This window comes from Chryseobacterium cucumeris (genome assembly GCF_001593385.1).
In the GTDB taxonomy this organism is placed as follows: domain Bacteria; phylum Bacteroidota; class Bacteroidia; order Flavobacteriales; family Weeksellaceae; genus Chryseobacterium; species Chryseobacterium cucumeris.
In genome coordinates, this window is the sequence record NZ_LUVZ01000046.1 from 173,015 (window position 1) to 230,685 (window position 57,671).

Annotated in this window: 46 protein-coding genes (2 of these 46 running past the window's edge); 26 read left to right on the forward strand and 20 right to left on the reverse strand. The window is 35.7% G+C overall.

What is annotated here, in order from left to right; translation table 11 throughout:
* From aroC to A1704_RS22605, 6 genes are all read left to right on the forward strand, one after another.
* Nucleotides 1-262, forward strand: the end of a protein-coding gene (gene aroC, locus A1704_RS22580) for a chorismate synthase (RefSeq protein WP_062676248.1). It extends 809 nt beyond the left edge of the window; 262 of the gene's 1,071 nt are visible here — the last part of the coding sequence; its start codon lies off the left edge, out of view; it ends in the stop codon at nucleotides 260-262.
* Between the two features lie 17 nt (nucleotides 263-279).
* The gene (locus A1704_RS22585; protein ID WP_062676249.1) at nucleotides 280-843 is read left to right on the forward strand and encodes a thioredoxin family protein; all 564 of its coding nucleotides are present in this window, start codon (nucleotides 280-282) and stop codon (nucleotides 841-843) included.
* Nucleotides 844-851: 8 nt separating this feature from the next.
* Entirely contained in the window at nucleotides 852-1,391 is a 540-nt protein-coding gene (locus A1704_RS22590; RefSeq protein ID WP_062676250.1) for a TlpA family protein disulfide reductase, read from the forward strand.
* Between the two features lie 82 nt (nucleotides 1,392-1,473).
* Nucleotides 1,474-1,815 carry a YkvA family protein gene (locus A1704_RS22595; protein ID WP_062676251.1) on the forward strand — a complete coding sequence of 114 codons (342 nt, stop codon included), beginning with the start codon at nucleotides 1,474-1,476 and terminating at the stop codon, nucleotides 1,813-1,815.
* Between the two features lie 121 nt (nucleotides 1,816-1,936).
* Nucleotides 1,937-3,316: an orotidine-5'-phosphate decarboxylase gene (pyrF, locus tag A1704_RS22600; protein WP_062676252.1), complete on the forward strand. Its 1,380-nt coding sequence runs from the start codon at nucleotides 1,937-1,939 to the stop codon at nucleotides 3,314-3,316.
* A gap of 53 nt (nucleotides 3,317-3,369) precedes the next feature.
* Nucleotides 3,370-6,192 carry a gluzincin family metallopeptidase gene (locus tag A1704_RS22605; protein ID WP_065119727.1) on the forward strand — a complete coding sequence of 941 codons (2,823 nt, stop codon included), beginning with the start codon at nucleotides 3,370-3,372 and terminating at the stop codon, nucleotides 6,190-6,192.
* Between the two features lie 64 nt (nucleotides 6,193-6,256).
* Here A1704_RS22605 and A1704_RS22610 read toward each other — a convergent pair whose 3' ends face one another.
* Together A1704_RS22610 and A1704_RS22615 are read right to left on the reverse strand one after the other, a co-directional pair.
* Complete coding sequence (locus A1704_RS22610) at nucleotides 6,257-7,066, reverse strand: T9SS type A sorting domain-containing protein (protein WP_062676254.1); 810 nt, start codon at nucleotides 7,064-7,066, stop codon at nucleotides 6,257-6,259.
* Nucleotides 7,067-7,222: 156 nt separating this feature from the next.
* Nucleotides 7,223-7,996 carry a T9SS type A sorting domain-containing protein gene (locus tag A1704_RS22615; RefSeq protein ID WP_062676255.1) on the reverse strand — a complete coding sequence of 258 codons (774 nt, stop codon included), beginning with the start codon at nucleotides 7,994-7,996 and terminating at the stop codon, nucleotides 7,223-7,225.
* Between the two features lie 155 nt (nucleotides 7,997-8,151).
* On the opposite strand from A1704_RS22615, the gene A1704_RS22620 reads away from it, so the two are divergent.
* Together A1704_RS22620 and dusB are read left to right on the forward strand one after the other, a co-directional pair.
* Entirely contained in the window at nucleotides 8,152-11,379 is a 3,228-nt protein-coding gene (locus A1704_RS22620) for a hypothetical protein (RefSeq protein ID WP_082798854.1), read from the forward strand.
* Between the two features lie 150 nt (nucleotides 11,380-11,529).
* On the forward strand, nucleotides 11,530-12,525 hold the full coding sequence (dusB, locus tag A1704_RS22625) for a tRNA dihydrouridine synthase DusB (RefSeq protein WP_062676256.1): 996 nt from the start codon (nucleotides 11,530-11,532) through the stop codon (nucleotides 12,523-12,525).
* A gap of 50 nt (nucleotides 12,526-12,575) precedes the next feature.
* Here the strand turns inward: dusB and deoC are convergent, their stop codons facing one another.
* The 5 genes from deoC to A1704_RS22650 all read right to left on the reverse strand — a co-directional run bounded on the left by deoC (nucleotide 12,576) and on the right by A1704_RS22650 (nucleotide 17,070).
* Nucleotides 12,576-13,319 (reverse strand): deoxyribose-phosphate aldolase, encoded by a 744-nt coding sequence (gene deoC, locus A1704_RS22630; protein WP_062676257.1) that lies wholly within the window; start codon nucleotides 13,317-13,319, stop codon nucleotides 12,576-12,578.
* Nucleotides 13,320-13,323: 4 nt separating this feature from the next.
* Nucleotides 13,324-13,794 carry an Lrp/AsnC ligand binding domain-containing protein gene (locus tag A1704_RS22635; RefSeq protein WP_002976659.1) on the reverse strand — a complete coding sequence of 157 codons (471 nt, stop codon included), beginning with the start codon at nucleotides 13,792-13,794 and terminating at the stop codon, nucleotides 13,324-13,326.
* A gap of 27 nt (nucleotides 13,795-13,821) precedes the next feature.
* The gene (locus tag A1704_RS22640; protein WP_062676258.1) at nucleotides 13,822-14,757 is read right to left on the reverse strand and encodes an endonuclease/exonuclease/phosphatase family protein; all 936 of its coding nucleotides are present in this window, start codon (nucleotides 14,755-14,757) and stop codon (nucleotides 13,822-13,824) included.
* A 382-nt stretch (nucleotides 14,758-15,139) separates the two neighbouring features.
* Nucleotides 15,140-15,811, reverse strand: coding sequence for a tRNA (guanosine(37)-N1)-methyltransferase TrmD (gene trmD / locus A1704_RS22645; RefSeq protein ID WP_062676259.1), 672 nt, complete (start codon nucleotides 15,809-15,811; stop codon nucleotides 15,140-15,142).
* A complete protein-coding gene (locus tag A1704_RS22650) occupies nucleotides 15,808-17,070 on the reverse strand; it encodes an NAD(P)/FAD-dependent oxidoreductase (protein WP_062676260.1) in 1,263 nt (420 codons plus the stop codon). Before A1704_RS22650 ends, trmD begins: the two co-directional genes overlap by 4 nt.
* A gap of 66 nt (nucleotides 17,071-17,136) precedes the next feature.
* On the opposite strand from A1704_RS22650, the gene A1704_RS22655 reads away from it, so the two are divergent.
* Complete coding sequence (locus A1704_RS22655; protein ID WP_062676261.1) at nucleotides 17,137-18,000, forward strand: glycoside hydrolase family 25 protein; 864 nt, start codon at nucleotides 17,137-17,139, stop codon at nucleotides 17,998-18,000.
* Nucleotides 18,001-18,139: 139 nt separating this feature from the next.
* On the opposite strand, the gene A1704_RS22660 is transcribed toward A1704_RS22655, so the two are convergent.
* Together A1704_RS22660 and A1704_RS22665 are read right to left on the reverse strand one after the other, a co-directional pair.
* Nucleotides 18,140-19,795 (reverse strand): alpha/beta fold hydrolase, encoded by a 1,656-nt coding sequence (locus A1704_RS22660; protein ID WP_062676262.1) that lies wholly within the window; start codon nucleotides 19,793-19,795, stop codon nucleotides 18,140-18,142.
* 121 nt (nucleotides 19,796-19,916) lie between these two features.
* Nucleotides 19,917-20,429, reverse strand: a complete 513-nt coding sequence (locus A1704_RS22665; RefSeq protein WP_062676310.1) for a 5' nucleotidase, NT5C type — start codon at nucleotides 20,427-20,429, stop codon at nucleotides 19,917-19,919.
* 216 nt (nucleotides 20,430-20,645) lie between these two features.
* Between A1704_RS22665 and A1704_RS22670 the strand changes: the two genes are divergently transcribed.
* A complete protein-coding gene (locus tag A1704_RS22670; protein WP_062676263.1) occupies nucleotides 20,646-22,538 on the forward strand; it encodes an ABC-F family ATP-binding cassette domain-containing protein in 1,893 nt (630 codons plus the stop codon).
* Nucleotides 22,539-22,654: 116 nt separating this feature from the next.
* Here A1704_RS22670 and A1704_RS22675 read toward each other — a convergent pair whose 3' ends face one another.
* Nucleotides 22,655-23,710: a Gfo/Idh/MocA family oxidoreductase gene (locus A1704_RS22675; RefSeq protein ID WP_062676264.1), complete on the reverse strand. Its 1,056-nt coding sequence runs from the start codon at nucleotides 23,708-23,710 to the stop codon at nucleotides 22,655-22,657.
* 180 nt (nucleotides 23,711-23,890) lie between these two features.
* Between A1704_RS22675 and A1704_RS22680 the strand changes: the two genes are divergently transcribed.
* From A1704_RS22680 to A1704_RS22690, 3 genes are all read left to right on the forward strand, one after another.
* Nucleotides 23,891-26,083 carry a TonB-dependent siderophore receptor gene (locus tag A1704_RS22680; protein ID WP_062676265.1) on the forward strand — a complete coding sequence of 731 codons (2,193 nt, stop codon included), beginning with the start codon at nucleotides 23,891-23,893 and terminating at the stop codon, nucleotides 26,081-26,083.
* A 102-nt stretch (nucleotides 26,084-26,185) separates the two neighbouring features.
* On the forward strand, nucleotides 26,186-26,701 hold the full coding sequence (locus A1704_RS22685) for a hypothetical protein (protein WP_062676266.1): 516 nt from the start codon (nucleotides 26,186-26,188) through the stop codon (nucleotides 26,699-26,701).
* Nucleotides 26,702-26,970: 269 nt separating this feature from the next.
* Entirely contained in the window at nucleotides 26,971-27,561 is a 591-nt protein-coding gene (locus A1704_RS22690; protein WP_047435061.1) for an outer membrane beta-barrel protein, read from the forward strand.
* A gap of 99 nt (nucleotides 27,562-27,660) precedes the next feature.
* Here the strand turns inward: A1704_RS22690 and A1704_RS22695 are convergent, their stop codons facing one another.
* Nucleotides 27,661-28,296, reverse strand: a complete 636-nt coding sequence (locus tag A1704_RS22695) for a peroxiredoxin (RefSeq protein ID WP_062676267.1) — start codon at nucleotides 28,294-28,296, stop codon at nucleotides 27,661-27,663.
* Between the two features lie 94 nt (nucleotides 28,297-28,390).
* On the opposite strand from A1704_RS22695, the gene A1704_RS22700 reads away from it, so the two are divergent.
* Nucleotides 28,391-29,275 (forward strand): mechanosensitive ion channel family protein, encoded by an 885-nt coding sequence (locus A1704_RS22700; RefSeq protein WP_062676268.1) that lies wholly within the window; start codon nucleotides 28,391-28,393, stop codon nucleotides 29,273-29,275.
* Between the two features lie 55 nt (nucleotides 29,276-29,330).
* Here the strand turns inward: A1704_RS22700 and A1704_RS22705 are convergent, their stop codons facing one another.
* Both A1704_RS22705 and sucC read right to left on the reverse strand, forming a co-directional pair.
* The gene (locus A1704_RS22705; protein ID WP_062676269.1) at nucleotides 29,331-31,532 is read right to left on the reverse strand and encodes a reprolysin-like metallopeptidase; all 2,202 of its coding nucleotides are present in this window, start codon (nucleotides 31,530-31,532) and stop codon (nucleotides 29,331-29,333) included.
* A gap of 382 nt (nucleotides 31,533-31,914) precedes the next feature.
* Nucleotides 31,915-33,105 carry an ADP-forming succinate--CoA ligase subunit beta gene (sucC, locus tag A1704_RS22710; RefSeq protein ID WP_062676270.1) on the reverse strand — a complete coding sequence of 397 codons (1,191 nt, stop codon included), beginning with the start codon at nucleotides 33,103-33,105 and terminating at the stop codon, nucleotides 31,915-31,917.
* Nucleotides 33,106-33,561: 456 nt separating this feature from the next.
* Here sucC and A1704_RS22715 point away from each other — a divergent pair, with 456 nt between their 5' ends.
* From A1704_RS22715 to A1704_RS22725, 3 genes are read left to right on the forward strand one after another with little or no spacing between them, the layout of a single operon-like run.
* The gene (locus A1704_RS22715; protein WP_062676271.1) at nucleotides 33,562-35,232 is read left to right on the forward strand and encodes a peptidase domain-containing ABC transporter; all 1,671 of its coding nucleotides are present in this window, start codon (nucleotides 33,562-33,564) and stop codon (nucleotides 35,230-35,232) included.
* Nucleotides 35,233-35,236: 4 nt separating this feature from the next.
* Nucleotides 35,237-36,550: an HlyD family secretion protein gene (locus A1704_RS22720; RefSeq protein ID WP_062676272.1), complete on the forward strand. Its 1,314-nt coding sequence runs from the start codon at nucleotides 35,237-35,239 to the stop codon at nucleotides 36,548-36,550.
* Entirely contained in the window at nucleotides 36,534-37,937 is a 1,404-nt protein-coding gene (locus tag A1704_RS22725) for a TolC family protein (RefSeq protein WP_065119731.1), read from the forward strand. The genes A1704_RS22720 and A1704_RS22725 overlap by 17 nt, the downstream gene beginning before the upstream one ends.
* A 221-nt stretch (nucleotides 37,938-38,158) precedes the next feature.
* On the opposite strand, the gene A1704_RS22730 is transcribed toward A1704_RS22725, so the two are convergent.
* The 3 genes from A1704_RS22730 to A1704_RS22740 all read right to left on the reverse strand — a co-directional run bounded on the left by A1704_RS22730 (nucleotide 38,159) and on the right by A1704_RS22740 (nucleotide 41,130).
* Nucleotides 38,159-38,545 (reverse strand): DUF423 domain-containing protein, encoded by a 387-nt coding sequence (locus A1704_RS22730; protein WP_062676274.1) that lies wholly within the window; start codon nucleotides 38,543-38,545, stop codon nucleotides 38,159-38,161.
* Nucleotide 38,546: 1 nt separating this feature from the next.
* Nucleotides 38,547-39,635 carry a hypothetical protein gene (locus tag A1704_RS22735; protein WP_062676275.1) on the reverse strand — a complete coding sequence of 363 codons (1,089 nt, stop codon included), beginning with the start codon at nucleotides 39,633-39,635 and terminating at the stop codon, nucleotides 38,547-38,549.
* Nucleotides 39,636-39,801: 166 nt separating this feature from the next.
* Nucleotides 39,802-41,130 (reverse strand): hydroxymethylglutaryl-CoA reductase, degradative, encoded by a 1,329-nt coding sequence (locus tag A1704_RS22740; protein ID WP_062676276.1) that lies wholly within the window; start codon nucleotides 41,128-41,130, stop codon nucleotides 39,802-39,804.
* A gap of 156 nt (nucleotides 41,131-41,286) precedes the next feature.
* Between A1704_RS22740 and A1704_RS22745 the strand changes: the two genes are divergently transcribed.
* Both A1704_RS22745 and A1704_RS22750 read left to right on the forward strand, forming a co-directional pair.
* On the forward strand, nucleotides 41,287-42,546 hold the full coding sequence (locus tag A1704_RS22745; RefSeq protein WP_062676277.1) for a putative DNA modification/repair radical SAM protein: 1,260 nt from the start codon (nucleotides 41,287-41,289) through the stop codon (nucleotides 42,544-42,546).
* A gap of 152 nt (nucleotides 42,547-42,698) precedes the next feature.
* Entirely contained in the window at nucleotides 42,699-43,457 is a 759-nt protein-coding gene (locus tag A1704_RS22750) for a TIGR03915 family putative DNA repair protein (RefSeq protein WP_062676278.1), read from the forward strand.
* A gap of 323 nt (nucleotides 43,458-43,780) precedes the next feature.
* Here A1704_RS22750 and A1704_RS22755 read toward each other — a convergent pair whose 3' ends face one another.
* A complete protein-coding gene (locus A1704_RS22755; protein WP_062676279.1) occupies nucleotides 43,781-44,581 on the reverse strand; it encodes a DNA alkylation repair protein in 801 nt (266 codons plus the stop codon).
* 94 nt (nucleotides 44,582-44,675) lie between these two features.
* Between A1704_RS22755 and A1704_RS22760 the strand changes: the two genes are divergently transcribed.
* The 4 genes from A1704_RS22760 to gap all read left to right on the forward strand — a co-directional run bounded on the left by A1704_RS22760 (nucleotide 44,676) and on the right by gap (nucleotide 48,074).
* Entirely contained in the window at nucleotides 44,676-45,026 is a 351-nt protein-coding gene (locus A1704_RS22760; RefSeq protein WP_062676280.1) for a winged helix-turn-helix transcriptional regulator, read from the forward strand.
* A gap of 62 nt (nucleotides 45,027-45,088) precedes the next feature.
* Nucleotides 45,089-45,967, forward strand: coding sequence for a DUF4846 domain-containing protein (locus A1704_RS22765; protein ID WP_062676281.1), 879 nt, complete (start codon nucleotides 45,089-45,091; stop codon nucleotides 45,965-45,967).
* A gap of 83 nt (nucleotides 45,968-46,050) precedes the next feature.
* Nucleotides 46,051-47,037, forward strand: coding sequence for a 6-phosphofructokinase (pfkA, locus tag A1704_RS22770; protein ID WP_062676282.1), 987 nt, complete (start codon nucleotides 46,051-46,053; stop codon nucleotides 47,035-47,037).
* Between the two features lie 32 nt (nucleotides 47,038-47,069).
* The gene (gene gap, locus A1704_RS22775) at nucleotides 47,070-48,074 is read left to right on the forward strand and encodes a type I glyceraldehyde-3-phosphate dehydrogenase (RefSeq protein ID WP_047096698.1); all 1,005 of its coding nucleotides are present in this window, start codon (nucleotides 47,070-47,072) and stop codon (nucleotides 48,072-48,074) included.
* A 158-nt stretch (nucleotides 48,075-48,232) separates the two neighbouring features.
* Here the strand turns inward: gap and A1704_RS22780 are convergent, their stop codons facing one another.
* Nucleotides 48,233-49,318 carry a hypothetical protein gene (locus tag A1704_RS22780; protein WP_062676283.1) on the reverse strand — a complete coding sequence of 362 codons (1,086 nt, stop codon included), beginning with the start codon at nucleotides 49,316-49,318 and terminating at the stop codon, nucleotides 48,233-48,235.
* A gap of 196 nt (nucleotides 49,319-49,514) precedes the next feature.
* On the opposite strand from A1704_RS22780, the gene A1704_RS22785 reads away from it, so the two are divergent.
* The 3 genes from A1704_RS22785 (at nucleotide 49,515) to recA (ending at nucleotide 53,073) form a co-directional block, all read left to right on the forward strand.
* A complete protein-coding gene (locus A1704_RS22785) occupies nucleotides 49,515-50,315 on the forward strand; it encodes a response regulator transcription factor (RefSeq protein WP_062676284.1) in 801 nt (266 codons plus the stop codon).
* Between the two features lie 78 nt (nucleotides 50,316-50,393).
* Nucleotides 50,394-51,578: an oxygenase MpaB family protein gene (locus A1704_RS22790; RefSeq protein WP_062676285.1), complete on the forward strand. Its 1,185-nt coding sequence runs from the start codon at nucleotides 50,394-50,396 to the stop codon at nucleotides 51,576-51,578.
* 493 nt (nucleotides 51,579-52,071) lie between these two features.
* A complete protein-coding gene (gene recA, locus A1704_RS22795; protein ID WP_062676286.1) occupies nucleotides 52,072-53,073 on the forward strand; it encodes a recombinase RecA in 1,002 nt (333 codons plus the stop codon).
* A gap of 308 nt (nucleotides 53,074-53,381) precedes the next feature.
* Here the strand turns inward: recA and A1704_RS22800 are convergent, their stop codons facing one another.
* Together A1704_RS22800 and A1704_RS22805 are read right to left on the reverse strand one after the other, a co-directional pair.
* Entirely contained in the window at nucleotides 53,382-54,815 is a 1,434-nt protein-coding gene (locus tag A1704_RS22800) for a hypothetical protein (protein ID WP_062676287.1), read from the reverse strand.
* 141 nt (nucleotides 54,816-54,956) lie between these two features.
* Nucleotides 54,957-57,671 carry the 3' portion of an alpha/beta hydrolase family protein gene (locus A1704_RS22805; RefSeq protein ID WP_062676288.1) on the reverse strand. The gene runs 180 nt beyond the window's last position, so only the last 2,715 of its 2,895 coding nucleotides appear in the window; its start codon lies beyond the right edge, outside the window — the gene reads right to left on this strand; the stop codon is at nucleotides 54,957-54,959.

Below are 57,671 nucleotides of genomic sequence, written 5' to 3' on the forward strand. Positions count from 1 at the left end.
GTCTAACCTTTCCGGAGGTATTCAGGGTGGAATTTCCAACGGAATGGATATCTATTTCCGTGTGGCTTTCAAACCTGTAGCTACTATTCTGAGACCTCAGGACAGTATTGATAAAGACGGAAATCCAGTCATTGTAGAAGGAAAAGGACGTCACGATCCTTGTGTAGTTCCAAGAGCAGTTCCTGTAGTGGAAAGTCTTGCGGCATTTGTACTGGCAGACCTGTTTTTGATCAACAAAACAAGAAATATCAATAATTTTTAACATAAATATTTTTGGTAATGAAAAATTACTGGGATAAAGGAATTTCGTTTGAAGAATATCTTCAGATTGCAAAAGAAAGATTAGAAAATCCTGCCAACCAACAGGAGGCTGACTATAAACAATATTACGAGCTGGGTCTTCAGAGAATGGACAGAACGGTAAAAAAATACGTTCCGGATGAAGATCAGCTGAAAGAACTGGCTGCCAAAAACTTTGACGGAAAGATTTTAATCATTTCTGAAGCATGGTGCGGAGATGCTAGTGCAACAGTACCTGCTCTTTTCAGATTTTTTGAAGGACACAATGAAGTAAGAGTCTTCCTGAGAGACAGTGATAAAAGTTTAATCAACCAATTTTTAACGAACGGTACAGAATCCATTCCGAAAGTACTTATCCTTGACAAAGACCTGAATGTGAAAAATTCATGGGGTCCACGTCCTAAATATGGTTATGAACTTCTGATGAAATATAAAGCCGATCCTGAAGCCTATCCAAAAGATACTTTCTATAATGATCTGCAGATTTATTATGCCAAAAACAGAGGAAAAGATGCTGTTCAGGAAATTTTGGATCTTCTATAACAATAGATATGAAAAAAAGTATTATTTATATTGTAATCATAGCAATCATTGGCGTTGTTGCATTTGTACCGGGAATAAGGAATTTTCTTAAGGATACATTCTTTCCGGTAGCCACCATTGAAAATGCGGTTCATATCAGCGAAGAAGATTATGATATAGAACTTAAAGGAATTAATGCACCGAGCACCAACCTTAAGAATTTTAAGGACAAAGGGGTTTTCCTCAACTTCTGGGGAACATGGTGCCCGCCTTGCAGAAAAGAATGGCCTTCTATTCAGAAACTGTATGATACAAGAAAAGATCATGTTGATTTTGTTTTAATTGCCATGAATGATAAGGAAGAGGATGTAAGAAAGTTTTTGAAAGAAAATAATTATACCGTTCCTGTATATATTGCTCAAAGTCCTATTTCCGAAAAAATTCTTCCAAAGGTATTTCCTACCACTTTCCTGCTGGATAAACATGGAAGAATCCTTATTAAAGAGGATGCTACAAAAGACTGGAACACAGAGACTGTGCATCAGTTTATTGACAATATTATCAAATAATATTTTAACTAAATTTTATAATTTGTTGGTACAGGATTTGCGAATTTTATAGCGTTGAAAAATTTATTAATCCAAACACAAAATGAAATATTCAAAATTAAATCTTGCAAAAGAAGCCATCAATCATAAGGGCTTTATCAAAAAGATCCCTGATATTTTCAGAATGGTCAAAATGTGGAGAAAAGGAATTTATCCAATGAAATCCATAGACATTATTCTTCCTTTACTGGGAATTTTATATGTACTCTCTCCTATTGACCTCCTTCCTGAATTTGTGATACCGGTTCTCGGAGTTATGGATGACCTGGCAGTATTGTCACTTACCATTCCTAAGCTTATCAAAGAGGTTGACAAATTTTTATTGTGGGAAGCCCAGCAAAAATACAGCAGTGCCCAAGTCATTGATGCTGAAATCGTAAAATAATAGTTTATTATATTTTTCACGCCATCCCGGCCAATCCGGGATGGTTTTTTGTTGACAAATGGACGATAAATTTTTAAGCCTTATTTCAATTCCTTAAATTTGCAGTATCTAATAAAAAATAATGGAAAGTAAAAAAGAATTCTTCTTAGAGTGCTACAAACTAGGAATCATCAAATTCGGAAGGTTTACCCTGAAAAGCGGCATTGAAAGTCCTTTTTATGTAGACCTGAGACCTTTGGCTTCAGATCCTAAAATTTTAAAAAATCTTGCTAATTATTTACTGGAAATGCTTCCGTTAGATAATTTCGATTTAATTTGTGGAGTTCCTTATGCTGCTCTTCCTATGGCTACTGCAATGTCTCTGGAAAGTTATATTCCATTAATTATTAAAAGAAAAGAAGCGAAAAGCTATGGTACAAAGAAGCTGATTGAAGGAATTTACCAGAAAGGACAAAACTGTCTTTTGGTAGAGGATGTGATCACTTCAGGAAAATCTTTGCTGGAAACCATTCCTGAAATAGAACAGGAAGATCTTAAAGTTTCTGATATTGTGGTGGTACTTGACAGAGAACAGGGAGGGAAACAATTATTGGAAGGTAAAGGATATCGAGTACATACTCTTTTCAATATTTCGGAAGTATGCAATATTCTTCAGGAAACAGGTGAATTGTCAGATGAAGAAGTAAAAAGAATTCAGGATTTCCTTCAAGGGAACCACATTCAGTTTGAAGAAGAAACCAGATCATCTTATGAACAGAAACTTCAGGTAACACAGCATTCCGTTTCCAAAAAATTACTGGAAACCGCTTTGGCAAAAAAATCAAACCTTATTGCTTCTGCTGATGTTACAACCACTCAGGAGCTATTGGAACTTGCTGAAAAAGTAGGGCCACACGTTATTGCTTTAAAAACACATATCGATATCATTTCTGATTTTGATTATGAAAAAACCATCACTCCTTTAAAAGCTATTGCAGCAAAACACCAGTTCTTACTCATGGAAGACAGAAAATTTGCTGATATCGGAAATACACAGGAGCTTCAGTTCACTAGCGGGGTTTTCAAAATTACGGATTGGGCAGATTTTGTGACTTCTCAGGTGATCGGAGGTTTTGAATCATTAGACTGTTTCAAAAATGTAGGAGTGGTAGCCATCGTTGGAATGTCTTCAAAAGGTGCTTTAACAACAGCCAGCTATCGTGAAGAAGCTTTAAAAGTAGCTTTATCTCATCCTAATGTAATTGGTGGTGTATCTCAGAATAAAATTCCCGAGGATCTGCTATTGTTCACTCCTGGGGTAAACCTTGCAGATTCAGGAGATGGCAAAGGACAGCAGTACAACACACCGGAACATGTTTTCAAAACACTGCACACAGATTTTATCATCGTAGGAAGAGGAATCTACAAATCCAGTGATCCTGAAGCATCTGCCATCACTTATAAAACAGAGGGATGGAATGCTTATATTAATTCTTTGGAAAAAAAAGCAATTCAAGGTTAAAATACTATAAAGTATATACAAAATAAGTTATATTTGAGCTTTATCACGAATATTTGAAAAAGATCAGCCTTTGCCTTATTTTGTTATGTGGAGTTGTACAGGTTTCTGCACAGACAGACAGTATATACATTGAAACAAAACTGTCTCCTGACAAAAAGAACCTTGATGTCCGCCAGGAAATTGTTTATTACAATCACTCCGGAAAAGACCTTCAAACCGTAAAACTCCTGAATTGGGTAGCCGCGTACAATAAACGGGGAACTTCTTTAGTCTACAGAAAACTGGAAGACAGGAATAATGATTTGCATTTTGCAAAAAATGACCAATTGGGAAAACTTCTGGAACTGAATATTAAAAATTCTGACAATGAAGCCCTTCCTGTCAATACACTCTCAGATGAAAATCTTTTTATTCCTCTGAAAAATGTATTAAAACCTGGCGAAAGCGTTACTTTACAGTTGCAATACAGGATGCAGCTTCCCGATAAAAACTTTACGGGATACGGAACATCTGCACAGAATACTCTATTAAAATATTTCTTTATTGTTCCGGATCATTTTGATCCGGACAATATTTCCAAAAGAAACTATCACGATATTGAGGAACAGGTAAGTTTTAATACTTTCTGGACCGTCAATTTTGATCTTCCTGTTAATAATTTTGTTGAAGGAAATCTTCCACAGGTTCAAATGAATTCATTTAAGGGATACCTTGACTCAGATCCTGAATTTTTGATTTCTCCGACAGCATTTCAATCCATCAAAACCAATGTTGATGGAGATGAAATCCAAATCAAGTTTGGTTATAATCTTAAACCGGAAGAAAAACAAAACCTGGAGTTTTATCTTCCTTTACAATTAAAATTTATCAAGGAACGCATCGGGTATCTTCCGAAAAGTATTTTTATCTCAGATAAATTCCGAGCTAAAGAAGACTTTTTCGGGAATAATGATATTACTTTCTGGAAATTCAGATTCCGCCTGTTTACCGAGACCGAAAAAACCGATATGGATTATTTCGGGATCATTGCTAAGAAAATTCTTGACGAAGGCGTTATTGCAGATAAAGAAAAAGACCATTGGTTTAAAAATGGTTTAAAATCATATCTTGAAATTCAGTACCTCAAAAAATTCTATGCTGATACGAAACTTTTAGGGACACTTCCCGAGACAAGAATCTTTGGGCTTAAACCTTTAAAGCTATTCCATGCCTCCAAAGTAAAACTTCTGGACCGCTATGGACTTTCCTATCAGTACATCATGCTGCAAAACCTTGATCAGAAGATCGATGAACATTTCCCTGTTTTGAGTAACTTTAATGACATGGCTATCAGCAGCTTTGAAACAGGAAGTCTTTTCAATTATTCGGCCGACAAAATGGGATATGAACCATTCAATGGGATTCTAAAAAACTATATTTCTCAGAATTCCGGAAAAAAAATTAATCCTGATGAATTCCTTTCTTCCCTTGCTGAAAACAATACATCAACAGCCTATCTCTCCAACTTTTTTAAACAGAAAAACAGGGTTGATTTTAAATTGAAAAACATTAGAAAAGACAATGACTCTCTGCAAATAAAAATTGTAAGAAATACAGACATTTCTATTCCCGTAAAACTGGAAACGGAAACCAGAGAAGGAGAAAAGAAAACGTACTGGATAGATACGGAGGAAAATGAACGTACCACCAGCCTGTCACTTCCTGCATCAGAGAATATTTACAAAACCACCTTAAATAGTGGCTATATCTTTCCTGAATCCAATTACAGGGACAACTTCCTGTATGCGAAAGGATTATTTTCCAATGCAAAAAAAATTAAACTTAAATTAATAAAAGATATTCCCAACCCGGAATACAATGAAATTTACATCAGCCCAAGGGTACGTTTCAACAATACGTATGATAAATTTCTTTTGGGAGCCAATTTTAAAAATCAGTCTTTCTTTGATCAGAAGTTTTTGTATTCGGTGACTCCAACTTATAGCACAGGAACAGGTAAACTAACCGGTTCAGGAGCTGTCTCCTACTCTATTCTGCCTGCAGAAAGCATTATCCGAAGTCTGACATTTGGACTCTCAGGATCTTATTTCCATTATGATTATGATCTGGCCTACAGAAAAACCTCAATATCATCTTCTATCAATTTCAGAAAGAACCCAAGAAGTACAGTAAGCAGAAGTCTGGGAGTTTCCTATAATTATTTTGAAAGGGATCTGAGCCCTACAATGATTGCCAATAACGATTACAGCAAATATAACCTCTGGAGTATCGGATATGGTTATAGCGACAGCCAGATGATTCATGAAAAAAGCTTCAGTCTAAGTACCCAGGGAATGGAAGATTTCAATAAAATAACAGCTGAAGGCTTCTACAGATGGGAATTTGCTCCTAAACAAAAGCTGAGCTTACGTTTATTTGCCGGTTACTTCTTAAGAAACAACACCCGAAATAACCTTTTCGATTATGGAATTTCGAGGGTTTCCAACTATTCATTCTCTTATACGCTTTTAGGAGAAAGTGCCAGCAGCGGCCTTCTTTCCCAACAGTTTATATTAGCTGATGGTGGTTTTAAATCTTTTCTTCCGGGAACAGTGAATCAATGGATTACGTCTGCCAATGTAGATTCAAGCGTATGGAAAATATTCCACGTATATGCAGATGCCGGAGTTTATAAAAACAAAGATCTTCCTGCCAAATTCATTTGGGACACCGGAGTTAAGGTAAGAATCATCCCGGATTTTCTGGAAGTATATTTCCCGATACAGTCTTCTTTAGGTTTTGAACCTTCATTCAAAGATTATGGAAAGCGTATCAGATACACTTTAATTCTTAATCTCGGATCCATTATTAATGCAGCGAGAAGAGGCTGGTATTAAGTAAGATTCTGAAAAATAAAAAAATAAGGACAGCCTGTTATCGGTTGTCCTTTCTTATTTAAAACTAATCTTTTATAATTTTCTGCGATATAGGAATATTATTAATCGTTCCTGTGACAATGTAAGTTCCTTTCGGAAGCTCAGCAATATCAAGAGTGGAGGCCAGTTTCGTCGGTGATTTTTTAACGACCTGCCTGAATGTGTCATACACTTTCACATCTTTCACCTCAGTTCCGAACACTACTTTACTGTCTTTTATGAATGGATTCTGTACAAAACCTGATTTCACACTTCCTTCAAGAGAAAAGTCTGCCATATTATCGTTACTGCCTACCAAAGTTCTTTTGATAGCTGTAGTTGTTGTGGGAGAAGGAGCTGGCCCGTCTCCTTTAAACTGATCAGCATTGGATCCGTACCCTACAAAATCCAGTACATTGGATGCAGAAGGCCCTGTCACCTGCACTATATTTCCGGCTAAAGCTACTTTTCCTGACACACTGGAAATTTTCAGCCCTGAAGATGGATTAGGCGTTCCGTCAAAATTAGTTATTTTGGTGGCAATAAAATCTGGTGTTGGCAGATTTTCAATACCTCCTTCAATTGCTGACTCCTGAATTAAGTAGGTTTCTTCCGGCCCTAAAGTAAGATCCGGCAACGTATGATATTCCGTGAAAGCACCAATTGCCGGAGCATATTGAATACTTGCTCCTGTCAAAGAGACCCAATTAGTTCCGATATTTTTAAGGACGATATAATTATTCTTCAATACAGCCCCTGAATTGACATTTCCACCATAGATCTCATTAATCACAATCTGGGCATTGGAAAAGGAAGTTAATAAAGTAAGTCCAACAAGAGTAAAGATTTTTTTCATTGTAATAATTTTAAGAAATGGATTAAAAATAAAACATCAAAAACAATACCACCAAATTAAAAAATATATAGGATACAAAAACTTAAAAATCAGCAAACAATCACAAAAAACAGCCACTTCGTTGAAGCGGCTGTTTATATTTTTATTAATAAAAGATTAGTCTTTAAGTACTTTCTGAGAAACCGGTCGATTGTTTACTGTACCTGTAACGATATAGTTTCCTTTTGCCAATTCAGCAACACTTACAGATTCGTTTTGTTTTACTGAAGTTTCTTTTACAAGTTGTCCGAACATATTGAACACTTTTACGTCTTTTACATCAGATCCGAAAACGATTTCGTTATTTTTAACGAAAGAGTTCTTTACAAAGTTGGCTGATTTTACATTTTTAGTATCAAGAACAGCAAGAGTTCCTGTGCTTACAATGATATCATCAATAAAGAATCTGTTATTGGCAGCTGCAGATCCTTCAAATGTAAGAGTTACAGCTCCGGTAGCGCCTGTAATATTTACGGTATAGTTAGAAAAAGCTCCTTTTACAATAGTTACGCTTGCCTGATCCAGAGTAGCACCTGTTGCAGATATATTTAAAATACTTTTTTCACTAGCCCCATCCCATGCACCTGCTCTGAATGTCAACGTAGCTGATCCTGTTAAATTAAAAGTTGGAGTAGTAATTGACCCTTTTAGACTACTTGTACCTGCCTTAAGACATCCGTTTCCTTTATAAATTTTAGTAAAAGTCCAGTTTCCGCCAGTTGTATAAGAGCTGGATCCATCAGCAAATCCACTTGATGCAATGCCTCCACTCCAAGCACCATCATTTCCTCCTGTTCCTGTTACATCATCAAATGTAGCACTGAAGACTGTTTGTGCAAAAATTCCACTTGCTAACATTACTGTAGCAAATAACGAATAAAGTTTTTTCATGATTTAAATTTTTTGTTATTAATAATTTTTTTTCCGTAACAAAACTACATTCTATTTTTTTTTGGAGGACAATAAAGAGGTTAAGTTTTTGTTAATTATAGTTGATCTCTTAATGTTAACATTTTTTAATTATTTTTACGAATTATTTTTAAAAGTTGCGGAATTTTGTCATTCTATTCGTTTTATTCTTCTTAGGCATATTTTCAGGAAATGCTCAGGTCTTTTCGTGGAAAAATCCCAACGTTCCGGAGGACAGCATCAAAAGAGACAGTATTCTTGCAGCAAAACTGGAACAGGACATCTTTGCAAAGGACACTCTTGATTTCATAAGAACGCATAATAAGATCATTATTGATGAAGCCGTACTGGCCAAGAATGATAAAAAGAGATTTTTAGGAGAACTTAATTCAAAAGGTTCTATTATCCGAGGGATTACTTTTGGTAATAATCAGGGGCAATCTGTACAAAGTTCTATGGATCTTCAGATTTCCGGACGTTTGTCAAAAGATGTAACGATTTTAGCGAGTATTTCAGATCATAACCTGCCCATACAGGCTGATGGTTATACCCAGACTTTAGAGGAGTTTGACAAAATCTATATGCAGCTTAATATTAAAGATAAGTCTATCCTCAGAGCAGGACATCTTGATCTTGTAGAAGCTAAGAATTATTTTGCCAAATACCAGAGAAGAAGTATGGGACTTCAGTTCCAGACAGAATTCGGTAAAGAGAATAAGACATTCGTAGATATCTCTGCAGGTGTTGCCCGAAGTGAATTCCACAGAATACGTTTTCAGGGGGTTGAAGGTAACCAGGGACCTTACCGTCTGACGGGTAAGAACGGTGAACAATTTATTACGCTGATCTCTGGCTCTGAACAGGTTTTTATTGATGGAATCTTAATGAAGCGCGGTGAAAACCAGGATTATATTATCAATTACAATACCGGTGAAGTTACCTTTACCAGTTTTCGTCCTATTTTCCAGCAGAATTTCATCACCATTTCATACAACTACGCCAATAGAAATTATTCAAGGTATTTGTTTACAGGAAAGCTTGAGCACCAGAGAGAGAAATTCAAAGTGGGATTCAACTGGTTTATGGAAAATGATAATAAGAATGCTCCGCTTTCTTTAAATCTATCTAAAGAAGATGAGCAAATTCTTGCAGAAGCTGGAAATAATCCTGACCTGATGTATGCTCCTTCAGGAGTGATAACGGAATATGATGTCAATAAAATTTTATACAAATTAAGTCCTGCAGGAAATTTTTATGAATATTCTACGGATTCCAGTTTAACGCTTTATCAGGTATCTTTTACCTATTTCGGAGCTAATCAGGGAGATTATAAAATTGCACAGACCACCAACAACGGGCGTGTTTTTGAATATGTAGGCCCTAATGGCGGAGATTACAGAGCCGTAAGAAAACTTCCTTCTCCTCAGAAATCGCAGGTATACTCTCTGAACTCAGAATATCTGTTAAATGAAGGAAAAATAGGTGCTGATATCTCTCTGAGTAACTATGATGTCAACTTATTTTCATCAAAAGATTCTGATCAGAACATGGGGTATGCATGGCGTATTTATGGAAATAAAAACTTCACAAAGAACACATGGAAAGGAACTCCAAGTTTTGAATATCAATATATAGACAGACAGTTTCATATCCTTGATCGTATTAATGATGTGGAATTCTCCAGAGATTTCAACCTTACCCAGGAATTCAATAAAAAGACCCAAAATAGATTTACCTTCAGCTTCCTCAACAAATGGAATAATAAATCTACACTGAATTACCGCATCAATTACCTGAATGAACAGGATTCTTACAAAGGGATTAAAAATGACCTTGATTTCGGCTGGCTGACGGGAAAATTCTTTACGAAAGGGAATCTGTCTTATCTGAGTACCAATGCTACTCTTCAGGATACAAAGTTCATCCGTGGTGGAGTTTCAACAGAATTTACCGGTAAAAAAGGAAGCTGGGCCATTGGTGGAAGTATGGAGCATAACGAGAAAAAGTACAATGATACCCAGCTTTTGGATGTCACAAGTTTCAGCTGGAAAGAAATATTTTTGCAGAAGAAAATAGGTGACAGTACAAGAACCAAATTATTGGCGAAAGTATATATGAGAGATAATGACTCAGTACGCGATAACAGACTTCAGAATATGAACAATATTTTGGGGATCATGGCTGAAAGTCAGATTATCAAGACTGAAAGAACCAGTTTAAATGCTCTAATTCACTACCGAAAATTCTTCTACTCAGGTGCAGAAGGTGAAGTAACCCGTAATAATGATTTTGTTGTTGGAAATATCTTATACAATCAACAGCTTTTCAGAAACGGTATGCGTCTTCAGGCTTTCTATGAATTGGGGAACGGACAGGAAGCCCAGAGAGAATTTCAGTACATTAAAGTAACGGACGGACAAGGTGTTTATAAATGGACCGATTATAACGGAGATGGCGTTCAGCAGCTGGATGAATTTGAAATTGCCGAATATTCCGATCTGGCGCAATACATCCGTGTATATACTAATTCTGTACGATATATTCCTTCCAATAAAAATAAACTGCAATTGGCCTTGTTTGTCAATCCGGCCATTGTTTTCAACTCTGAGAATGGATTTTTAAAACGTTGGAATTTTAATATTTCATTAAATTCTCAAAACTCATTCTACAAAAAGGAAAAAGTACTTGTTCTGAATCCTTTTGAAAAGAACAGTGACCAAATCCTTAAAAATCAGAATATTCTTGCTTCCGTACAGTTTAATCCAACTGATAAATCAGGCTGGAACGGAAATTACAGATTTATCACCAATGATAATCTCATCAATGCCAATTTCAGTAATGAAGAACGTGAACAGACTTCTCATTTCCTGAACATAGGATATTGGTTCAATAAAGAATTCAGAGTGGATTGGGAAAACTCGATTCATGATATCCAAAACTCTTCACAGTTATTTAAAACAAGAGATTATCGTCTGAATAATTTTGAAACCAAGCCTAAAGCAACGTATAAATTCACCGATGCCATTCAGGCTGAATTATCTTCTGCTTTCCGTCAGAAACAAAGATTGGATGGCGAAGAACTCCTTAAGGCTTTTGATGTTACAGGAACCATCCAGTGGGAGCGAAGAAAAACGTCTATCCGTGGAAACTTCTCATTTATCAATAACGATTTTACAGGAAACAATTTCAGTATCGTAGGAAACCAGATGCTGGATGGGCTTAAACCTGGAAAAAACCAGGTGTGGAGTGTGTTTATCCAACAGGCTATCAACTCATTCATCCAGCTGAACCTTAATTACGAAGGAAGAAACTCCGGTGACCGAACCATTCATATCGGAAGTATGCAGGTAAAAGCAAGCTTCTAATTGTGGACAACCGTAAGTGGGGAGTCAATCAAATCTCATATTCACTATTTAAAGTCTTTTTCTTTCCTCCAATTTCCAAAACAAAACAATCATTTAGGCCGATAGATAATATCATAATTATGAATGTTCAGAATTTTGTAAATTTGCACCATGATAAAAATAGGCAACATAGAACTGCCGGAATTTCCGCTTTTGCTGGCTCCGATGGAAGACGTAAGTGATCCTCCGTTCAGACGTTTGTGTAAAATGCATGGTGCAGATTTAATGTATTCGGAATTTATTTCTTCCGAAGGGTTGATTCGTGACGCTATCAAGAGTCGTAAAAAGCTGGATATTTTCGATTATGAAAGACCCGTTGGGATACAGATTTTTGGTGGTGACGAAGAAGCTATGGCTATGTCTGCAAGAATTGTTGAAACGGTAAATCCGGATTTAGTAGACATTAATTTTGGATGTCCTGTAAAAAAAGTTGTATGCAAAGGAGCAGGAGCTGGTGTTTTGAAAGATATTGATCTTATGGTGCGTCTTACAAAGGCTGTTGTAAGCTCTACTCATCTTCCTGTCACTGTAAAGACCCGTTTAGGATGGGACAGTACCAGCATTAATATTGATGAAGTAGCAGAACGTCTGCAGGAAACAGGAATCAAAGCGCTTACCATACATGCAAGAACGCGTGCTCAAATGTACAAGGGTGAAGCAGACTGGGAACATATTTCAAGAATTAAACAAAATCCTAATATTGAAATTCCAATTTTTGGAAATGGTGATATAGATTCTGCTGAAAAAGCATTAGAATATAAGCAAAAGTATGCCTGTGACGGTATTATGATCGGTCGTGCTGCTATTGGATATCCATGGATATTCAATGAAATCAAGCATTTCTTTAAAACAGGAGAGCATTTACCTGAACCTACTATTTCAGACCGGTTACTGGCTGTTCGTCAGCATGCAGAATGGAGTGCAGAATGGAAAGGAGAAAGATTAGGATTGGTTGAAATGAGACAACATTACAGCAACTATTTCCGAGGAATTCCTCATTTCAAGGAGTTCAGAAAAAAATTCCTTGAAGTGTTTACCCTGGAAGAAATGAATAGCTTGATTAAAGAGACCCAACAGTTCTATGAAGAATATCAGGCACAACTATAAAATAAAACCATCAGCTTTGCTGATGGTTTTTTTATATTGAGAATTTAATATTAATATCCTTCTGATGAAGATTCGTTTTTAATTAATCCCAGAGCTGAAGAGGTTCCAATTCTTTTAACTCCCATTTTAATCATTTTTTCAGCATCTTCAGGAGTTCTTACTCCACCTGCTGCTTTTACAGGAAGTTTCCCGGCATTGCTGAGCATAATTGTTATTCCTTCAAAGGTTGCTCCGTTAGGCTTTCCTTCGGCAGTCTGATAAAATCCTGTAGATGATTTGACAAAAATTTTCGACAACTCATTTTCAGAAAAATTCTCTTCTGCCCAGGTAGAAATCTTTTTAGTAAGATCTGCAATTTGTTCATCTGTTAACGCTGCAATTTCAATAATCCATTTTGCAACTTTTTGATGTTCAAGAGATAATTTTGTACATTTTACAAATTCTTCTCTTACCAGTTCTATATCTCCCTGCAGATAAGCCGTGTAATTAATAACAAAATCTAATTCATCTGCCCCGTCTTCTATTGCTTTTGAAGCTTCTGCAAGTTTTTCATCAATAGAGTACGTTCCTTCGTGGAAACCTATTACAGTTCCTACTACAACATTTGAATTTCTTTCCTGAATAAATTTTTTGATCTCAGATACATAATCCGGCCGAATCATCACGGCAAAAATATCATTGTCTATTGCTTCCTGAGCAAGTTCTTTATCTTTTTGAAGTGTTTCTTCGTGGGAAATACCTGACTGTTCTGGTGTTTTCAGGTAAGTTGAATCCAAATATTGGGCTATGTTCATATTATTATACTTTCAATTGTCTGTAAATACCTTGTTCTAAAGATATAAAAGTTTCTGTTCTTGTTACTCCCTTCAGCTTTTGAAGCTTACTAAGGATTTGCATTAAATGATCATTGTCTTTACAAAGCACTTTCAGGAAAATGGTATAATTTCCTGTAGTATAGTGGGCTTCCACTACTTCGTTGATATCATGCAAAGACTTTACCACTTCCGGATAATGGCTTGGCTGATCCAGAAATACACCGATGTAGGAAATCACTTTGTATCCAATTTTCTTAGGATTAAGAAATGAAATTGAATTTTCAATAACTCCTGCATGTTCGAGTTTTTTGATTCTTTGATGCACTGCAGTAGTGGAAATTCCGACATTTTTTGAAATGTGGGCTAAAGAAGTTTTAGCATTATCCATCAACATGTAGATAATTTCCTTGTCAATAGAATCTAAATGGTAGCTTGTGTTGCTCGAATTTTTCATTTTCTACTTTTTTATTATTTATGTTTTTTAATGTAAATTTTTAAATTTTACAAAAACCGGAAAGTGATCGCTATATCCACCTAAATACCGGGTACCGGCATAAGTTCTGAATGGCCGTCCTTCAAAATTTCTGGTTCTGCTGCGGATTTTTTCAGAATTAAATATATGGGCATCCTGAAAAGCCAGCGTCTTATTATCAAGCAAAGATCTTGATATAATGATCTGATCATACAGCAATCCAGATTTATAATGAAAAGTAGAATAATTTCTTGTAGAAAACAATTGTTGAAAAGGGTTCATTAAAACCTTCTCATGGTCATTGTCATAGAGAATCTGTACTAAATTTTCATCATCCGGGTTTTCGTTAAAATCACCACACAATATAACATGCTCTTTATCAGCATTTAAAATTTTCATAATCCGTTCCCGTATTTCATTCAATATAAAGGTTCTTTTAGGTTTATTGATATCTTTTTCGCGCTTAGAGGGAAGATGGGCGACAAAGACATTAATAATTTCCCCTTTATATTTAATTTTTGAAAAAAGTACGTCTCGGGTTGTGTCGTAATTTTCTGTGTTTTTATTTACTATTTCAAAAAAGAAAGTAATGGTTTCTGAATCGAGTACCTCTACTTTATTTTTATCATATAACATGGCTACATCCACTTTTCGTTCGTCCATAGAATTGTAATGAACAATTCCGTATTCCGAATTAAAGGGCTCCATTTCTACTAGATCTTCCAAAACTTTCCTTCCGGAAACCTCAGATAATCCTATTACAAATGGTAATACTTCATTATCCTCCTTCATCAACTGAAATACATGAGAGATTTTAAAAAGCTTATTTTTATATCTCTTTTCATCCCAATTCCTTAATCCTGACCGGGTAGGATCTAATTTATGGACAGGTTTCGGATCGGGTAAAAATAAATTTTCAACATTATAAAAAGAGAACAGCTCCATCTACACTAATTTCTATACTTTTAATTTATTATGTCCTTTTTACTTTAAGATGTAAATTTATTATTTTTTTTCAAATTTTAGTGATTTACCTCTAAAACAGTAAATCAATTTCCAATAAAAAACAATTCAAATATAGTAAAAAATACTAATGAAATAAGTCATTATGAATTAATTTTTCAACTATCCCACAGTTTCGATATATTAATCAAAATTGAGACAATATATAAAATATGGAATAATAGAAATAAATTTTTAACTTAAAACCAGAAACATTAATATTTTTCACACTTATTGAAATTACAACAAATATTATTCCATTTATCTATAACAAATGGAATTAAATATGGAAGCAGAAAATTAGATCATTTCTGACGATTTTCGTTTACAATAAATCGGGACGTTTTTCCTTTGTAATTCTTACGGCTTCATCATGACGCCATTCTTCAATTTTTCCGAAATTCCCACTCAAAAGGATTTTAGGAACATCCAGGCCTTTATAACTTTCGGGTCTAGTATAGATGGGTGGTGAAAGAAGATCATCCTGAAAACTGTCTGTTAAAGCGCTTTGTTCATCATTCAAAACTCCAGGAAGCAATCTGATAACGGAATCTGCCAGAACACAGGCAGCCAGTTCTCCTCCTGTAAGAACGTAATCCCCAATTGAAATTTCTTTGGTAATATGAAGATCTCTTACCCTTTGGTCTATTCCTTTATAATGTCCGCAAAGAAAAATTAAATTCTCTTTGATAGACAATGAATTGGCTATTTTTTGGTTTAAAGTTACCCCATCCGGAGTCAGATAGATTACTTCATCATAATTTCTTTGAGATTTAAGCTCTGATATACATTTATCCAATGGCTCAACCATCATTACCATTCCTGCACCGCCTCCGTAAGGCTCATCGTCAATTTGTCTGTGCTTATTGATTGCCCAGTCTCTCAGATGATGAAAATGTACTTCTACCAGTCCTTTGTCCATTGCTCTTTTCAAAATAGAGGTTTGGAACGGACTTTCCATCAATTCCGGAAGTACGCTTATTATGTCAATTCTCATTGTAATGTTCCGTTTTTCTTAGTAGGTATAATAATTAATCTTAAAGAAGAATCTTTGTTGATATAACTCCACATCCAGTTGAAGAATATGGCCAGTTTATTTCGAACGCTCAAAATTAGCATTAAATGGAGAAACATCCAGAAATACCATGCCAGAAATCCCTGAAATTTTATAAACGGCAGATCTACAACTGCTCTGTGCTTCCCAATAGTCGCCAATGAGCCTTTGTCATCATACTCGTATTCTTTCCATTCTTCGTGGCTTTTCTTTAATAGATTTTTACCTAAATTTTTTGCCTGATTAATGGCTACGTTGGCTACCTGAGGATGCCCATGTGGATATTTAGGGGTTTCCATATAGGCAATATCCCCGATCGCATAAATATTATCGTAACCTTGTATTTTATTATATCGATCAACAATATATCTGTTTCTCACTAATTTTTCTTCCGGAAAACCTCCTACAACATTTCCTGTAACTCCGGCTGCCCAGATCACATTATTGGATGGAATTTCTTTTCCGCTTTTCAAATGAACCTTATCTCCGTCATAATCCGTCACTACTTCTCCACTCATAAAAGTTACCCCAAGATCTTTAAGATATTTTTCTGACTTCTCCTGAGCCTCACTACTCATTACTGCAAGTGGTTTTTCGGTAGAACTCACCAGAATAATTTTCAGATGATCAAAGTTCATATAAGGATAATCTCTTGGAAGAATATCTTTTTTCATTTCAGCAAAAGCCCCTGCCAGTTCTACTCCTGTAGGACCGCTTCCCACGATAACAATATTCCAGTTTCCGTCATCGCTTCGGCTTTTTTCAATAATCAGTTTTTCAAAGGTCATCAAAACATGATTTCTGATACTGATGGCTTCCTGAGTATTTTTCATTCCGAAAGCTTTGCCTTCCAATTCTTTATTTCCGAAAAAATTAGTTTTACAGCCCGTTGCAATGATGAGTTTATCATAGGTAAATTCTGCTTCATCAGTAATGACCTTATTGTTGGCAGGATCTATTTCTTTGACTTCAGTCATACGGAACTGTGTATTTCTGGACTGCTGAAAAATCTTTCTGAAGGGAAAGGAAATGTTGGAAGGTTCTATCCTTCCTGAGGCTACCTGATAAAAAAGCGGCTGAAACATATGGTGGTTCATCCGATCCAGAACAATCACCTTTTTGTTCTTGTTATTCAATGTTTTTGCAAGCTGCAGCCCCGCAAATCCTCCTCCAATAATGATGATTTTTTCGCGTGTTTCCATAATACACAAATTTACTGATTTTATTTTAGCATTTAGCAGTGAAAAAAGTTAGTTTTGCAAAACTTTATGACACCAAAAAAGTACACCAAAAAAACTGCCAAACAAGTCCATAAATCGCGACGGAAGAAGTATTTTTTCCGAAGATGGGTGATATTGGTTATTTTAATGATAGCATTAGTAGGAACAGGGCTTTATTTAAGACAGTCTATCAGTTATTACTATGCGCTGTACTTTAATAAATTTAAGCATAAAAAGCTTCATAACAGTGAAAAGGAAGCAGCAAGAATCCAAAGAATACTAGCCAGCAACCTTGATAAAACCTATGGTTTTGATGTTTCTCATTATCAGAATCGTGAAGATATCAAATGGGACAGTCTCAGCATCGGAAATAAAACGATTCCATTAGAATTTGTTGTCATGCGTGCAACGATGGGAAACCGAAGTGCCGATAAGCATTTTGACGAATTCTGGGAAAGTGCTAAAAAGCATGATCTTATCCGTGGTGCCTATCATTTTTACAGAGCTGATGAAGACCCTGTGATCCAGGCTAATAATTTTTTAGAGAATGTAAAACTTGAGAGCGGAGATCTTCCCCCGATCCTTGATATTGAAAAAATTCCCAAGCGTAAAACCAGCAAAAAGCTGATTGAAGATCTGAAAATATGGTGTAAAATTGTAGAAGATGCCTATGGTGAAAAGCCGATCATCTACACCTACTATCATTATTATAAAGACTTTCTGAAAGGCGAGTTTGAAGATTATCCTTTATGGCTTGCCAATTACAATGATGTTCCGTCTCCTTCTCCTGATGATGAGTGGGATTTCTGGCAGTTTACAGAAAACGGGATTGTTCATGGTATCAACGCTAAAGTGGATCTTGATATTTACAATGGTAATTCGTGGTCATTAAAAAGGCTGACACTGGATTAAAAGAAGGGAGGAAGGAAGCACAAAGATGGGAGCTGATGAAGTTTCATTGATCCCGTATGATATGTTTCAATGAGTCAACTTACAAAATTAGCTAATGGATATCACTTCCATTCTCCATCTCCCTGCTTCCAGCCTTTATCTAATTACTTTTTCCTAAAAAATTCAGAATATCCGTATTGAGCTGATCTGCGTTTTCAAAAGGAATCATATGGGTGGCCTTGTTGTAGATTTTAAGTTCAGCATTGGGTATTTCTTTTGCAATAAGTTCAGTATGACCACGTTTAATAACATCATTCTCACCGGCAATAACCAATACTTTAATTCCGATTTTATTTAAATCTTTCTTCTCAATGCGCGGCTGTGTCAGCATAATTTTCAAAAGCCTTTGTTCATTAAACTTTTCAGGATCCTTCAGCTCTTTCATCACCAGCATTTTATTTTCAAAATGATCAGTAAGTCTGTCATCCACTCCACCAGGAAATGCATTGGCTCCAATTGCAATCAGCTTATTCAGCTTTTCAGGATATTTCAGGGCAAATTCCAGTCCGGTATTTCCACCATCACTCCAGCCTGCGATATTTACCTTATTGAGCTTTAATTGGTCTGCTACTGCTTTTACATCATCAGCAAACATTTTGTAGGTAAATTCCTTTTTAGAGGAATCTACACTTTTCCCTTGTCCTCTTGTATCTATAGCAATTACTTTATACTGCTTTGATAAAACAGGAATCTGCTGATAAAAATCTTTAATACTTCCTGAATTGCCATGAAGCAGAATCAATGGTTCTCCTTCACCATACACCTCATAATAAAGGTTGGTATCCTGAAGTTTCAGATAGTTTCCTACGGCTTTATTTTGCCCATACACAGTTTGCTCCGATTCCTGGATATATTTTGACACATCAGGCATCAGTGCTTCTGCGCTGTCATCTGCAAAACCGTTTTCATCATCCGTATTTTTGTCTCCGTTTTTATCCATTTTCACATCGATATTAATGGCAGGTGCGGCGAGAGTCATTTTTGTCCACTCTCCGTAAAATTTCCTTATAAATCCTGTTTTGAACAATGCTGCACTTATATTGACTCTCCCTTCAAATTCTTTTAAAAACTGAATTCCTATAAAAAACCTTCCGTGTACCCAGATATTACGGTCATTCACATCCAATGTATAAGTTCCGTCTTTAATCATATCACTGGTTAGTTCAACGGTAATTTCTTCATCAAGAATATTTTTATCCGGAAAACCATCTTTTTCACTATAAATAGTATACCGTATGATGACAGGCTTATCAGCAGTATAGCTGGCAATATTCAGGTTAATATTCTTAATCTTTGATTTCTTTTTAGCATTAAAAGCCAATGCGGTTTCACCAAGAAAATCTTCTTTTCTGAGGTGTGGATTTACCGAGTACATAACACTTTTTGTCTTCGTATTGACTCCCCAGTTTTTATCAACAAGTTTCTTAGGCTTAATGGTAATCTCTTTAATATTTTTAGTTTTCTCTGTTAAAAATATTTTTTGCTGATCATTTTTTTTAAAATCCTGTATTGTTTCCTGGTAAGGCTCAAATCCCGGTACTTCTATTTTTATTTTCTGCCGGGGATCTGTATCGGAAAGATCAATTGAAAAATTTCCTTTTTCATCAGAGATTGTTCCGATTGATTTTTTTTCAATTCCAATCTTTACATAAGGAATTGGATGGTTTTCATTTTTAGAAATGACAGTTCCGGAAATAACCTGGGCATGGAAAGCAGAGGCTGTGAAAAGGAAGAATAAAGTATGATCTATTTTCATGTTAAAAGTTTAAAGCAAACTTATTTATTTTCAACAGCCCAATATCCCAATACTTTATTAAAATTATTCTCCCTTTAGTTAAAGTTGTTTTAAATATTTTCTAATTATAAATATTTCCTACTTAAAGGATACTCATAATTTCTTCCCAGGAATGCACTCTTTCGTAAGTATCATTTTCTATCAGCTCATTATGAGGTTGGGTAAATATCAGTCTCTGCCCTGAAAAATGATCTAAATTTTTAGGATAGTCATCAATCATGATATCTCCGGACACTACTTTTTTACTTCCACAAAGAACAATCTGTTCCCAGGTAATGAATGGGAAATGCTCTGCCAGCCAATCATATTTTTCCCTTAGGCTGTTTGGAAACTCCATTCCGGCAGATACAATATAGAGTTCATATTTATTATTCAGATATTCCATTGCCTCACGGCTTCCCTTCATTACAGGTAAGGTTCTGAAAAAACCTACTTCATTCACGTGCTTTTTTCCATTGGGAAAAGATTCTATTTCAGGCTTACCAGCCAAATCACTGATTTCAATTTCTCTTCCTGTATCTCTTTTTTCAAATTGTACCAGCTGATGATATACATCCGCCATTACCCCGTCCATGTCGACAATAACTTTTTTCATTGTTTCCATCAGATTTTTGTATTATTTATTACTATTAAAATGTGTATTTCATTGTGGCTGATCAAATTTACTGATTAGTTTTTTCAGGCAAGGGACACTATCTATTAAAAAATCATAAATATTCATTCTTATAAGATGCGTTCCGGAAAATTTTATGGCTACATTTTCGTATTTTTGCGACTTAGTTAAAAAATAAAATCAAACTATTAATTCCCAATGAATTACGTTTCTGCAGAAAATCTTACCAAATCTTACGGCATCAAAGTTTTGTTTAAAAATATTTCTTTCCACATCAATGAAGGAGATAAAATAGCGATTGTTGCCAAAAATGGAAGTGGAAAATCTACCCTTCTGAAAATATTAATGGGTAAAGAAATTGCAGACAGCGGAACTGTGATCATCAATAAAGATATCCAGGTGGTGTTATTTGACCAGGAAATTGATTATGATCCTAAGCTCAGCATTGAGGAATTCATGATGACCCTTGATTCCGAACCTATCCTCGCTCTTAAAAACTATCACAAATCACTCCATTCTACAGATAATGATTTTATTGAGAAAGCATTGGCTGATATGGAAGTTCATAAAGCCTGGGATCTGGAGAATGAAATGAAACAGATTCTTTCCCAGCTTAAAATCACTGATCTGGATGCTAAAATGGGTACTCTTTCCGGAGGGCAGATCAAGCGTGTAGCATTGGCTAAACTTTTAACAGAAACAAGAGCCGAGCACAGGCATACACTTCTTATCATGGATGAACCTACCAACCACCTGGATGTGGATATGGTAGAATGGCTTGAAAATTATCTGAACAAAGCAAAAATCACTTTATTGCTTGTAACCCACGACCGATATTTCCTTGACAGTGTTTGTGACAGTATCTGGGAAATGGAAGATCAGAATCTGTATGTTCACAACGGTTCTTATGCTACTTACCTGGAGAACAAGATGATTCGTGAGGAAAATCTTAATGCTACAATTGACAAGGCCAATAACCTTTACAGAAAGGAACTGGAATGGATGCGAAGACAGCCGAAAGCCAGAACCACAAAATCAAAAAGCAGAATTGATGCTTTCTATGAGACTGAAAAGGTTGCCAAAACCGATACCAGAAAAGACGGACTTGAACTGGATTTTGAGATGAAACGTTTGGGAAATAAAATTCTTGAACTTAAACATATTGATAAAAGTTTTGGACCTAAAGTTTTATTGAAAGATTTCAGCTATCAGTTTCAGCGTGGAGAAAAAGTGGGAATCATTGGAAAAAATGGGGCGGGAAAATCTACCTTACTTAATATTATTCAAGGTTTTGAAAAAGCCGATAAAGGAGAAATTGAAACCGGAGAAACGATTTCTTTCGGTTATTTCTCACAAAAAGGGCTTACATATAAAGAAGATGAGCGTGTAATAGATTTCATCAAAGAAATTGCAGAATTTTATCCTTTAGCTAATGGCAAAAGTTTATCGGCATCACAGTTCTTAAGATTATTTTTATTTGATGATCAGACACAATATTCTCCTATTTCTAAACTTTCGGGTGGTGAAAAGAGAAGACTTCACCTGATGTATATCTTGTATCACAATCCTAACTTCCTGATTTTTGATGAACCTACAAATGACCTGGACCTTCCTACATTAACAGTGCTGGAAAATTTCCTTCAGCAATTTCAGGGATCTTTAATTATCGTTTCCCACGACAGGTATTTTATGGACAGAATTGTAGACCACGTTCTGGCTTTTGAAGGAGACGGAAAAATCAGAGATTTTGTAGGAAACTTCTCAGAATACAGAGAAACAAGAAGCCGTGAAGAAGCCTTAGAAAAAAATGCAATGGTAAAACCTGAGCCTGTAAAAGAAATTGTTTCTCCAACAGAAAGTACTCAGTCTGCCAATTCTAAAAGGAAACTCACTTTTAAAGAACAAAGGGAACTGGAAACCATTGAAAAAGAGATGCCTGAACTGGAAGCACAACGTACTAAAATTCTGGATAAGCTCAACAACGAAGCTGATTACGAAAAGATAGCCACACTTTCTTCAGAACTGGAAAGCGTTTCAGAAAAACTGGAGAACCATGAAATGAGATGGCTGGAGCTTCAGGAACTCCTTTAATAATGATGAATTATGAATGAATTCAAAGAGTTTTAGAGTAAACGAATTGAAGACTTCTCATCACAACTGTTATCAACTTTGAATCTTGAATTCATTGATAATTCATAACTCATCATTTATAATTCTATTATTCTTTCTTCTTTTGCACTTTTAAGAGAAGTATCTATGATTTTCATATTCTGAATAACTTCTTTTCCGGGAGATGGTAAAGCATATCCAAAAACGATGTGTTCATAAATTTGCTGGTAATAATTCATGTAGTTTCCGGCTTCACTGGAGGTAAGAATTCTCTCTGTTTCAGAATCATCATTCAGGAAGTTTAAAATTCCGTCCGGCTCTTTCAGAGGCTGTGTCCATTCTTTACCATATTCAGGAACAGCACCTGCTACCAGTTCATTTTCCTGATTATCGGTTCTTTCCTGCAGGAAAGTTCCTTTGTCTCCATGAATAGTGTAAGCATAATGTCCTTCTTTACTGAAAACAGATGATTTCAGTCTTACCCTCATATTATCTTTATAGAATAAGAGAATTTCAAAATAATCGTTAGCGAACTCAGTTCCTTTCATAGAAAACACGTCTGCAAACAATTTTTCAGGATATCCAAAATACTGCACCGCCTGATCTACAAGATGTGCCCCCAGATCGTGAAGTGATCCTGCCCCCACCTGATCAGGACTTTCTTTATGCTGTTTTCCACTGGCGGTTGTACGGAATCTGTCAAAACGAATTTCAGCTTCTTTAATATTACCTATTTTCTTATCATCAAGAATCTTTTGAACCTGTAGAAAGTCGCGGTCGAATCTTCTGTTTTGATATACGCTTAAAAACAATCCTTTTTCTTCTGCTAATTGCACCAGCTCTTCTGCTTCAGAAACATTTACTGTAAAGGGTTTTTCCACAACAATATTTTTTCCTGCTTCCAGTGCTTTTTTGGCGTACTCATAATGAGTCTGAACCGGGGTATTGATAATCACCAATTCTACATCACCATGCTGAAGCATTTCTTCCACGGAACGGTAGATGGTTGCTTCCGGATACTTTTCCTTCGATTCTTCCTTACTTCTTTCCACCACAGCAGACATAAAAAATCCCGGATGTTCTTTTAAGAAGGGAGCATGGAATACTTTCCCACTCATTCCAAAGGCGCAAAGCCCTGCTTTTACCAATTGCATATTATAATTTTTAACAAATATATTCATAAAAAATTTTCTATCCCTTAGTCTAAGCGGCTATAGAAATAATCCATCTCATCAACACTAAGAATATGATTTAAATCATAAAATTATTTTTATCTATTCTAAACAAATACTTACATTTGCGCCTTATTTAAAACTGTTCTACATAAAAATAAAATGAAAAGACAATTACTTTCTTTAGGTCTTCTATTCATCGCTGTTTCAGCAAGTTCACAGCTGAAAAACGTTGAAGCAGATACTATCAGAACTCAGACCATTGAGGATATTAACCTTCACAAAACAGGAAATCCTAACCAGGCAAGACCATTATCAACAAAATCTAATCTGACGGTAATGGAAAACCCTCAGCCTATTGCTATTGTTACTCATGAAATCATTGAGCAGCAGCAGGCAAAACAGCTGAGTGATGTTATTAAAAATGTAAATGGTATTTACCTAACATCTGCAAGAGGAGGATCTCAAGATAGTTTTGGTGGAAGAGGGTTTATTTTTGGAAATGACAATATTTTTAAAAACGGAGCAAAAGTAAACAGTGGCGTTTTTCCTGAAGTAAGTGGTCTGGAAAGAGTGGAAGTTTTAAAAGGAGCAAATGCCATGTTGTATGGTAACGTCGGACCTGGTGGAATTGTAAATCTTATTACAAAGAAACCAAGATTTGAATTTGGCGGATCAGTTGGATTAAGTGGAGGTAGCTGGAATTCTTACAAACCTATGTTTGACATTTATGGACAATTAAGCAAAAAAGTAGCATTCAGAGTTAATGGTACTTATGAATATGCTGAAAGTTTCAGAGATATGGTAGAGTCTAAAAAGCACTATTTCAACCCATCTTTTGTTTTCAACTTGAGTGAAAACACACAGTTAATTGTAGAAGCTGACTACTTATATCATAATTTCACTCCTGATTTTGGAATTGGAAGTGTTACTGATAAAACCACTGGAGTATCAAGATTGGCGACTGAAGTTGATCGTAGAAGCTTTTTGGGAGCCAACTGGCAGTATCAAACCAATCAACAAGCTACTACTGATGTTGTTTTGAATCATCAATTGAACAGTAAGTGGAGCTTAAATGCAGTTGCTTCTTATCAGAACTATACGAAAGATTATTTTTCAACGGAAAGAATTCAATGGCAGTATGAATCTGCAAAAGGAAATTTTAACCCATCTTGGAACAGAACTTTAGGAAGAAATTATACAGAACAGAACTATACTTCATTACAAGTTAACCTAAACGGTGAATTCAAAACCGGTAATATCATTCATAAAGTGCTATTCGGAGCTGATGGAGATTATGGCTTAGCAGATACTTATGCTTATAATTTCACAAATCCTGCTAATGTCAACTATGGGACTTTATATTTAAATAATCCTTCTACTTGGTCAAATGACGGTGCTATGCCAGACACCTACAGAGCATCTAGAAACAGAATAGCTACAAAAAGATTTGGCCTTTATGCACAGGATTTAATCAGTGTTACTAAAGAATTCAAAGTGTTAGCAGGTGTAAGATGGTCTTATTTAAAAAATGAAGATACTGAAGTAAAAGATTTCTTAAAAGGAACAGAAACACCTACAGTAAACAGTGGTTTACAAGCACACGCAGTATCTCCAAAAGTAGGATTAATTTATAATCCTAATGATAATTTATCAGTTTTTGCAACGTATACCAATTCATTCTCACCGAATTCCGGGTTTGATCAAAACAATCAATCCTTAAAAGCATCCACAATTGATCAGTATGAGGTAGGAGTTAAAAAAAATCTTTGGAACAATGCTATAGCTGTTAACTTAACTGCTTATCAAATAAATAATAGAGACGCTTATACATCTCCATACCTTGCAGACAATAAACTTGCTTTATATAAGGTATATGCTGGTAACATAAGAAGTAGAGGTGTTGAATTGGATATCACAGGAAACCCTACGAAATATCTATCCCTAATAGGAGGTATTTCTTATAATAATACTGTATATACAAAAACTCCAAATGACGGATTTGTTGAAGATCAAAAATTGGTAAGAACTCCTGCTCTTACAGCAAATGCTTCCGTATTCTATACCTTTACAGACTTTGTAAAAGGTCTGAAAGTAGGAGCTACGGCATTCTATACCGGAAAAAGACAAGCCGGATGGAATGACGTAAAAGGACAAACTCAGCAGACTAGAATGATTGATATCAATGGGTTTACAACTGTTGATATAAGTATAGGTTATGGTTGGAAAAAATTCTCTATCCAGGGGAAAGTGGGCAACCTGTTTGATGTTGTAAACTACAATGTTCACGAGAATTATTCAGTGAATCCTATTACGCCTAGAAATTACTATTTCACATTGACATACAGACTCTAGAATTTCTAGAATTCTTTAAATAATAATTCTTTCATTAAAAGTGGAGATTGCATTTTTGCAGTTTCCACTTTTGAAATTTTAAACAAAAACAAAACAATAGATATGGATAAGATTAAAGACACAAGAAGCTTCATGAGAATTACACACCGTTATCTGGGATATTTCCTTGCCGGAATTATGGCGGTATATTCGTTAAGTGGAATCCTTCTGGTGTACAGAGACACTGATTTTCTGAAAAGCGAAAAAAAATATGAAAAAAACATTGCTGCCAATCTTTCAGAGAAAGAACTGAAAAAAGAACTGAAGATGAAAGGCCTGGAAGTGGAAAAAACAGAAGGAAGCGTTCTTTATTTTAAACAGGGAACTTATGACAGTGCCACCGGAAAAGCCAAATACACTAAGAAGGAACTTCCTTTTGTATTGGATAAAATGGTTTCTCTTCACAAATCACAATCTAAAGATGCTATATCTCCTCTAAGTGTATTCTTCGGAGTTTCCCTTTTCTTTTTTGTCATCTCAAGTTTCTGGATGTTTAATCCTAAGACAAAAGCATTCAAACGTGGAATCAAGTTTACGATTGCCGGCTTGATCATTTCCATCATTCTTTTGTTTATTTAATATAATAGGAAGGCAGATCAAAAGAAAAAACAGCAATTTGGAACATTAACAAAATAACATCTGTTTTTATCATTTTCATTCCAAAAGGCCTGTTTTATTTTCTTTATCATTATGATATCCTTAGTTAATCTGTTAAAAAAGTAAATTATATCTCACTGGTAATCTTAACGTTTATTTAGAAAAATTACGTAAAATTAAGAGTCTGGCACATTTATTGTTTTTTCTATAATTCGTGAATAATAAACATTTAATTATTAAAATAATAAATTATGAAAAAACTTATTTTAACAGGAATATTAGCCGTAGCAGGCTTAACAGCAACTGCCAACGCTCAGATTCAAAAAGGTAATTGGATGGTAGGGGGTAACCTTGTAGGGGCAAATTTTGGTTTAAATGAAGGAGCAGGATACAACTTTGCAATTCAGCCTAAAGGAGCCTATTTCATTGAAGATAATATCGCAGTTGGGGGATATGTAGATTTAGGTTTCAAAGGAGCTAAAGATGCACCCACTACTTTCACTTATAACGTAGGAGCATTAGGACGTTATTATCTTAATCCGGGAGAGCAAGGAGTAAACAACTTACTACACCACGGAAGATGGTTCTTCGAAGGTAACGTAGGTGTTGGAGGGATGTCAATCTCTAAAGGAGGTTCTTCTTCTAACGGTCTTAACTTTGGATTCGGACCTGGATATTCTTACTTCATCACTCCAAACATCGGATTGGAAGGTTTAGTGAAATATGATGCAAACGCTGGATTCGGAAGCGGTGGATACACTAACAAAATTACTTTTGGTTTAGGTTTCCAGATTTATCTTCCAACGTCTAAAGCAAAACAAATCATCAACGACGTTAAGTAATCACTGAAATACTTATAAAAAAAATGAAAGCGCCCCGGAAATAAATTTCCGGGGCGCTTTTCGTACAAATTAAAACTAAACTATAAAAAATCAAATAAATCATGTATTAGGTTGTGGAGTGTATCTCAAATACGGTTTTATTTCCGTTACACCTTTTGGGAATATTTTTCGTGCTTCTTCTGTAGAAATGGTTGGAGGTATAATAACATCTTCTCCGGTTTTCCAATTTACAGGAGTGGCTACACGATAATTATCTACCAACTGTAAAGAATCCAGCACTCTAAGGATCTCGTTAAAATTCCTTCCTGTAGAGGCCGGATAGGTAATAATCAGTCTTACTTTTTTGGAAGGATCAATAATCAGAAGAGAACGTACTGTAGCGGTAGCCGAAGCATTAGGATGAATAAAATCATACAGTTCTGAAACCTTTCTGTCTTTATCGGCAATAATAGGAAACTGAACTTGGGTGTTCTGAGTTTCATTAATATCTTTAACCCAATTTTGATGATCTTCTACCCCATCTACACTCAGGGCAATTACTTTCGTACCTCTGGCATCAAACTCAGACTGAAGTTTTGCAGTATATCCCAACTCTGTTGTGCATACCGGTGTGTAGTCTGCAGGATGCGAAAACAGAATTCCCCAGGAATCTCCCAGATAATTATAAAAATTGATATCGCCTACTGATGATTCTGCTTGAAAGTTGGGCGCTGTATCTCCTAGTTTGATTGACATAATGTTCTTTCTTTATAGTCTACAAATTTAGTAGACTTTTTGGAACTGGCAAATTTTTTGATGAAAATTTATATCTTTAATTAAAATTTTATTCATGGAGAAAACCGGACTGAGGTATGTAGATCTTGTTTACAAGGTATTGGAAAATTGGTATATCACCTTCGCAGAACTTACACCCAAGCTGATTGTTGGAATTTTAGTATTTACCTTTTTCCTGGTTACCAGCAAATATTTAAGCCAGGCAGCGGTAAAATTATTCCATAAATTTTTTCCTAAAAGTCGCAAAGAGAGTTCATTAGTCACCTTAATCAGTGTATTCAGATTTTTGATCATGCTGATGGGAACCTTTATTGCTCTTGAAATAATGGGTTTCAGTGGCTTTCTTTGGAAGTTTATCGGAAGCCTAGGAGTTGCGGGGGTTATTGCCGGGGTTGCTCTGAAAGACCTGGTATCCAGTATTTTCTCAGGAATGCTTATTGGAATTGACAAAGCTTACAAGGTAGGAGATTATATTACCATCGGAACCCACTCAGGAACAGTACAGGAAATCGGGTTTCTCACTACAAAAATTCTTACCGATGACGGAAAGAAAGCTTATATACCCAATCAAGTAGTATTCAATGCTCCATTTTACAATATTACCGCTTCGCCACAGCGCAGAATTATTTTAAACTTTGAAATTCCGGCTGATGAAGATATTACCAAAGCTCAGAAAGGAATTCTTGATGTGGTTAAAAACCTTGATAATGTGGATAAGCTTGACACTGTAGAAGTGATTTTTACAGATTTGAAGCAAGGTGCATTTAACCTCCAGGTAAAATTCTGGATAAAAGTAGGGGCTAATCTTGCGCAGGTAAGAAGCCAGGCTTATTTAGGGATTAAAGAACGCTTTGATACGGATAAAATTCAGCTGGTAACGCCAACGAGTATCAGTATTACCAATGGCGAGACTAACTTGCCGGAAAATCTCGACAAATAAAAGGTCGGAAGAATTTTTCCTCCGACCATGACACTTCCAGAAAGAAGTTTTCATTTTATTTATTGATAATAAGTTTCTCTGTATATTTCTTACCGTTTGTTGTATTGACAGTTACAAAATAAGTTCCTGCAGCAAAATCATGAACCTGAATTTTTGCGTAACCTTTCAGATTTCCTTTTTTCACAATCCTTCCTGAACTATCCATTAGGCTGTACAGAGCTTCACTATTTTCATCATCTAGTCTGATATTCACTTCATCATGAGAAGGATTAGGATAAACAGCAAAACGATTTGTCTTTATTTCTTTTTTAACCTGCGAAGCTGTTTTCGCTATGGAAAAATTAGTTGTATTCACAGCAAAATAAATATTTCCCACGGCTTTCACCATAATTCTTGCTGTTCCAATATTTTCATTAGGAAAATTAACTACAGCAGAGCCATTGTTAGGAACATTGGCTGCAAGAACAGTATCAAAATGATAGCCTCCATCTTTGGAAAGAAGAATGGTAACATACTTTGTGTTTACAGCTCCTGTATCCGTTCCTGCCACATTCCACTTTATGGTATGGGTACCCGGACTATATGAGTTTCCTGTATGCGAGGTTACTTTAAATGGTCCGGCATTCGTTACGGTTACTACCATAGCATCATGAGCCGTTTGATTTCCCGTTGCTCTATTATCATTAACAAGCAGTGAAAAATTCAAAGTTCTTGCAACGTTAGGAGTAACTTCCCACATAGGAGTTAAGTTATTAGATAAAACAGCTGACAAATGCGGGAAATATCTCATATTCTCAGTTTTTGGTAATCTCGATCGGTATACAGGGCCTTGGACATTAGAAGGAAGTGGCGGCTGTATGTTATTTTTGTTGTCATATTGTTCCCATAAATAGGTAAGCGGATCATTATCCGGATCTGTTCCCTGACCTGTCAGTAAAAATGCAGTTCCTTTAGGAATAGAATAATCCAGGCCTGCGTTAGCAGTAGGAACCCTGTTAACCATTCGTCTTTTAGCAGAGCAATCGATATCCCTTGATATAGTATAATACATTTCTTTTACGCTGGCAGCATGGAAATAAGCATCACTATGCGGCTGAATACTATTTCCTCCGCATATTCCTGCATATCCCATAATAGTACTGGCACTTCCCGGCTCATACGCTGTTCTGTTATTTACATTTCCTTTACAAGCTACGGTATTAGCCCTGAAGGTATGATTGGCTCCAAACTGATGTCCCATTTCATGGGCAACATAATCTATATCAAAAGGATCATTAATGGGAGTACCGGAACCTGTAACCCCCTGTGCTTTCAATTTAGAACATATAACCCTCAACCCTGCAACTCCGCCACTGTTGACTCCAAAAACATGACCTATATTGTAATGTGCAAATCCTATCACATTATTGATGTTTTTTACATTCTCATTAAGCATCTTATCCTCATCCCCATTGGTATAGGGGTCAGTTGCCGGATTTCTGTAAATAAGAAGATGGTTATTAGCCACCATCACCATGGTAACGGCTATCGTTTTTTCATATACTCCGTTTACTCTTGTCATTGTGGTAGCCATTGCGGCCATTGCACCATGAATTGTTCCGCCGTGATATTTGGTATACTCTCCCGTAACTGCCAATGCCAGCTTATACGTTCTGAATACCCCGTCCGAAACCATAGGCCTGCCGGAAACAAAATTATCTGACAGCTGATCATTACCCAATAGCTGATCGGCATCTTCCTGTATGCTGCATCTGAAAGGCGTAGGATTTTCCGGTAAATCTTCTCTTTTATAATAGATAAAAGAAGTATTATCCTTGGTATAGGCATCCAGATAGCTGATGTTCCATCCATTGAAATACATTATACTGATTCCTGTTTCCGGACTGGTACTGAAACGTATTGTATTTTCCGGATGATTTTCTTCCCACCCGGTGTAAGAACGGATATCGGAGAATCTTTCCTGAAGCTCAGGTTCCATTATTGAAGCTTCCTGTACAATATAATCATGAAACTCTCCATCAGCATCCGGAAATTTCAGAACAAGGCTATGGTCATCAGAAAAGCGTTCGGGAGCTTTTTTCAGTTCTTCCTTAATCTTATCAAGGTCAAGATTATACAGGGAAAATGTTTTCGGCATTACATTTCTGGGAGCAAGCTCTTTTTCTTTCTCCCCATCCGTCTTTTTCCAATAGTTTTGTTGTCCAAAAGTTAATACTGCACCCAATAAACCGAAAAAAATAAATGTTTTGTTTTTCATAGATTTTCATTATTTGTGTTAAACATTGATATGCTCCGCAATAGAATTCAATACAAAATGAACCTCCTTTTTGCGTATCATAACTTCCTATAAATACAACATTTATTAAAAATAAAAGCAATTAAGAATAAAAAACTTTTTTTTCAAAAAATTGATTTAATTACACAATACATTTTTCTTTTTCTATTTTTATTTTTACAATAACATCTAATTATGATAAATTTAAAAATAGCTTAAAAACTACCCAATTTCCAGTTGTTATCCCCAAAAACAGTTATCAGCTCCTCATTTTTACATTGATTGCTGGAATTATAATAGATAAACACAAAAAAAACCGCTCCAAAAAATGGAACGGTTTTCTTATTTTATTTAAAATTTTAGGTTACGCTAAAACTTCTTTTACTTTGTTTGCCGCTTCTTCTAAAGTAATTGCAGAGTGTACCGGAAGACCAGACTCGTCAATTAATTTTTTAGCTTCTACAGCGTTAGTTCCCTGTAATCTTACGATCAATGGAACAGGAAGGCTACCCATAGCTTTGTAAGCATCTACAACCCCCTGAGCAACTCTGTCACATCTTACAATACCTCCGAAGATGTTAATCAAAATAGCTTTTACGTTTGGATCTCTTAAGATGATTCCGAAAGCTGTCTGTACTCTCTGAGCATCTGCAGTACCACCTACGTCAAGGAAGTTTGCAGGGTTACCACCAGATAATTTGATGATATCCATAGTCGCCATTGCAAGACCAGCTCCGTTTACCATACAAGCAACGTTACCATCAAGTTTTACGAAGTTAAGACCTGCTTCACCAGCTTCTACATCCATTGGATCTTCTTCTCTTGTATCTCTCAATTCTGCTAAGTCTTTGTGACGGAACAATGAGTTGTCATCTAAAGTTACTTTAGCATCTACAGCGATAATTTTGTTATCGGAAGTTTTTAATACAGGGTTGATTTCGAAAAGAGATGCATCAATACCTGTGTAAGCATTATAAAGAGAACCGATGAATTTTACAAATTCTTTGAAAGCATTTCCTTCAAGACCTAGGTTGAAAGCAATTTTTCTAGCCTGGAATCCCTGAAGACCTAAAGCAGGATCAATGATTTCTTTGTGGATCAAATGAGGAGTTACTTCAGCAACGTGCTCAATATCCATACCACCTTCAGTAGAATATACGATTGTATTTTTACCTTCAGCTCTGTCTAATAGAATAGAAACATAAAATTCTTTAGTTTCTGACTCACCTGGATAATATACATCCTCTGCAACCAAAACAGAATTTACTTTTTTACCTTCAGCAGAAGTTTGTGGAGTAATCAACTGCATTCCGATGATGTTCTGAGCGTTTTCTTTAAGCTTATCCATGTTTGGAGAGAACTTTACACCACCACCTTTACCACGACCACCTGCGTGGATCTGAGCTTTTACTACCCACCCTTGAGCGCCAGTTTCAGCAGTTAGTTTTTCAGCAGCAGCTACAGCTTCATCTACGTTGTTTGCAACGAAACCACGTTGGATAGCTACTCCATACTTTGATAAAATCTCTTTTGATTGATACTCGTGAAGATTCATATTATTTTTATTATTTTATTTTAATATTTAAAGGTTGACAAATTTACTAAAAATGAATAAGGTTAAAAAGAAAATTATAGAACTTTTAACGCATTCTGTAAGTTTATATGCGATCTTATCAGATTCAAGGCGGTGAATCTATGAATAATATGATAATGATCATAAAAAAACTAAATCTCACGATCATATTCTAATGACATTTTAATGTCATTCTAATGTAGATAAGAATATTAACAAATCCCATCTATTATCTTTGAAGCCCGGAAATAAAACATACCTATTTCATGAATTTTCAGATGAAATTCAATTCAGGTAAAAGTCCTTATTTCAGAAAAAGTGATCACCAAATCCTATCAATTTCCTGGAAAACAAAAGCTGTTTCCAGTGACAACAGATGATATTCAAAGGAAAATTCACAACTTAAAAAAACAGTTAATCTTTTACTAAAGAAGAAAAATGGAAATACCAGCTAATGAACAGGGAAAAAGGCTCATCCGCTACATTACAAAAGAAAAAAAAGATGTTACCAATATTTATTTCTATGCTATTCTGAATGGTTTAGTCTTGCTGAGCGTACCTTTAGGAATACAGTCTATTGTAAGCTTTGTGATGGGAGCTACGATGACAACTTCCATTTATATCCTCATATTTTTTGTCGTAATCGGAACCTGGCTTGCCGGATATTTCAGATTAAAAGTGATCCAGATAATTGAAAAGATACAGCAGAAAATATTTGTAGAATTTTCCATCGCCATAGCAGACAAAATCCCCAAAGCAGATCTTTCCTACACCAGAAAATACTACCTTCCGGAACTTGTCAACCGATTCTTTGATATTCAGAATCTTCAGAAAGGAATTTCAAAAATATTACTGGAAATTCCTACTGCTTTAATACAGATTGTTTTTGGGATTCTCTTGCTCTCTTTTTATCATCCTTGGTTTTTAGCATTCGGAGGTCTGGTTATTCTCTCTGTTGTAATTATTTTCAGATATACGATGGAAAGCGGAATCAAATCCAGCATTGAAGAGAGCAACAAAAAATACGATACAGCAGCATGGATAGAGGATATCGCCGGTTCTGTAAAAACATTTAAAATGCATTCTGAAGATGATTCTCATTTAAAAGGAACTGATGAAAGAGTGATAGAATATCTTAAGCACAGAACAGCTCATTTTAAAGTACTCGTTTTTCAGTATAAAACAATTATTGCTTTTAAAGTCATCATTACTTTAGCAATGCTGGCCATTGGAACCTATCTTCTGATTAATCAAAAGCTGAATATCGGAGCATTCATTGCCACAGAAATTGTTGTTCTAAGCATCATGTCTGCTGTAGAAAAGCTTATTGTAAGCCTTGAAAGTTATTATGATCTGATTGCGTCTTTTGCCAAACTCTCTAAAATCACTGAACTTAAAGAGGAACCCAACGGAGAAATCACATTATCTCAGAAAGAAAAAGGGACAGAAATTGAATTTAAAAATGTAAGCTTTTCATTTAATGATAATACTCCCATCCTTTCGGACCTTAATTTCAAAATCAAAGAAAACAGTCTGAACATTCTAACAGGAAAACTGGGAGCGGGAAAAACCCTTCTGCTTAATATGATCACAGGATTCTTCGAGCCCAGCTCAGGAGCAATTCTGATTGATAAAATTCCATTAAAAAATATAGAGAAAAAACACTGGAGAAATAATGTTGGACTTTATCTGGAAAATATGAAGATCATTCAGGGAACCGTTAAAGAAAACATCCTATTAGGAAGCAGCCAGAGCCACACAGAAGATATTCTTGAGCTTTCTGAAAATATGGATATAGAAAATATTTCAAGTATGTTCAGCAGCGGATTCTTTACAGAAGTAAGTGAAACTGATCCTGAAATCACATTCAGTTCAAAGAAAAAAATACTGCTGCTTCGTGCTCTCCTCGGTAACAAAAAACTTATCATTCTGGAAAATCCTTTTGCAGGAATCCGTGAAGAATATCAGGACAAAATGATAAAATATCTCCAGAAAATCAAGGAAAACACAACTATTATTATTGTTTCTCAGGATACAGAACTGCTACAATATGCCGATCAGCATTTTCATCTGGAAGGAGGAACATTAAAAACACTTCAAAACAATTAGTAAAATGAAACTACAGTCGTTTGACAATATCTATCATATTCATAAAAAGTCACGGGTAAAAAGATGGTTTCTGTTTATCTTCATAGGCGGTATAATTACCTTATTTCTCCCTTGGACACAGAATATTAAAGTGAAAGGAAATGTAACCTCTCTTTATCAGGAACAGCGTCCACAGCAACTTCACTCTCCTATCCCGGGAAAAATCATCAAATGGTATGTTAAAAACGGAGATTATGTAAAAAAAGGAGATACTTTACTGCAGCTTTCCGAAATAAAAGATGATTATTTAGATCCGCTTTTGGTACAGAGAACACAGGAACAGGTAAATGCTAAAAAGGGAGTAAGAAATTTCTATGAAGCAAAAGCAGTAACAGTGAAAACCCAGCTTGAAGCCTTACATTCAGCCAGAAACTTAAAACTGAATCAGCTCAAAATAAAAATAAGCCAGCTTAATAATAAACTTACCGGTGAAGAAGCAGAACTCACCGCTGCTAGTAATGAACTTAAGCTTTCAGAAGACCAGTTTGCGCGGCAGAAAAAAATGTATGAGGAAGGTTTGGTTTCTCTTACCCAGTTTCAGCAAAGAAGTATTTCTTATCAAAATGCTGTTGCCAAAAAAACAGCATCAGAAAATAAAGTGGCTCAAACCCGTCAGGAAATTATCAATATAGGAATTGAACAGAATTCTGTGATTCAGGATTACACAGAGAAACTCAGTAAAATAGAAGGAGACCGTTTTCAAAACATGGGGCAGATTGAGGGCAGTGAAGGTGAAATTGCCAAGCTCGAAAATCAAGTGGCCAATTACAAAGCAAGACAGGGCTTATATTTCATTATTGCATCACAGGACGGTCAGATTGTACAGCTTAATAAAACAGGAATTGGTGAAGTTTTAAAAGATGGTGAAAATATTGGGACAATTGTTCCCACAGCAGTAGATTATGCAGTTGAGATTTATATAAAACCTGTGGATCTCCCGCTTGTGAAAGAAGGTCAGCGTGTGATGTGCATTTTTGATGGATTTCCTGCCATTGTATTCTCGGGATGGCCCAATTCCAGCTACGGAACATTTGCAGGCAAGGTGGTTGCCGTGGAAAGCAATATCAGTGCAAACGGACTTTTTAAAGCATTGATTATTGAAGATAAAAAGGAAAAAAGATGGCCTCCAAAAATTAAAATGGGAGGAGGTGTACAGGGAATTGCCATTCTTAATGATGTTCCTATCTGGTATGAACTATGGAGAAATATCAACGGTTTTCCACCAGATTATTATGAAGTAAAAAATGATCAAACTGCTAACTATGAGAAAACAAAGTAAACTTCTTTTTATATTGATCTTTCTTTTTTTCCAGTATCATAAAGCACAGGATTCTCTCATGATTTCAGCAAATGAATTTCTAGCGGTGGTAAAAAATTATCATCCAATGGCATTGAAATATCAACTGCAAAACAAAATTGCGCAATCTGAGATTACTAAAGCAAGAGGAAATTTTGATCCTATTTTAGGAGGAAAACTGGGCGAAAAGAACATTGACGGTGTACAATATTACAGACAAAAAAATATTGAACTGGGTATTCCTACCTGGTACGGAATTGATCTTACGGCAGGATATCAATATCTGGATGGTGAAAAACTCAACTCCAGTGAAACCAAAGGTGGCATTTACAGCATGGGAATTACTGTTCCTTTAGCTAAAAATCTTTTGTATGATAAACGAAGAGCAGCATTGGATCAGGCGAAATTTGCTTCGAAAATGACGGAAGCTGAACAGACTGTACTTACCAATGAACTTCTTCTTGAAGCAGAAAACACCTATTGGGAATGGGTACAAAGTTTCGAAATTTACAAGCTGCAAAACAAAGCGGTTGAGGTCAGCAAAAAACGTCTGCAGCTCACCCGGAAAACTTTTGAATATGGAGAAAGAGCAGCTATCGATACTGTTGAAGCAGCTTCTCAGCTACAGAGCTTTGAACTTCAGCAGAAAGAAGCCTATTTAAATTTTGTTAAAAACACCCAGCAGCTGCAGTTATTTTTATGGAAAGAGAATCGTGAAATTTATGAAATCTCACAACTTTTTTATCCTGCAGATCATCTTTCAGATCATACCGCCTACTCAGATTTTGAATTTCTTCTGCAGGAAATTAAAACAAAAGAAACCACCAACCATTGGTCTGTACAGTATTATACTCAGAAACATCATATTTTAGAAAGTGAACGGAAGCTGAAATGGCAGAGCTTTCTTCCCAAGTTTGATTTTACTTATAATTTCTTCAACAAAGAGAATTATCAGTCAGATTACCTTCCTCTTTTTGACAATAATTTTCAATATGGATTAAAACTTGAAATACCGGTATTTCAAAGGGAAGCCAAAGCCAGTTATCAAATGGCCAAAATTAAAATAGAACAAAATAAACTTGATACTGAATTCAAGAAAAGAGAGCTTACCACGAAAATTGAAACCTATAAAAACGAACTTTTAAATTACCATACCCAGATAGCCCTTTCACAAAATAATCTTATGAATTACCAGCAACTTCTTACTGCAGAAGAAACAAAGTATGCGAACGGTGAGAGTTCTCTTTTCCTGATCAATTCAAGGGAAAATAAAATGATTGAAGCACAGGAAAAATTCATTTCCATCAAAGCGAAATTTCTTAAAAGCTTTAATAAACTTAAATGGATGAATGAAAATTTCTCTTTATAAAACCAAAAAAGTTCAGGAAACTCCCTGAACTTTTTTATTGATATTCTGGTCTAAAAATACACCAGAAATTGTTTTATAAGTCAATATTACTATTACCGCCCACCAGACCAGTCACAGCCCACATAAAAAAGTGCGGCTGAATACAAACGGATTGAATCTGATAGGTTAATCTAAGAGATTGAATGTTCGTATTAACCTTTTTCTTCTGTTAATCTTCATTCTTATATTCTGTTTTTGGCAAAATATAAGATCAGCATTCCCCAGCTCAAGATCATCATCAGACCTCCAAGCGGAGTGATAGGGCCTAAGAATTTAAGATTCATTCCCAGATAATCCTGCATGCTTAAGAAATAGATACTTACTGAGAATAAAAATGTTCCTGCAATCATTAAAATGGAAGTCCATTTTTCAGCGGAAGTTTCAAATTTTAAGATATATCCGATGATCAGCAGGAAAAAAGCTGCATACATCTGGTATCTTACTCCTGTTTCAAAACTTTCCAGTCTTTCCACAGCTAATATTTTCTTTAAAGCGTGTGCTCCGAATGCACCAAGGATTACAGAAACCATTCCGTAAACTGCTCCAAAAACTAAAGTAATTGTTTTCATTTTATAACTCTTCTAATTCTAGGGTTAAATATTTTTTTGTTTTATGATCCTGCCAGGTTCCTATAATTTTCCTGCCTTGCAAATCTGCTTCCACCAAGGCTTTGAAAATCCATTGGTTGGTTTCTTCACTATAATAATCGTTTTCTATGATGGAGATATGATTACCTTTTATCTTTCCGTTCCACTCAATCAGTTTTTTATTTTTATCATACCAATACAATGCAGTAAAGGAGCTTGTATCATTTTCACTTTCTCCTTTATATAAGCGGCTGATAAAAACAGTGACAGGATATTTGTCATCTATTTTTCCTTTGTACAACTTATTTCTAAAACTGGTGGCACCTATTTTTTCAGAACCGGAAATTAAATTTCTCGCATAAGGACTCCAATATTTTTCCAGTTCTTTGTAGGAAAACTTTATTTCGTGACTGTCGAGGTCATCCAGAGCTCTCATAGCATGGTTGGAGCATCTTCCGGCAACAAAAGTCAGTTTATCTTTTCCGAAAAAATATCTGATGTCTTCTAAAGTATGTTCTGTAAAACAGTCCTCATACATAGCGATCTGATCTTCAGTTTCCTCAGATGGATTTTTTTCTGCTTTCAGCTTGACCAGAAAGTCGGCAATTCTTTTTTTTACTCTTTTCTGAATGATACTTTCAACCATTTTCACGGAATTAGGTTGAAATAAATCTTCAGCATTGATAAAATTTCCTGTTCTCAGATCAAAATTTTTCCAGATCGTAAACCCTTCCGGATAAGCGCCTGAAGCTTCACCATCTATGGCAATACTCAGAATATTCTCAGGAGTTTCAATTTTATCCCAACTATAAAAATAAAGATAGTTTGAATAGGAATTGGTGGCTGTAGAAGCCAGTTTAAAAGGATTTCCGCCAGATCCCGGAACATATTCCAGCTGATCTACCTGGAGAAATGTATTGATTTTATTTTCTACCCGAGGATTTTCCGAATACGAAACAACCGGAAAAACGGTATCTTCAGTTTTCGGCTGCAGATTACTTATTTTCACTTTTTGCTGTTGTGAAAAACTTAACCCCGAAATCAGTAAGAAAAATACAATACTCCTTTTCACTATTTTGATTTTAAGTACATTAAAATGAACTTGGCAACCAATGTAGAAATCCCCAGTATGATAAACATATTGGCGAATTTTTTGGAACTTCTGAAACCTTCATGGTTTGTTTTCTTTAGAAAAAATCCAAAAAGAAGAAATACTATGGGCAAAATGATCTGTAACATTAGTTTCCTCTCATTCTGTTAAACTCGTTGATCACCTCATGGTGGCTCACCGTTTTATCTTTAAAATACGTGACAAAATGCTGTTTTTCTTCTTCAGTGGCTCCCAATTGATTCAGAATGTTCAATAAGTGCATTTTCATATGTCCTTTCTGAATTCCAGTGGTTACCAGAGAACGTAAAGCTCCAAAGTTTTGTGCAAGACCGGAAACAGCAAGAATACTCATCAGCTCCTGTGCAGAAGGTTTTCCAAGAAGAGCCAGAGAGAATTTTACCAAAGGGTGAAGATTGGTAAGTCCTCCCACAACTCCAACAGAAATAGGAAGATCAATCCAGAATCTGAAAATTCCGTTATCTGTTGTACAGTGAGTCAAAGATCTGTATTGTCCGTCTCTTGCAGCATACGCATGTGCACAGGCTTCCGTAGCTCGGAAATCATTTCCGGTAGCGATTACAACGGCATCTACTCCATTCATTACTCCTTTATTATGAGTAGTCGCACGGTAAGGTTCTATTTCTGCAATGGTAACGGCCTGTTTGAATTTAGAAGCAAATTCTTCCGGAGAAATTCCACTGTCATCTTTTAAATCTTCCATTTTACATGAAACCTCAGCTCGTACGATACAGTCAGGCGTAAAGTTGGAAAGAATATTCATTACAATCTGTAGTGAATTCTTTTCTTCCTGAGTAAAATCTTCACTGGTAGCAACTTCCTGTCTCAAAGTCTTTCCGAACTGCTCAAGACATGAATTGATAAAGTTCGCTCCCATTGAATCTACGGTATCGAAGCTTGCTTTCAGCTGGTAATAATTCGGCATTTCTGCTGTTTTATCCACTAGGCTGATATTTAAAATACCTCCACCACGTTTTCTCATATTCGCCGTGATATCTTCTGTAGCTTCAAATAGTTTTTTCTTTAAACTGAAATTAAAGAAATGCAATAATTTGTGCGGTTCTACATTAAAAATAAAGTGGGTATGTCCCAGCTTTTCTGTATTGATAATGGTTGTTTTAAAACCTCCTTTGTCGATCCAGAATTTTGCGGCTTTAGAAGCTGCAGCAACTACAGAACTTTCTTCAACTGCCATTGGAAGCGCCAACAGTTTTCCATCGATTAAAAAGTTTGGAGCAATTCCGTACGGCATATAAAAATTGGAGATGGTATTTTCAGAAAATTCTTCGTGAAGCTTCTGAAGATCTGCATCATCATTCCAGTATTGTTTTAATATATTTTGATATTCCTGGTTTCCTTCAAGATATTCGTTTACGAGCCATTCGATTTTCCCCTGCTTTGGAAGCTTGGAAAAACCTTCGATTGGTTTATGATTCATGATATAAACTTTAATGAGCCGTAAATATAATGATTTTGAGACTCTTTTTTGTTGATAACTTATATGAAAAAAGATTGACTTTTATCAATTTTGGAACTAAATTTGAACAAAATTAAATTACATTTTTGATACAAAACAGATCAAATCTATTAAAATATGAATTTTGACCGTCTTAAAGAAAAGCTGGAAATCCTTGCTGATGCAGCGAAATATGATGTTTCCTGTTCATCAAGCGGAGGTACAAGAAAAAATAAAAAAGGAGCATTAGGAGATAGTTCTGCAAGCGGGATCTGTCATACCTATACAGAAGACGGCAGATGTGTTTCTTTGCTTAAAATCTTAGTGACCAATCACTGTATTTATGATTGTGCTTACTGTGTTTCCAGAAGTTCCAATGATATCAAAAGAGCTGCTTTTACGGTAGAAGAAGTGGTAGATCTTACCATCAATTTTTACCGTCGAAATTATATTGAAGGGTTATTTCTAAGCTCAGGAATTTTCAAAAATGCAGACACAACCATGGAAAGGCTTGTAAGAGTTGCCAAAAAGCTACGTTTGGAAGAGAACTTTAACGGGTATATTCATTTGAAATCTATTCCCGGGGCAAGTGATGATCTGATGCAGGAAGCCGCGTTGTATGCAGATCGGTTATCCGTAAATATTGAAATTCCTACAGAAAGTGGATTAAAATTGCTGGCCCCTGAAAAAAACAGACAGGATATGATCAGCCCGATGCGATATATCCAAAAAGGAATTATTCAGTATAAGGATGAAAAGAAAATTCTGAAAAAAGTTCCCAAGTTTGCTCCTGCCGGACAATCTACACAGATGATTGTAGGGGCAACTAATGAAAACGACCTTCAGATCATTAAAGTTGCTGATCATTTTTATAAAAATTTTAATCTGAAAAGGGTGTATTATTCCGGATATGTTCCGGTGTTGGAAGATCAGAGACTGCCTTCTTTAACGACGGAAGTTCCAATGCTTCGGGAAAACCGACTGTATCAGTCGGACTGGCTGATGAGATTTTATGGCTTTAAAGCGGAAGAAATTTTAGATCCGAATGTTCCTTTTCTTGATCTGGAAATGGATCCTAAATTAAGCTGGGCATTGCGGAATCTGGATCAGTTCCCGGTGAATCTCCAGACTGCCGAATACCGGATGATTTTAAGAATTCCCGGAATCGGAGTGAAAACAGCTCAGAAAATTGTGAGTGCAAGACGTTTTCAGATTTTGACCATTGATCATTTGAAAAAACTCGGAGCAGCTGTGAACCGGGCAAAATATTTTATTGATTTTACTGCGGGAAATGCCTACCTGAAATATTTGACGGATAAAAATTTCAGAAAGCTGCTCATAGGCGGAAGCTCATCCAAATTTCATAACCAGTTTTCGCAACAGCTGACTTTGTTTTGATTTTAAACACAAATGACACCAATATTTTCACAAATGGACACTAATTTATAATACAGCACGACTGTCATTCTGACGAAGGAAGAATCTCTAGATTCTTCACTTCATTTTATTTCGTTCAGAATGACAAGCACATGCAAATTTTAATTCAACACATGACAACCCTACTCTACGATGGAAGTTTCGATGGTCTTTTCACTGCAATATTTGAAGTTTTCGAATACCGTTATAAAGATGTGGAGATTGCAAGCAGTGAAAGATTTCATCAGGAAAACATTTTTGCAGAAATTCACGAAGTAATTACTCAACCAGACAAGTCTGAAAGGGTTTTGAATAAACTGGAGCAGAATATTGGTAAACAGGGCGTTTACAAACTTTTAAAAGTTTTTTTATCTGAAGATCCGGATCTGGAAAACCTCATCTTATCCGCAGTAAGGCAGTCGGTGAAAAAAGCTGAAATTAATATTCTTGAAAACTTTGCCGATTCTGATGTTTTAAAAATTTCAAAAATCTGCAAATCGGTAGACAGGGAAAGGCATAGGATGACTGCATTTGTCCGCTTTGAAAAAATGCAGGATGGTGTTTTTTTCTCCAAAATAGATCCCGATTTCAATGTTCTTCCTTTAATCAGAAAACATTTTAAAGACCGATATCAGGATCAGAAATGGATGATCTACGATCTTCGAAGAAACTATGGCCTTTTATATAATCTGAACGATTGTGAATTTTTCTACCCTGATGAAAAACTTGATCTTAACCATTATCAACAGAAGTTCCATGATGAGGAAAAGGGCTATCAGCTACTTTGGCAGCGTTATTTCACGAAAACCAATATTGTGGAAAGAAAAAATATGAAACTGCATATTCAGCATGTTCCGAAAAGGTACTGGAAATATCTGACTGAAAAATGGTAGCCGGAATTCCATATTGTGGATAACTTTTTATTTGGATGATAAAAGCTGCGATTCCAAATTCTTTTTTGACCCATATTTTTTAATCTGTTCATTTTACGGGAGATAGAATCCACATTAATTGAAAACTCATATTGTGGATAACTTTTTCCAGTTAACATATAGTTAACATTGAAAATATATCAGTGTTCTTTTTCATGCAGAAATTAAGCAAATAAAGGCACTTCCCGGGAAAAAAGGAATATATAAATATGACGTAAAGCCATGTAAATCTGTGACCTATATGATCAAAAACTAAATCAACATTTTTATTTTGTGGATAACTCTTACTTTTTAAGGGTTCGCAGAGCTTTCTTTACGATATACTGTGTTTCTTTTGTCGGACTTTCCCGAAGCCATTCATCGCAGATTTCCACTACAAATTCGGGTTGAGATTTGCTGGCATCATTCAGCCAGTTGCCAACACTATCCTGTACATATCTGGAGGAATCAGATCGTAAAGATTCCAGTATTTCCAGTCCAAGCCCTGGATTATGTTTTAAAGCATCAATATGTTCACACCACACACCTCTTGGCCTTGTGGATTCGCTGGCAAAACGTCTTACATTCTCATTATCATCCGCGGTCCACTTTGTTAATATAGATAAACTTTCGTCCAGGTTTTTGGAAATATCCGGACGCACCGTCATCCAGCAGATTTCCCTCACTCCAAAATGAGAGTCAGAAGCAAATGGCTGAATTTTGTTTAATTTTTCCTTAAGTTGTAAATCGTTATTTCTTCCAATCGTATAAGCTGCCCAGCAACGTACCAGATCTGCGGGATGAACTGACAATTTCAAAAGAAATTCGTTATCCTTATTTTTCACAGCCAGATTAAGTAAGCCAATTCCTATTGTTTCATTAATGGTATTGACAGTTTGCTTTTTCAGCTGGTTTACATTTTCTAAAACGGGTGTCATATATTCCGTACGATCATTCTGTAAAAGCAGATTTTCCAACAGCAGCCTTTGATCTACTGCCAGCCATTCCGTAAGATTGGCGGTTTCAATTTCTCCTCTGTTCAGCTGTTCCAAAATATCCGTTGGAATATCTTTGATGGAGCGGGCTCCTTTTCGTTTTTCTGTCATACTATTTAATGATTACCTTTACAAAAGTCTGAAAGTGGGCGGAGAAAAACAATACCGCACATTTTTCCCCCATTGGGATAAAAAAGTCAATTTTATGGAAACAAAGGAAAGAGCTGAAGAAAATAAAATATGTCCGTTGGAAGTTGCTGTTAATACCATCAGTGGAAAATGGAAAATTCCTATTGTCTGGCAGATCAATGAAGGAAAAAAACGTCCCAGTGAGTTTTTACGCGGGATTGCAAAAGTGGACCGGAGAGTTCTCAATCAACAGCTGAGTGAAATGGTGGAAGACGGTATTTTAACGAAGCAGTCTTTTAATGAACTTCCTCCAAAGGTTGAATATACTTTGACGGAACTCGGTGAAAAGCTGGTGAAAATCCTCTGGCAGCTGAATGATTGGGGAAAATTGTTGATTTCTGGAAAAGAGGAGTCGTTGAACCGATAAATTTTCAAATAAGATATTGGCAGATAGGTGAAAAAAAATGATATTTGTGTTCACTAAAACGCATGAAAAAAGTTATCACAGGAATCATTGTTATTCTCATTTACATAGGCTGTACAAAAGAAAAAGTATCAGACCGTTTATTACCTGAACCAGATAAAAATGAGCATTTAATTGCTGAAAATGCTTTAAAAATCAATAAAAATAAAAATACAATCCGGGAAAGATTTTCTCCCCCGGAAGGGTATGAGTGGATAGAAGAAAAACCTGGTTCTTTCGGTCATTTTATTGAAAATTTCACACTGAAACCTTACGGAAGTCGGATTTTAAAATACGATGGAACGCCTATCTCCACCCAGCATCTCCATGAAGCAGTTTTTGATATTGATACCGGAAATAAAGATTTGCAGCAATGTGCTGATGCCGCCATCCGAATGAGAGCTGAATATCTTTATAAGGCAAAAAAATTTAACGAAATTAAATTTCATTTTACAAGCGGTGATCTTTTCAGCTGGAATGATTATAAAAACGGAACGAGAGCTTTTGTAAGCGGAAATTCAGTCAGCTTTAGAAAAACCATGCCTTTTGATGATTCTTACCAAAGTTTCAGAAATTATCTGGACCTGATTTTCAATTATGCAGGAACAATTTCATTAAATAAGGAAACCAAACCGGTCACAAAAAATTCAGATCTGAAAACAGGAGATATTTTAATCACACCGGGAAGTCCCGGACACATTGTTTTTATTTCCGGTGTCTGCCGGAATAAGGAAGGAAAAAGATTATTCTTATTAAGTGAAGGATTCACCCCGGCGCAATCGGTTCATGTACTTTCAAATCCGTTTAATCCCTATTTTACGCCCTGGTACGACCTTGACATCAACAGTTCAGAAACAAAAACTGCACGATATTTTTTTAAACCCACAAACTTCAGAAGCTTTTAATAATTTATATTCAAAACTATTGGAAACTTACTACGATAATCTGAACTTGTTTTTGTAAATTTGTGTTCGAAATTTTTTACTTGATGAAAGAGAGTGCTGTAAAAAAAATTGCAGTTCTTACTTCAGGAGGTGACTCTCCGGGTATGAATGCGGCATTAAGAGCGGTAGTAAGAACCGCCAATTATTATAATATCGAATGCTACGGAGTAAGAGAAGGCTACAATGGTCTTATCAACAATGATTTCCTGAAAATGGGAGCTCGTTCCGTAAAAAATATAATCAACCAGGGTGGAACCATTCTAAAGTCTGCCAGATCCACTGAGTTCAGAACAAAAGAAGGCCGTCAGAAAGCTTACGATAATTGTGTAAAACTAGGAATTGACGGATTGGTATGTATTGGAGGAGACGGAACTTTCACCGGTGCAAAAATCTTTAATGAAGAATTCGGAATCAGAGTAATCGGTATCCCGGGAACTATTGATAACGATATTTTCGGTACAGACAATACCATAGGTTACGACACTGCTTTGAATACTGCAATGGATGCCATTGACAAAATCCGTGACACAGCAACTTCCCACAACAGGGTTTTCTTTGTGGAAGTAATGGGTCGTGATGCTGGTTTTATTGCTTTAAACAGTGGATTGGCAACAGGAGCTCTGGATATCTTAATTCCTGAGAAAAAAGACAGTATTGATGAGCTTTTCACAAAATTCAGGGATGCTGAAAAAACCGGAAAGGCATCAAGTATTGTGGTGGTTGCAGAAGGTGAAAAACTAGCCAACGTTTATGAGCTTGCAGAAAAAACCAAACAAACCTTCCCTGATTATGACATTCGTGTAGCGATTTTGGGACATATGCAGAGAGGAGGTTCTCCAAGCTGTGCAGACAGAGTTTTGGCCAGCAGACTGGGTTATGGTGCTGTAACCGGATTAATGGAAGGACAAACCAATGTAATGGCAGGAATGCGTTCCAACGATCTGACGTATACGCCAATAGAAGAAGCCATTAAAAAACATAACGAAATCAATAAAGATCTTTTACTGATTTCAGAAATTTTAGCAATCTAATTATTTTTATAATCTAATAAAAACAAACTATTATGTCAACAATTAAAGTAGGTATCAACGGTTTTGGTAGAATTGGACGTCTTGTTTTCAGAGCAATGACTGAAAGAGACAACATTGAAGTTGTAGGAATCAATGACCTAATCAATGCAGAATACATGGCTTACATGTTAAAATATGACTCTGTACACGGTATTTTCCCAGGTGAAGTTTCTGTAGAAGGAAATGACCTTGTTGTAAACGGGAAAAAAATCAGAGTAACTGCTGAAAAAGATCCAAGCAACCTAAAGTGGAATGAAATCGGTGCAGATTACGTAGTAGAATCTACTGGTTTATTCTTAGATAAAGAAAGCGCTGCAAAACACATTACTGCAGGTGCTAAGAAAGTAATCCTTTCTGCTCCTTCTAAAGATGATACTCCAATGTTCGTAATGGGTGTAAACCACAAGGAACTTACTGATGATATCAAAATCTTATCAAATGCTTCTTGTACTACAAACTGTTTAGCTCCTTTAGCTAAAGTAATCCACGATAACTTCGGAATCGTAGAAGGTTTGATGACTACTGTACACGCTACAACAGCTACTCAGAAAACTGTTGACGGTCCTTCAATGAAAGACTGGAGAGGTGGTAGAGCTGCTCTGAACAATATCATCCCTTCTTCTACAGGTGCTGCTAAAGCAGTAGGAAAAGTAATCCCTTCATTAAACGGAAAATTAACAGGTATGTCTTTCAGAGTACCAACTGTTGACGTTTCTGTAGTAGATTTAACAGTGAGAATTGAAAAGGCTGCTTCTTATGAAGAAATCTGTTCAGTAATCAAAGCGGCTTCTGAAGGTGAACTGAAAGGGATCCTAGGATATACTGAAGAGGCAGTAGTATCTCAGGACTTCGTAGGAGATAAGAGAACTTCTATCTTCGACAAAGATGCAGGTATTATGCTTTCTCCTAACTTCGTGAAACTTGTTTCCTGGTATGACAACGAAATGGGTTACTCTAACAAGTTAGTTGATATGCTTGTACACGCGGCTTCTTTGTAATAAGTAATGAGTGATAAGTAATATAAGAGGCTGTCCAAAAAGTTTGGTCAGCCTCAATTTTTGCTGATTCTATTCGACCCCTATACAGGAAGAGTATATAAATATCCGAATCTCAGAAGGTGTTACCGACTTTTTGGACACTACCTTTTTGTTTATAATTATTTTTTAAAATCAGGAATAGGAATACCTATAATTAAACCCGGAACTATTCTATTCTGCCTATCTTTTTTATCTTTATACGGCTCTGTAAGATCTTTAAAATCAACAACAAAACCAACATTCACTTTAGATTTGTCATCTTTTGTAATAGCAACATTTAAACCAGTCCTAATATTAAATATTTTCTCAGCTTCAATAAATTTAAATGATGGAATGCAAAATATATCAAACCCTACTCCAAATTTTGGAGGAGCAATTGTAAAATGTAAATCGCCTGCAATTGTATGAGCATTGCTAATCAACAATGTCCCTTTTTTACCTTTTTTCTCTGGTTCTGAAACTAGAAGAATATTCTGACCATCTCTTATTTCTGTAGTCCTTTGGACAACAATATTTTCTAATTTAGAATAGTTATTACCTCTATTCTGAAATGAATATCCCAAACTGCCTGTAAAATAAATTCCATGTTTATAAGAGGTAACCCAAAGCATGTTCCAAGCAGCAGAAATAATATAAGAATTTAATCTTTTTGAAATAAAGGGATTCTCAGTAGTTGGAGTAAGATCATCTGCCAATAACATATACTCTTTATAGTCCCATCTTAAACCTGCAGAAATCCACTGTGTCCTATATTGAGATAATTTATTTTCTTTGTCTAGTTGGCTGAAAATAGAATCATTAGATAATCCTTTTTGTTTTAGTGACTCAAAGTCACTATTAAACACCCATCTGGATGTTTCAAAATGCCATTTAGCAGTAGCACCCAAACTATTATCAATAGCCCATTTTCCTTCACTAAATAATGGAGTATAACTATTTGTTGAGCCTATATCGTTTTGTAGAAGTATACTAAAATTTTTATCCTTAGTTTCCATATTTAACTTTAAAGAGGTTAAAAAGTCCTTTGACACGTCTACAGAGAAATCTCCTCTCATATTACTTGAGGTTACTAATGTATTTATTCTAGTATAAATATTATTGGCTATACTATTATCCAATCCCTTTTCATATTTTTCTCCTTTTGTGTTTTGTCCCCAGACTATAACAGTCCAGAATAGAAAAAGCAATAAAATTTTTGTTCTCATGGTTATTTATTTTTCAGATTAAAGTTTTTTGAATTGTCATTGGTTGAATTATCACCATAAAAGAGATGTTTCAGAAATTAAGTTTCCATGGTCATTAGTTTTATTTAAAGCTACAATAATCACCTACCACACGAAATACCACAAAAGGGTGATTTTATTTAACATAATTTTATTATTTTTAAGAAAACATTAACCAATGAAAAAAAAGCACCTGACTCATGCAAAAAGACCTCATCCCCTCATTAAGGTCTGGAATGACTATCCTGAAATTTTACAGAATGACAGCAGAATATTACCCGTTCCCACCATTGAAAATATAATCGGAGAAATTTTTGCTCCGGGGAAATTCTATTATTATGTCATTAATTTCGCAGATAGTACCATCATCTGTAATCACGATGAAGATATTTTAGCAATACATGGCCTCCATAAACATCCTGTACATCTGAAAGAAATTATAGACCTCATCCATCCCGACGACATAGAATTTGTGATGGAAGCAGAGAGAATGTCCATCGAAAAAATAAAGGAAATAGATGGTTTTGATTATCAGCAGGAACTGAAAACCAGCTACTGTTTCAGGATGAGAACATCAAAAGGCAATTATGAATTGTTCCATCATCAGGCTTTACACACGTATAAAGATGAAAACGGCAGGCTTTTACAGGCCGTTAATATCCACACCAATATCGAACATATAACCCATCAAAATTCTTATGTTGTATTGGTTTCCGGAATCAATGGCCGGGAAGACTTTCACCAGATGCAATGGATAGATCATGGCAAATTCCCCGAATCTATTCCTGTCATCTTCACCAAAAGAGAGGTTGAAGTCATTAATTGCATTGCAAAAGGATATGCAACATGTAAAATTTCCGATCTGCTGAATATTTCGGAAGAAACGGTACGTACCCACAGAAAAAATATTTTAAGAAAATCCGACTGCAAAAATAGCTCTGAACTCATAAAAAAAACATTTGAATGGGGATATCTGTAGAAATCAATGATAATCCTGATAAATCTCACCGGAGAACTTCAGCATAAAACTTGTACTTTTATAGGTAAAGGATGAAACATGATACAACCTCGTTTTAAAGATGCTCCCCATTTCAGGAACTTTTGGGAACATGGTAACGGAAAGCAGCTTATTGAATTTTCCGGAGCTAAAGTGAGCTTTGAAAAATTTGAAAAATTTGCGCCCTATTTTTATCATACGGATGAAACGGGAGATGAGGTAGTAAAAGATGTTTATTTTACTAAAAAATTTCATGAGGCTTCAAGAGAGATTGAACACTATATCAGAAATGGAGTTTCGGAAAATGATGATGTTCCTGAAAGTGTAAAAAAATTGTTCAGCCAAACTCAAAAAGTTCCTGATTGGCTCGATTATAAACTTCTTAAAAGCGGTGCTGAACTTTGTATGAGAAGCAATTTGGATTCTCTGATCTCCCTGAGAGACTATTGTCTGATTGGCGGCTATGATTATGCCTACCTCAACAAACCCCTTATTGTCACAGAAGCACTGAAAAAAGGTGCAGTGAAGCGTCTTTCGGAAACATTGGATTTCTGGGTAAATGCAACCCGATACAATGCGCTGGAAGTTCATGCAAAAGGATATGAATTTGCGATAAAAACCCGTCTGATCCATTCCTACGCAAGACTTTCCATTAAAAAACATTATAAAGACTGGGATACAGAAAACTGGGGAGAGCCTATCAATTCATGGGATATGATGGCAACGTATATCGGGTTCAGTCTGGTATTTCTTCATAGTCTTCAGAAATTAGGAAATCGTTTTTCTGTTGAAGAAGAACAAGGAATTTTTCATCTCTGGAAATACGTAGGTTATCTTTTGGGAATTCCGGAGCAGCTTCTTCCTGACGATAAAAAACAGGCAACGGAATATTTTTATTTATGGACTTCTGTTCAGCCCCCTTCAGATAAAGATTCTGTTCTTCTGGCTCATTCTCTGCTGGATGAATCTCTCGAAAATCCTATCTTAAAATTTGAATTTCAAAGAAAAAATTTAAAATATCTACACGTCTGCTGTACCTGGTTTCTTTTGGATGACGAAGTGTGTAAAAGATTACAAATTCCGGAAGTTCCTTTCAGAAATCTGTTTCCAAAATCAAAAATACTTTTCAATACAATTTATGATCAACTGGTCAGTCGAGAATCGAGAATAAAAAGAGGAAACAAGGACCAGATGAAAGTACTGGAAGATTATCTTGCAATTACCAAAGGTTCAAATTTTCATTAAAATGTTATTTGGTTTGAAAGCGCAAATAGTGCAAAGAGTTTTCATGTACTATAGAAATTTTTAAGGCACAAAAACATTTCGACTCACTCAATATTAGATTTTCAGGAAGGAGAAAGTTCATTTTTTAGAATATTCTCGCAGATCAAACAGATAGTGCAGATTTTTATGAGTATCTGCGTAATCAGCAAAATCAGCGTGAGGTAAAAAACATATACACTACTCAATTTTATCGGGGATAAAATCCTTGCGCCTTAAAGCATAATCTATATTAAAAGAATGGCGCCTTTGCGATTTCAAATAAAAACAACTTATCTTACTTAAGTAAAAAACATTTAAAAACACTTTAGATATTACATTCCGCATGTGCTTCGTTATGAATGAGATCAGCCGTAAAAATTTATCATTTTTTAACTCTAAAAACAGCTTTCAGGAATAAATAATATTAGCTTTTGATATATAAATTATGTATTTTTGAGAAATTATTTTAATAGAGATGAGTAACATTGATGATAAGAAAAAAGCACTCGCTTTAGTGCTTGACAAGCTAGATAAAACATATGGAAAGGGAACAGTAATGACTTTAGGTGATGAATCTATAGACAATACTATCGAAGTAATTCCTTCCGGTTCTTTAGGTTTAGATATTGCTTTAGGAATAGGCGGATACCCAAAAGGAAGAATCATTGAGATATATGGTCCGGAATCTTCAGGTAAAACAACGTTGACCCTTCATGCTATTGCTGAGGCTCAAAAAGCAGGTGGTATTGCAGCATTCATTGATGCTGAACACGCTTTCGACAGAACATATGCTGCGAAATTAGGAATTGATCTTGAAAACCTGATCATTTCTCAGCCGGACAACGGTGAGCAGGCTTTGGAAATTGCAGATAACTTAATCCGTTCAGGAGCTATTGATATCGTTGTAATTGACTCTGTTGCTGCTCTTACACCAAAAGCAGAGATTGAAGGTGAAATGGGGGATTCCAAAATGGGTCTTCATGCAAGATTGATGTCTCAGGCATTAAGAAAGCTTACCGCTACGATTTCAAGAACAAAATGTACTGTAATCTTCATCAACCAGTTGAGAGAAAAAATCGGTGTTATGTTCGGAAACCCTGAAACGACTACCGGAGGTAACGCCCTTAAGTTCTACGCTTCTGTAAGAATTGATATCAGAAAAGCAAGCGCACCTATCAAACAAGGTGATGAAGCTATCGGTAGCCGTGTGAAAGTGAAAATTGTGAAAAACAAAGTAGCACCTCCTTTCAAGCAGGCAGAATTCGATATCATGTATGGAGAAGGAGTTTCTAAAGTAGGAGAAATTCTTGATACTGCTGTAGATATGGGAATTGTGAAGAAAAGTGGTTCTTGGTTCAGCTACGAAGAGACTAAATTGGGTCAGGGACGTGATGCTGTAAAAGATGTTTTAAGAGACAATCCGGATCTTGCTGAAGAATTGGAAGCTAAGATCAAGGAAGAAATGAAAAACAAATAATTTTTCATAAAATATAGAAAAGGCAGTCTTCGGATTGCCTTTTTTGTTTTCAAAATAATGATTTTTTAACGCAAAGGTTTCATCTGTATGCTGTTGTAATACTTTTAGGGGAACAAAGAGTAGAATCAATTTCATTGATTCGAACTAAGCAAACGCCTCACTCCTTTAGCAACAAAGTCGCAATCTTTTGATCCCCTATAATCAGCTTTTGAATCATATACTCTTGGTGATTAAATTAAATGAAGGATCAGAAAATAAAAAAGAGGTTATTCCGTAGAACAACCTCTTGAATTTTATCTTTTTTAAAATTATCCAGCAATTTTACCCTGAAGCTGAAGGGCTCCGGTAACCTTCATTCCTTTTGTAAGCGTTTCCATTCTCATGTTCTCTTTGTTCACAAAAGCATCAATGGTAAAGAAATCTTCATTCTCTTCATTGGTGATCAGCTTCAACTTCAAAATATATCCTTTAACACTTCTATCTTCAAGCAATTCAGTTTCCTTAAAGTCTACCACCTGACCAATAAAATCAAAACATGCATAATTAGGAAGATCCTGACTTGGTACATAGGTTGTGAAATCTTCACTCATTTTCGTCCCGTCAGGTAAATCTGTATTGGTATGAATATCAAGGATGAAAACAATTCCACTGATATTTACCTTCAGATGAGGCTGTGTCATGTAGGTATTTTTGTTTTCAGCATAATCTGTCGCAAAGAACCAAACACCAAAGGTTTCTCTGGCAGGTCCTGCTACAATCGCCTGTAAATTCAAGGCATTTTCCCATTCCCTGATTGATCTTGTTTCAAAATCCAATGTATAATCCGTTGTTACTTCCGGAATGATAATGCTTAATTCCTCCGTTAAAGTAGTTTTAAATGTTACCCCATCAAATTCTGTTTTGCTCTTAATATCCACTGGTGGATCAGAAGATTCAGACTGTGTAAGAATAGCATTCAGATACTGACCGTAATCTTTAGTCTGGAAATTCTGATGACCAAAAATTCCACTCCATGTATTCATCATGTTATGAACGTTCGATTTTCTGATGATGATTCCTGCTTCATTCGTCATTTCAGGAGCTGCAATTCCTTCTGTATTCTGGAAATAATTTTGTCCCTCAATCAACTGATGATTCATGATTGCATTATTTTCTTCATGAGAAAACTCTGCAAAACCTTTGTAAGTAATATTCTGGTTTTCGAAAATATAAGGCAACCCTGTTTTCTTCTTTTCATCACCCGCAAAGTGATACGCAAGTGAAATTCCCTTGAACTCCCCTTCCTGAATGGCCAGAGTGTGATTACCGTTATGATCAAACTGAGAATGATACAGGATTACATAAGATTTAATCTTTCCTTCCTGAAGTTCACTTTCGAACTTTTCTTCCATTTGTGCAATCGCCTGTTGTGGAGAAAGTGCATAAGCATCTTCAGTAACCATATAGGCAAAACCTTCTACCTCCCCGTTTTCTTTTTCAAAAGCAGAAATAGGCGTATACTCTCCTCTTAGCTGAAGGGCAATAGAATACACGATATAATCATTATAAATCCTGATTTTTTCATATTCTTCATTTACTTTCGGTTCTTCTACCGGCTGCGAAGAGACTTCCGGTATTGTTTGCACAACTTCTTCCACCACTTCCTCTACTACTTTTTCTTCCGGCATTTCCATTTCCTGAACCGGAGTACTTACATTTTCCTGACTGTTATTTTTCTTCTTAAAAAAATCAAAGATTCCCATACTGTTATTTATAATTGGCGGTAAATATAATAAAAGTGCTCAACAGACCCAACATAAAAAAAATGCCATTGTGTCAGTGTGCTCTTTATTGTTTTGAGAATAAAAAATTCCGGCGGAGCCTTTGGCTCCGCCGGAATTTTATTAATTAGGTTTATCATCTGTAAGCTCAAATCCCCAATCTTTTCCTTTTTGGGTCGCTGGGATTCCTTTTGTCATCCAGACCGGAGCTTTAGCACCTTTAAGATAGTAATCAAAAAACTGCTGTTCCCGGATTTGAATATCTTTTCTGTTCTGCCGTTTCATAAGGTTATGATCATCACCATTATAATTCAGAAGCCATACCGGTTTTCCGAGACGGCGTAGTGCGGTAAACATTTCAATACCCTGATACCATGGCACAGCTCCATCTTTATCATTACTCATAATAACTACCGGAGTCTGAACTTTATCAATGGTAAAAAGCGGTGAATTTTTAATATAAAGATCCGGTGCTTCCCATAAGTTTTTGCCCAATCTGCTTTGTGACTTCTCATACTGGAACTGTCTGTTCATTCCTGAAGTCCATCGGATTCCTCCATAGGCAGAAGTCATGTTAACAACAGGAGCCCCACTCCATGCAGCCGCATACATATTGGTGTGAGCAATAAGATAGGCTACCTGATAACCTCCCCAGCTTTGTCCCTGTATTCCGATTTTAGTACCATCTACCCAGGAATTTTGCTTTAGCTTTTCAACTCCTGAATTAATATATTCCATCGCAGATTCTCCAGGAAAACCATCTGTATATGAAATATCAGGTGTGAAAACCAGATATCCGTTGCTCACAAAATAAGAAATATTTAATCTTGAAGGCGTGGGAGCTGGTGCAACATAACGGTTCAGATTGTCCGAAAGTTTTTCGTAGAAATAAACAATCATCGGATATTTTTTATTTGGATTGAAATCTTCCGGCTTGTATAAAACTCCTGTGGAAGTATTTCCTTTTGGTGTTGTCCAGTTTACCAATTCATCTGTTCCCCAGTTATATTGATTTTGCTGAGGATTAGTATTGCTTAGTTTTTGTTGTTCTGAGAAATCTGATGTTGCAAAAATATTGGGAGAATCTGTGTACGATTCTTTTACCAAAATATATTCCTCAGCATTTTTTGCTTTTTGAAGGGTTCTGTATCCCCAGACATTTTCCATCTGAATTTTTACAGGATCAGAATTCTTCTGAATGGATGTTTTAAAAATACCGTTCGCCTTAGTTGTATTATCAAACGCTGATAAATAAATAGTCGATTTTCGGTTTAAGCTTTTAATATCTTTATCCAAATCGTAAGTATCGAATGTTATCTTATTCTTACGTCCAAATCCATTGGTAATATTTCTTGGCTTTTTTGAACCATCCAGGAAAAATTCCCAGAGATCATAACGGTCTCTGATAATTACAGATTCATCATTATCTGTCCAGGATGCAATCCCGTAAGAATTTGGAAAATCCGGCATATCAAATTCTTCATCAACGAAGGAAACAGGTAGGCCTGTATTCAATGGCAGGGTTTGTTTTGTCTTCACATTATAGCTCAACCATTTCCCTTTTTCTCTGTCAAAGATCACAACAAATTTACCAAGCGGAGATACAGCTGCTGTTCCATTCAGGTTTTGAATAATTTCGGTTCTGTCTCCCGTTTTATTATCGATCAGAAAATACGTTTTCTTTGTTGCCCCTTCCCATTGTGAAGAAATCCGGTTGTTGATACTGGTAATTCCCAATGCAAATTCTGCATTTCCTTCATTCACCAATCGTAAAGTATCTAAGTCTTCACCATCAATATTTCTGAAGAAATCCGGTTTTTCTGTTTGCATTACTGCTGCATATGATTTCTTCAGATCATTTTTTAATTCTTTTAGCTGTACTGTTTGCAAATAGTCATCTCTATAGTTCCAGACATCTACTACAGCATGGTCATTCGCAATCAATGCCGTATCTTTTGCAACAGGTTTTGGAGCAACACCAAAATACAGCTGTTTTCCATTTTTACTGAATAGGGGTAATCGATTTTCAGAAATCACCCAATTCTTTTTCATCTGAGCATTCTCATTGGTGACAATTCCTTTTTTGTTTCCTTTAAAATTAAAGTAATACAACTGATACAATTTCACCAAATCATTCTGTGCAGAAGAAGTACCTACATAGGCCAACTGATTTCCATCTTCGTCAAAAGATAACTGGGAAAAGTCACCTTCCATTTCAGAAATTTTATTTACAGTTCCTTTTTGCAGATCTACTACCTGTACGGTTTGCAATGCATATTTCTTCGGCTTTGATTTGTCAGTATCTTTTTTATCCGCAGATTTTTCATCTGTTGATTCTTTTCCTTCTTTTTTATCCTTTTTTTCGTCTGGCTTTTTTGTCACAAAAACAAGCTGCTTTCCATTTTTACTGAACTCGTAGCGTACAACATTATCATAGGTTGTACTTTTTCCATCCAATAGATTTCGCACTACAAGCTGTAAAGGTTTTACATTTTTGTCTTCGTCTTTATTTTCGTCTCCGTCTTCTTTATCAGAAGCATCATCCGAAGATTTGTCTTTTATATTTTCCAAAAGATAAGCAACATAAGAACCCGCTTTTTCGGGAATTTTAAATCCCTTTACATTAGGAATTTTCTCTGTTTTATCATTGACGAAATCAACAATAGCCAGACTGTCTTTCGTTAATTTATTTTTCTTTAATTTTTTATCTTTTACCGCTTTTATATCTTTATACTGAGGTCTGATTTGAAACACAGCAAACCTGGAATCATTGGTAAAATCTACTTTTGTAGCTCTTTCAAACTTCTTTGTTGTTTTATTTTTTACAGAAAATAAAGA

What these genes read in the sequence shown, in the direction of transcription:
- A1704_RS22585 (WP_062676249.1), top strand. Translation starts at nt 280, where the DNA reads ATGAAAAATTACTGGGATAAAGGAATTTCGTTTGAAGAATATCTTCAG.
- A1704_RS22590 (WP_062676250.1), top strand. Translation starts at nt 852, where the DNA reads ATGAAAAAAAGTATTATTTATATTGTAATCATAGCAATCATTGGCGTT.
- A1704_RS22595 (WP_062676251.1), top strand. Translation starts at nt 1,474, where the DNA reads ATGAAATATTCAAAATTAAATCTTGCAAAAGAAGCCATCAATCATAAG.
- pyrF (WP_062676252.1), top strand. Translation starts at nt 1,937, where the DNA reads ATGGAAAGTAAAAAAGAATTCTTCTTAGAGTGCTACAAACTAGGAATC.
- A1704_RS22610 (WP_062676254.1), bottom strand. Translation starts at nt 7,066, where the DNA reads ATGAAAAAAATCTTTACTCTTGTTGGACTTACTTTATTAACTTCCTTT.
- A1704_RS22615 (WP_062676255.1), bottom strand. Translation starts at nt 7,996, where the DNA reads ATGAAAAAACTTTATTCGTTATTTGCTACAGTAATGTTAGCAAGTGGA.
- dusB (WP_062676256.1), top strand. Translation starts at nt 11,530, where the DNA reads ATGATAAAAATAGGCAACATAGAACTGCCGGAATTTCCGCTTTTGCTG.
- deoC (WP_062676257.1), bottom strand. Translation starts at nt 13,319, where the DNA reads ATGAACATAGCCCAATATTTGGATTCAACTTACCTGAAAACACCAGAA.
- A1704_RS22635 (WP_002976659.1), bottom strand. Translation starts at nt 13,794, where the DNA reads ATGAAAAATTCGAGCAACACAAGCTACCATTTAGATTCTATTGACAAG.
- A1704_RS22640 (WP_062676258.1), bottom strand. Translation starts at nt 14,757, where the DNA reads ATGGAGCTGTTCTCTTTTTATAATGTTGAAAATTTATTTTTACCCGAT.
- trmD (WP_062676259.1), bottom strand. Translation starts at nt 15,811, where the DNA reads ATGAGAATTGACATAATAAGCGTACTTCCGGAATTGATGGAAAGTCCG.
- A1704_RS22650 (WP_062676260.1), bottom strand. Translation starts at nt 17,070, where the DNA reads ATGGAAACACGCGAAAAAATCATCATTATTGGAGGAGGATTTGCGGGG.
- A1704_RS22655 (WP_062676261.1), top strand. Translation starts at nt 17,137, where the DNA reads ATGACACCAAAAAAGTACACCAAAAAAACTGCCAAACAAGTCCATAAA.
- A1704_RS22660 (WP_062676262.1), bottom strand. Translation starts at nt 19,795, where the DNA reads ATGAAAATAGATCATACTTTATTCTTCCTTTTCACAGCCTCTGCTTTC.
- A1704_RS22665 (WP_062676310.1), bottom strand. Translation starts at nt 20,429, where the DNA reads ATGAAAAAAGTTATTGTCGACATGGACGGGGTAATGGCGGATGTATAT.
- A1704_RS22670 (WP_062676263.1), top strand. Translation starts at nt 20,646, where the DNA reads ATGAATTACGTTTCTGCAGAAAATCTTACCAAATCTTACGGCATCAAA.
- A1704_RS22675 (WP_062676264.1), bottom strand. Translation starts at nt 23,710, where the DNA reads ATGCAATTGGTAAAAGCAGGGCTTTGCGCCTTTGGAATGAGTGGGAAA.
- A1704_RS22680 (WP_062676265.1), top strand. Translation starts at nt 23,891, where the DNA reads ATGAAAAGACAATTACTTTCTTTAGGTCTTCTATTCATCGCTGTTTCA.
- A1704_RS22685 (WP_062676266.1), top strand. Translation starts at nt 26,186, where the DNA reads ATGGATAAGATTAAAGACACAAGAAGCTTCATGAGAATTACACACCGT.
- A1704_RS22690 (WP_047435061.1), top strand. Translation starts at nt 26,971, where the DNA reads ATGAAAAAACTTATTTTAACAGGAATATTAGCCGTAGCAGGCTTAACA.
- A1704_RS22695 (WP_062676267.1), bottom strand. Translation starts at nt 28,296, where the DNA reads ATGTCAATCAAACTAGGAGATACAGCGCCCAACTTTCAAGCAGAATCA.
- A1704_RS22700 (WP_062676268.1), top strand. Translation starts at nt 28,391, where the DNA reads ATGGAGAAAACCGGACTGAGGTATGTAGATCTTGTTTACAAGGTATTG.
- A1704_RS22705 (WP_062676269.1), bottom strand. Translation starts at nt 31,532, where the DNA reads ATGAAAAACAAAACATTTATTTTTTTCGGTTTATTGGGTGCAGTATTA.
- sucC (WP_062676270.1), bottom strand. Translation starts at nt 33,105, where the DNA reads ATGAATCTTCACGAGTATCAATCAAAAGAGATTTTATCAAAGTATGGA.
- A1704_RS22715 (WP_062676271.1), top strand. Translation starts at nt 33,562, where the DNA reads ATGGAAATACCAGCTAATGAACAGGGAAAAAGGCTCATCCGCTACATT.
- A1704_RS22720 (WP_062676272.1), top strand. Translation starts at nt 35,237, where the DNA reads ATGAAACTACAGTCGTTTGACAATATCTATCATATTCATAAAAAGTCA.
- A1704_RS22725 (WP_065119731.1), top strand. Translation starts at nt 36,534, where the DNA reads ATGAGAAAACAAAGTAAACTTCTTTTTATATTGATCTTTCTTTTTTTC.
- A1704_RS22730 (WP_062676274.1), bottom strand. Translation starts at nt 38,545, where the DNA reads ATGAAAACAATTACTTTAGTTTTTGGAGCAGTTTACGGAATGGTTTCT.
- A1704_RS22740 (WP_062676276.1), bottom strand. Translation starts at nt 41,130, where the DNA reads ATGAATCATAAACCAATCGAAGGTTTTTCCAAGCTTCCAAAGCAGGGG.
- A1704_RS22745 (WP_062676277.1), top strand. Translation starts at nt 41,287, where the DNA reads ATGAATTTTGACCGTCTTAAAGAAAAGCTGGAAATCCTTGCTGATGCA.
- A1704_RS22750 (WP_062676278.1), top strand. Translation starts at nt 42,699, where the DNA reads ATGACAACCCTACTCTACGATGGAAGTTTCGATGGTCTTTTCACTGCA.
- A1704_RS22755 (WP_062676279.1), bottom strand. Translation starts at nt 44,581, where the DNA reads ATGACAGAAAAACGAAAAGGAGCCCGCTCCATCAAAGATATTCCAACG.
- A1704_RS22760 (WP_062676280.1), top strand. Translation starts at nt 44,676, where the DNA reads ATGGAAACAAAGGAAAGAGCTGAAGAAAATAAAATATGTCCGTTGGAA.
- A1704_RS22765 (WP_062676281.1), top strand. Translation starts at nt 45,089, where the DNA reads ATGAAAAAAGTTATCACAGGAATCATTGTTATTCTCATTTACATAGGC.
- pfkA (WP_062676282.1), top strand. Translation starts at nt 46,051, where the DNA reads ATGAAAGAGAGTGCTGTAAAAAAAATTGCAGTTCTTACTTCAGGAGGT.
- gap (WP_047096698.1), top strand. Translation starts at nt 47,070, where the DNA reads ATGTCAACAATTAAAGTAGGTATCAACGGTTTTGGTAGAATTGGACGT.
- A1704_RS22780 (WP_062676283.1), bottom strand. Translation starts at nt 49,318, where the DNA reads ATGAGAACAAAAATTTTATTGCTTTTTCTATTCTGGACTGTTATAGTC.
- A1704_RS22785 (WP_062676284.1), top strand. Translation starts at nt 49,515, where the DNA reads ATGAAAAAAAAGCACCTGACTCATGCAAAAAGACCTCATCCCCTCATT.
- A1704_RS22790 (WP_062676285.1), top strand. Translation starts at nt 50,394, where the DNA reads ATGATACAACCTCGTTTTAAAGATGCTCCCCATTTCAGGAACTTTTGG.
- recA (WP_062676286.1), top strand. Translation starts at nt 52,072, where the DNA reads ATGAGTAACATTGATGATAAGAAAAAAGCACTCGCTTTAGTGCTTGAC.
- A1704_RS22800 (WP_062676287.1), bottom strand. Translation starts at nt 54,815, where the DNA reads ATGGGAATCTTTGATTTTTTTAAGAAGAAAAATAACAGTCAGGAAAAT.